The organism is Microcoleus sp. CZ3-B2, assembly GCF_036705055.1.
Classification (GTDB): Bacteria; Cyanobacteriota; Cyanobacteriia; order Cyanobacteriales; family Microcoleaceae; genus Microcoleus.
Map to the genome: position 1 here is coordinate 1 of NZ_JAUBTN010000035.1, position 57,671 is coordinate 57,671.

Annotated in this window: 46 protein-coding genes and 1 pseudogene (1 of these 47 running past the window's edge); 21 read left to right on the forward strand and 26 right to left on the reverse strand. The window is 46.1% G+C overall.

Annotation, left to right across the window (positions count from 1 at the left end):
* Both QUA97_RS28330 and QUA97_RS16615 read right to left on the reverse strand, forming a co-directional pair.
* Positions 1 to 70, reverse strand: a pseudogene (locus QUA97_RS28330) (D-galactonate transporter); the annotation flags it as partial.
* Positions 71 to 79: 9 nt separating this feature from the next.
* Positions 80 to 976, reverse strand: coding sequence for a pantothenate kinase (locus QUA97_RS16615; RefSeq protein ID WP_194066731.1), 897 nt, complete (start codon positions 974 to 976; stop codon positions 80 to 82).
* Positions 977 to 1,714: 738 nt separating this feature from the next.
* Here QUA97_RS16615 and QUA97_RS16620 point away from each other — a divergent pair.
* The 3 genes from QUA97_RS16620 (at position 1,715) to QUA97_RS16630 (ending at position 11,008) form a co-directional block, all read left to right on the forward strand.
* Complete coding sequence (locus tag QUA97_RS16620; RefSeq protein WP_194066732.1) at positions 1,715 to 3,814, forward strand: GAF domain-containing sensor histidine kinase; 2,100 nt, start codon at positions 1,715 to 1,717, stop codon at positions 3,812 to 3,814.
* A 775-nt stretch (positions 3,815 to 4,589) separates the two neighbouring features.
* On the forward strand, positions 4,590 to 4,802 hold the full coding sequence (locus QUA97_RS16625) for a hypothetical protein (RefSeq protein ID WP_333195247.1): 213 nt from the start codon (positions 4,590 to 4,592) through the stop codon (positions 4,800 to 4,802).
* An 836-nt stretch (positions 4,803 to 5,638) separates the two neighbouring features.
* Positions 5,639 to 11,008, forward strand: a complete 5,370-nt coding sequence (locus tag QUA97_RS16630; protein ID WP_333195248.1) for a DUF4347 domain-containing protein — start codon at positions 5,639 to 5,641, stop codon at positions 11,006 to 11,008.
* An 86-nt stretch (positions 11,009 to 11,094) separates the two neighbouring features.
* Here QUA97_RS16630 and QUA97_RS16635 read toward each other — a convergent pair whose 3' ends face one another.
* Entirely contained in the window at positions 11,095 to 11,232 is a 138-nt protein-coding gene (locus QUA97_RS16635) for a hypothetical protein (protein ID WP_333195249.1), read from the reverse strand.
* Positions 11,233 to 11,657: 425 nt separating this feature from the next.
* Between QUA97_RS16635 and QUA97_RS16640 the strand changes: the two genes are divergently transcribed.
* The gene (locus tag QUA97_RS16640; RefSeq protein ID WP_333195250.1) at positions 11,658 to 13,385 is read left to right on the forward strand and encodes a diflavin flavoprotein; all 1,728 of its coding nucleotides are present in this window, start codon (positions 11,658 to 11,660) and stop codon (positions 13,383 to 13,385) included.
* A 161-nt stretch (positions 13,386 to 13,546) separates the two neighbouring features.
* Here the strand turns inward: QUA97_RS16640 and QUA97_RS16645 are convergent, their stop codons facing one another.
* Positions 13,547 to 13,684, reverse strand: coding sequence for a hypothetical protein (locus tag QUA97_RS16645; RefSeq protein WP_333195251.1), 138 nt, complete (start codon positions 13,682 to 13,684; stop codon positions 13,547 to 13,549).
* Positions 13,685 to 13,715: 31 nt separating this feature from the next.
* On the opposite strand from QUA97_RS16645, the gene QUA97_RS16650 reads away from it, so the two are divergent.
* The gene (locus QUA97_RS16650; RefSeq protein WP_194066734.1) at positions 13,716 to 14,345 is read left to right on the forward strand and encodes a hypothetical protein; all 630 of its coding nucleotides are present in this window, start codon (positions 13,716 to 13,718) and stop codon (positions 14,343 to 14,345) included.
* Entirely contained in the window at positions 14,338 to 16,083 is a 1,746-nt protein-coding gene (locus QUA97_RS16655; RefSeq protein ID WP_194066735.1) for a diflavin flavoprotein, read from the forward strand. The genes QUA97_RS16650 and QUA97_RS16655 overlap by 8 nt, the downstream gene beginning before the upstream one ends.
* A gap of 98 nt (positions 16,084 to 16,181) precedes the next feature.
* Here QUA97_RS16655 and pgsA read toward each other — a convergent pair whose 3' ends face one another.
* The 3 genes from pgsA to QUA97_RS16670 form a co-directional block, all read right to left on the reverse strand.
* The gene (gene pgsA, locus QUA97_RS16660; protein ID WP_333195272.1) at positions 16,182 to 16,700 is read right to left on the reverse strand and encodes a CDP-diacylglycerol--glycerol-3-phosphate 3-phosphatidyltransferase; all 519 of its coding nucleotides are present in this window, start codon (positions 16,698 to 16,700) and stop codon (positions 16,182 to 16,184) included.
* Positions 16,701 to 17,421: 721 nt separating this feature from the next.
* Positions 17,422 to 19,239, reverse strand: a complete 1,818-nt coding sequence (locus tag QUA97_RS16665) for a hypothetical protein (protein WP_333195252.1) — start codon at positions 19,237 to 19,239, stop codon at positions 17,422 to 17,424.
* A 149-nt stretch (positions 19,240 to 19,388) separates the two neighbouring features.
* On the reverse strand, positions 19,389 to 21,611 hold the full coding sequence (locus tag QUA97_RS16670; RefSeq protein WP_194066737.1) for a hypothetical protein: 2,223 nt from the start codon (positions 21,609 to 21,611) through the stop codon (positions 19,389 to 19,391).
* A gap of 318 nt (positions 21,612 to 21,929) precedes the next feature.
* Here QUA97_RS16670 and QUA97_RS16675 point away from each other — a divergent pair, with 318 nt between their 5' ends.
* Positions 21,930 to 22,145, forward strand: a complete 216-nt coding sequence (locus QUA97_RS16675) for a hypothetical protein (RefSeq protein WP_194066738.1) — start codon at positions 21,930 to 21,932, stop codon at positions 22,143 to 22,145.
* A gap of 295 nt (positions 22,146 to 22,440) precedes the next feature.
* Here QUA97_RS16675 and QUA97_RS16680 read toward each other — a convergent pair whose 3' ends face one another.
* Positions 22,441 to 22,575: a hypothetical protein gene (locus tag QUA97_RS16680; RefSeq protein WP_255515824.1), complete on the reverse strand. Its 135-nt coding sequence runs from the start codon at positions 22,573 to 22,575 to the stop codon at positions 22,441 to 22,443.
* Positions 22,576 to 22,880: 305 nt separating this feature from the next.
* On the opposite strand from QUA97_RS16680, the gene QUA97_RS16685 reads away from it, so the two are divergent.
* The 5 genes from QUA97_RS16685 to cobT all read left to right on the forward strand — a co-directional run bounded on the left by QUA97_RS16685 (position 22,881) and on the right by cobT (position 27,053).
* On the forward strand, positions 22,881 to 23,594 hold the full coding sequence (locus QUA97_RS16685) for a Crp/Fnr family transcriptional regulator (RefSeq protein WP_194066739.1): 714 nt from the start codon (positions 22,881 to 22,883) through the stop codon (positions 23,592 to 23,594).
* Between the two features lie 89 nt (positions 23,595 to 23,683).
* Complete coding sequence (locus QUA97_RS16690; protein ID WP_194066740.1) at positions 23,684 to 24,181, forward strand: universal stress protein; 498 nt, start codon at positions 23,684 to 23,686, stop codon at positions 24,179 to 24,181.
* Positions 24,182 to 24,485: 304 nt separating this feature from the next.
* The gene (locus QUA97_RS16695; protein WP_194066741.1) at positions 24,486 to 25,241 is read left to right on the forward strand and encodes a DUF2232 domain-containing protein; all 756 of its coding nucleotides are present in this window, start codon (positions 24,486 to 24,488) and stop codon (positions 25,239 to 25,241) included.
* 210 nt (positions 25,242 to 25,451) lie between these two features.
* Positions 25,452 to 25,700: a hypothetical protein gene (locus QUA97_RS16700; RefSeq protein ID WP_194066742.1), complete on the forward strand. Its 249-nt coding sequence runs from the start codon at positions 25,452 to 25,454 to the stop codon at positions 25,698 to 25,700.
* Between the two features lie 207 nt (positions 25,701 to 25,907).
* Positions 25,908 to 27,053: a nicotinate mononucleotide-dependent phosphoribosyltransferase CobT gene (cobT, locus tag QUA97_RS16705; RefSeq protein ID WP_333195253.1), complete on the forward strand. Its 1,146-nt coding sequence runs from the start codon at positions 25,908 to 25,910 to the stop codon at positions 27,051 to 27,053.
* A 451-nt stretch (positions 27,054 to 27,504) separates the two neighbouring features.
* Here the strand turns inward: cobT and QUA97_RS16710 are convergent, their stop codons facing one another.
* The gene (locus tag QUA97_RS16710; RefSeq protein WP_333195254.1) at positions 27,505 to 27,975 is read right to left on the reverse strand and encodes a hypothetical protein; all 471 of its coding nucleotides are present in this window, start codon (positions 27,973 to 27,975) and stop codon (positions 27,505 to 27,507) included.
* Positions 27,976 to 28,495: 520 nt separating this feature from the next.
* Between QUA97_RS16710 and QUA97_RS16715 the strand changes: the two genes are divergently transcribed.
* Positions 28,496 to 29,605, forward strand: a complete 1,110-nt coding sequence (locus QUA97_RS16715; protein ID WP_333195255.1) for an extracellular solute-binding protein — start codon at positions 28,496 to 28,498, stop codon at positions 29,603 to 29,605.
* Between the two features lie 83 nt (positions 29,606 to 29,688).
* Here the strand turns inward: QUA97_RS16715 and QUA97_RS16720 are convergent, their stop codons facing one another.
* The 5 genes from QUA97_RS16720 to QUA97_RS16740 all read right to left on the reverse strand — a co-directional run bounded on the left by QUA97_RS16720 (position 29,689) and on the right by QUA97_RS16740 (position 36,007).
* On the reverse strand, positions 29,689 to 30,003 hold the full coding sequence (locus tag QUA97_RS16720; RefSeq protein ID WP_333092652.1) for a hypothetical protein: 315 nt from the start codon (positions 30,001 to 30,003) through the stop codon (positions 29,689 to 29,691).
* A 92-nt stretch (positions 30,004 to 30,095) separates the two neighbouring features.
* A complete protein-coding gene (locus QUA97_RS16725) occupies positions 30,096 to 30,626 on the reverse strand; it encodes a hypothetical protein (protein ID WP_333195256.1) in 531 nt (176 codons plus the stop codon).
* A gap of 20 nt (positions 30,627 to 30,646) precedes the next feature.
* The gene (locus QUA97_RS16730; RefSeq protein ID WP_333195257.1) at positions 30,647 to 33,877 is read right to left on the reverse strand and encodes a PAS domain-containing sensor histidine kinase; all 3,231 of its coding nucleotides are present in this window, start codon (positions 33,875 to 33,877) and stop codon (positions 30,647 to 30,649) included.
* 487 nt (positions 33,878 to 34,364) lie between these two features.
* Positions 34,365 to 35,495, reverse strand: a complete 1,131-nt coding sequence (locus QUA97_RS16735; RefSeq protein ID WP_333195258.1) for an aldo/keto reductase — start codon at positions 35,493 to 35,495, stop codon at positions 34,365 to 34,367.
* A gap of 5 nt (positions 35,496 to 35,500) precedes the next feature.
* Entirely contained in the window at positions 35,501 to 36,007 is a 507-nt protein-coding gene (locus QUA97_RS16740; RefSeq protein ID WP_194011411.1) for a bifunctional nuclease family protein, read from the reverse strand.
* A gap of 76 nt (positions 36,008 to 36,083) precedes the next feature.
* Here QUA97_RS16740 and QUA97_RS16745 point away from each other — a divergent pair, with 76 nt between their 5' ends.
* Together QUA97_RS16745 and ribE are read left to right on the forward strand one after the other, a co-directional pair.
* Positions 36,084 to 36,230 (forward strand): hypothetical protein, encoded by a 147-nt coding sequence (locus QUA97_RS16745; RefSeq protein ID WP_194011412.1) that lies wholly within the window; start codon positions 36,084 to 36,086, stop codon positions 36,228 to 36,230.
* A gap of 2 nt (positions 36,231 to 36,232) precedes the next feature.
* The gene (gene ribE, locus QUA97_RS16750) at positions 36,233 to 36,946 is read left to right on the forward strand and encodes a riboflavin synthase (protein ID WP_194066747.1); all 714 of its coding nucleotides are present in this window, start codon (positions 36,233 to 36,235) and stop codon (positions 36,944 to 36,946) included.
* A 557-nt stretch (positions 36,947 to 37,503) separates the two neighbouring features.
* On the opposite strand, the gene QUA97_RS16755 is transcribed toward ribE, so the two are convergent.
* The 3 genes from QUA97_RS16755 to QUA97_RS16765 form a co-directional block, all read right to left on the reverse strand.
* The gene (locus QUA97_RS16755; protein WP_194066748.1) at positions 37,504 to 38,394 is read right to left on the reverse strand and encodes a glycosyltransferase; all 891 of its coding nucleotides are present in this window, start codon (positions 38,392 to 38,394) and stop codon (positions 37,504 to 37,506) included.
* A gap of 15 nt (positions 38,395 to 38,409) precedes the next feature.
* Positions 38,410 to 40,707, reverse strand: a complete 2,298-nt coding sequence (locus tag QUA97_RS16760; protein WP_333195259.1) for a hypothetical protein — start codon at positions 40,705 to 40,707, stop codon at positions 38,410 to 38,412.
* Between the two features lie 186 nt (positions 40,708 to 40,893).
* On the reverse strand, positions 40,894 to 42,729 hold the full coding sequence (locus tag QUA97_RS16765) for a peptidoglycan DD-metalloendopeptidase family protein (protein WP_333195260.1): 1,836 nt from the start codon (positions 42,727 to 42,729) through the stop codon (positions 40,894 to 40,896).
* Positions 42,730 to 42,912: 183 nt separating this feature from the next.
* Between QUA97_RS16765 and QUA97_RS16770 the strand changes: the two genes are divergently transcribed.
* From QUA97_RS16770 to QUA97_RS16780, 3 genes are all read left to right on the forward strand, one after another.
* Entirely contained in the window at positions 42,913 to 43,113 is a 201-nt protein-coding gene (locus QUA97_RS16770; RefSeq protein WP_194066750.1) for a hypothetical protein, read from the forward strand.
* 386 nt (positions 43,114 to 43,499) lie between these two features.
* Positions 43,500 to 44,381 carry a peptidoglycan editing factor PgeF gene (pgeF, locus tag QUA97_RS16775; RefSeq protein WP_194066769.1) on the forward strand — a complete coding sequence of 294 codons (882 nt, stop codon included), beginning with the start codon at positions 43,500 to 43,502 and terminating at the stop codon, positions 44,379 to 44,381.
* A 608-nt stretch (positions 44,382 to 44,989) separates the two neighbouring features.
* Positions 44,990 to 45,598, forward strand: coding sequence for a CPP1-like family protein (locus tag QUA97_RS16780; protein ID WP_194066751.1), 609 nt, complete (start codon positions 44,990 to 44,992; stop codon positions 45,596 to 45,598).
* Positions 45,599 to 45,744: 146 nt separating this feature from the next.
* Here the strand turns inward: QUA97_RS16780 and QUA97_RS16785 are convergent, their stop codons facing one another.
* On the reverse strand, positions 45,745 to 46,428 hold the full coding sequence (locus QUA97_RS16785) for an HAD family hydrolase (RefSeq protein WP_194066752.1): 684 nt from the start codon (positions 46,426 to 46,428) through the stop codon (positions 45,745 to 45,747).
* Positions 46,429 to 46,749: 321 nt separating this feature from the next.
* On the opposite strand from QUA97_RS16785, the gene QUA97_RS16790 reads away from it, so the two are divergent.
* Together QUA97_RS16790 and QUA97_RS16795 are read left to right on the forward strand one after the other, a co-directional pair.
* Positions 46,750 to 48,072, forward strand: coding sequence for a diguanylate cyclase (locus QUA97_RS16790; protein ID WP_333195261.1), 1,323 nt, complete (start codon positions 46,750 to 46,752; stop codon positions 48,070 to 48,072).
* On the forward strand, positions 48,053 to 48,586 hold the full coding sequence (locus tag QUA97_RS16795) for a GNAT family N-acetyltransferase (protein ID WP_194066753.1): 534 nt from the start codon (positions 48,053 to 48,055) through the stop codon (positions 48,584 to 48,586). Before QUA97_RS16790 ends, QUA97_RS16795 begins: the two co-directional genes overlap by 20 nt.
* A 20-nt stretch (positions 48,587 to 48,606) precedes the next feature.
* On the opposite strand, the gene hppD is transcribed toward QUA97_RS16795, so the two are convergent.
* Positions 48,607 to 49,668 carry a 4-hydroxyphenylpyruvate dioxygenase gene (gene hppD / locus QUA97_RS16800; protein WP_333195262.1) on the reverse strand — a complete coding sequence of 354 codons (1,062 nt, stop codon included), beginning with the start codon at positions 49,666 to 49,668 and terminating at the stop codon, positions 48,607 to 48,609.
* A 423-nt stretch (positions 49,669 to 50,091) separates the two neighbouring features.
* Entirely contained in the window at positions 50,092 to 50,799 is a 708-nt protein-coding gene (locus QUA97_RS16805) for an SDR family oxidoreductase (protein WP_333195263.1), read from the reverse strand.
* Between the two features lie 31 nt (positions 50,800 to 50,830).
* On the opposite strand from QUA97_RS16805, the gene QUA97_RS16810 reads away from it, so the two are divergent.
* The gene (locus tag QUA97_RS16810; protein WP_333195264.1) at positions 50,831 to 51,019 is read left to right on the forward strand and encodes a hypothetical protein; all 189 of its coding nucleotides are present in this window, start codon (positions 50,831 to 50,833) and stop codon (positions 51,017 to 51,019) included.
* A gap of 147 nt (positions 51,020 to 51,166) precedes the next feature.
* Here QUA97_RS16810 and QUA97_RS16815 read toward each other — a convergent pair whose 3' ends face one another.
* The 6 genes from QUA97_RS16815 to pstS all read right to left on the reverse strand — a co-directional run.
* The gene (locus tag QUA97_RS16815) at positions 51,167 to 52,561 is read right to left on the reverse strand and encodes an NYN domain-containing protein (protein WP_194066757.1); all 1,395 of its coding nucleotides are present in this window, start codon (positions 52,559 to 52,561) and stop codon (positions 51,167 to 51,169) included.
* A gap of 42 nt (positions 52,562 to 52,603) precedes the next feature.
* A complete protein-coding gene (locus QUA97_RS16820; RefSeq protein WP_333195265.1) occupies positions 52,604 to 53,875 on the reverse strand; it encodes an APC family permease in 1,272 nt (423 codons plus the stop codon).
* 122 nt (positions 53,876 to 53,997) lie between these two features.
* A complete protein-coding gene (pstB, locus tag QUA97_RS16825; protein WP_333195266.1) occupies positions 53,998 to 54,849 on the reverse strand; it encodes a phosphate ABC transporter ATP-binding protein PstB in 852 nt (283 codons plus the stop codon).
* Between the two features lie 56 nt (positions 54,850 to 54,905).
* Positions 54,906 to 55,886 (reverse strand): phosphate ABC transporter permease PstA, encoded by a 981-nt coding sequence (gene pstA / locus QUA97_RS16830; protein ID WP_333195267.1) that lies wholly within the window; start codon positions 55,884 to 55,886, stop codon positions 54,906 to 54,908.
* Positions 55,887 to 55,956: 70 nt separating this feature from the next.
* Complete coding sequence (pstC, locus tag QUA97_RS16835; RefSeq protein WP_333195268.1) at positions 55,957 to 56,958, reverse strand: phosphate ABC transporter permease subunit PstC; 1,002 nt, start codon at positions 56,956 to 56,958, stop codon at positions 55,957 to 55,959.
* A 277-nt stretch (positions 56,959 to 57,235) separates the two neighbouring features.
* A protein-coding gene (pstS, locus tag QUA97_RS16840; protein WP_333195269.1) for a phosphate ABC transporter substrate-binding protein PstS crosses the window boundary here: on the reverse strand, positions 57,236 to 57,671 show its 3' end. The gene runs 593 nt beyond the window's last position; only the last 436 of its 1,029 coding nucleotides appear in the window; the start codon falls outside the window, past its right edge; it ends in the stop codon at positions 57,236 to 57,238.

Consider the following 57,671-nt stretch of genomic DNA (forward strand, 5'->3'; position numbering starts at 1 on the left):
AACCAATAACCAATAACCAATAACCAATAACCAATAACCAATAACCAATAACCAATAACCAATAACCAATAACTACTAACTAAGGACTAATTCCCCAAAAAATGGCTTCTGGTGCGTCAATTATGCAGGAAGCTGTATCGGGAAAGGCTGCGGTGAGGTATTGCAATAACAAAGTTCGATCGCCCCCGGTGAGTGCAATTTTGCTATTGGGAAACAACCTCTGCCAATCTTCAATAAAATCCCTAACTCCTGCCAGAGTGGCATACACCACTCCGCTGTGAATTGCCCCAGCAGTATTTTTTGCCCAGCGGTGTGGCAGATTTTCTGGTAAACTAACTGAGGGCAATGCAGCGGTTTGTTTCCCTAGCGACGACAATTGCAAACCCAAACCGGGCAAGATAGCGCCCCCAACTAAATACCTATTGACATCTGCCCCAGTAAATGTTAGAGCTGTACCAGCATCTATAACTAAAACTGGCCAACCCAATTGGTTGCCAGCACCCAGTAAAGCCAAAGCTCTGTCAATTCCTAGAGTAGGATACAGTCCCCCGATCGGCAACTGGTCTAAAGTAATAATTCGGACATTAGGATAACTCTGCCAGATTGCTGTTTGCTGGGGAACTACTGATGCCAAAACCAGAGGTGGCGCGATGAAAGAAACTGCGTCAGAATTAGAAACGGCGGGAGTATCATGAAGAAAAGGGAGATTTAGATCTGATATTTGGCCGATGGAACTCATGACTGTTTTTACCAAATATTCGGCTTTTTCTGTCTCACAGAGCGTGGAAACAGCATCAGCTTTCAGATGCTCTGTATTCCATGTTTTTTCTATGGTTTTCCCAGCAAATAATCCCCAGTGGAGTCGCGAATTGCCGATCGCCAAAGCTATTTTAACCTCGTCTTTACCTGTGAATTGAGGTGTCAGGTTGCTTGTAGCAACTAGCGGGCGAAAATTATCGACAATTGAGTTTTTCATGTTTATCGAGCGCGATCGTCAACATTGAACTAAAGATAGATTTTAGATTAATTTGATTCGCTTAACCTAGCAAGTAAGTCTAATTTACCTGCAAAAAAACAGGTTGCGCGCCCCCGACAATTGTTGTGGATGCTTCCAAAGTTTTAGAATTTTGTTCCTGCTAACCGATCTGTGAAGTAAATCTCAAAGCGAAAAATGGAAAATCTCAAATCGACCGATAGCTAAGGAATTTCAATGGCGCGCGCTTAATTTGTATTTTCGGCTACATAACCCACATTCTGCACCCTCAACTGTCACAGAGTACAATTACTCAGAGCAATCGATTTTTAAAGTGATAAATTATGCCTCTCAAAAAACTTTTTTCCGTCTATAGCGGTTTTCAAGCGTGGTGAGGTATACCCTAAGCCCACAGAGGTTTATGCCCTATCCTAGATAGTAGCTTTTATGAGAGATTGAAAGGCTATATATACGGTAATAAAGTATAATCTAGAGCTTAATTGTTCAATAAAAGTAAGTAAAAACCGATTGTGACAGTTGAGGGTGCGGAATGTGGACAGAACGCTTAATTTATATTTATAAATATTTGTAAAGCAAATAATTGCAAGGGTCGGGGTGCATCCTTTATAATGTTTTAATATCTTCCAACATTCCTAGTAGTGGCGATCGCGCTGTTGGCAGGGTAAGCAAATCTGTAAAGAACCAGGATCTATCGAAATACAGTACAACGGCAGAGTAAATATGTCTCTAAAAATACAACAACAAGAAAACCATTGCACGATCTTCACTTCGCAATTGCCGGAAGCTGAAAATTGGAGGCAGGAAGAAGGTCTTTTGCAGCCGCAAATAGACGAACAAAAAGCCCTAATTGTGCAGATGCAGCAGCAAGTTCAGCTATCAAACCTGCTCAACCAAATTAATAACGAAATTCGCAGCACACTTGACATAGAAGAAATTTTGACATCTGCCTGCCGATTGCTGGGGCAAGTGCTGCAGTCCAGCCGCGCGAGTATTTTAGTCAAAGAATCAAGTACAGGAAATATTTTAGTCACGCGGGGAGAGTACAACGCGGGGGATTATCCGATCCAACTGGGCATGAAAGTACCGCTTGCTGACAACCCGCACTTGGAAAAAGTTATGTCTCAGCAGGAGTCGCTAGCAGTGACGAAGTTTCTCGATTTTCCGGGGTTGAACCCACAAACCAGGACAATTGCGGAAGCTTTGGAGATTAAGTCAATGCTGTCAGTAGCTACTCGCTATCAAGGTGAAGTCAATGGCATAATTGGCTTGCATCAGTGCGATCGCGAACGGGAATGGACAGATTGGGAAAGGCAACTTGTAGAAGGGGTAGCTTCTCAATTGGCGATCGCGATCAATCAAGCCAAACTCTACAGGAAAACCCGCCGCCAAGCTGAACGAGAATCGCTGCTGCGACTGATCGGCAACCAAATTCGCAGTACGCTGGATCTGGGAACTATCCTGGAAACAGCGGTGAGAGAAGTCCGCCAAATGTTGCAGTGCGATCGAGTAATTATCTACCAGTTTGAAGATAACTGGCAGGGAAAAGTTGTCGTTGAAGATATGACGGTTCCTTGGCCTTCAATTTTAGGAGATATGGGGGCAGATAAGTGTTTCAGAGGAGATTACGCCGATCTTTACCAGCAAGGGCGAGTCAAAGCAATTAATGATATTTTTAATTCCGGTTTAGAGCCTTGTCACGTTGATTTTTTAGACAGTTTGCAGGTAAAAGCTAATCTGATCGTACCGATTATTACATCCAGAAATGAAGAAAATTCGCTGTCTGCCGACGGAAGTTGTAATTTCAAATTTCCCGGTAGACTTTGGGGTTTGCTGATTGCTCACGAGTGCCGGGATACTCGCAACTGGCAGCGACAAGAAATGGAGTTGCTGTCGCAGCTAGCCGACCAAATGGCGATCGCGATTCAGCAAGCAGAACTTTACAGCCAAGTCCGAGAAGCTGCGGTCAAATCTCAAGCTCAAACCCAGCAACTGCAAGCAGCGCTGCAAGAATTGCGATCGGCACAGCAGCAATTAATTCAAACCGAAAAAATGTCTGGTTTGGGGCAAATGGTGGCGGGAATTGCTCACGAAATCAACAACGCCAACAATTTTATTCACGCCAATTTGTTTCACGCTAAAGAATATTTTAAAGTCTTAAACGAAGCTCTTGAATTCTGCGGAACAGCCTGCCCGGAAGCCGCGGAAGCACTTGTCAAAATCAATGAAGAACTAGAACTAGATTATGTTCGAGAAGACTTTGGCAAACTGCTCAATTCCATGCGAGAAGGCAGCGGTAGGATTCGCTCAATCGTGACGACGCTGCGAAGTTTTTCTCGATTAGACGAGGCGGAATTTAAAGCGGTGGATTTGCATGAAGGTTTGGACAGCAGTTTATTGATGCTGCAAAATAAGCTAAAAACCAAGATTAAAATCGAGAAAGAATACGGAAGTTTGCCGCTAGTTAACTGTCATGCAGGCCAAATCAACCAAGTATTTTATAATTTGATTGACAATGCTTTAGATGCGATCGACTCTGCAGACAAACCGGGGGAATTAACAATCCGCAGTTGGCAAAGCGAGCCGGACTGGGTAGCAATTTCTGTCCGCGATACCGGAAATGGCATTCCTGCGGAAATTCAGGATAAGATTTTTGACCCATTTTTTACTACTAAACCTGTCGGGAAAGGTACTGGTTTGGGACTTTCTGTGTGCTATCAGGTAGTTGTGCAAGCCCACGGCGGCCGGATTCGGTGCGTTAGTGAGGTTGGCGGAGGTACTGAGTTGATTGTTGAATTGCCGTTGACCAATCAGATGGGTTGAGATGGGTTAATGATTAGTGGTTGTAAGTTGTTTTGGCATTTGAATTGCATATTTTTGGCTAGCAACTAGACTAACACCCCACTGATGGTTTAATTATTTTTTGAGGTGCAATTTAAATGCTGGGCGAGCTTATTATTGTAAGCCACCGGGTTTCTGTTTCCAACAATGCTTAAATGACGATCGCCCCAGCGCCATTTAATCACAGTATTTGGGCGATCGCACTTATTGTCGATCGCACTTATTGTCGATCGACCTTTTATTGAATTCCAGATTTTTTATAATATAGGGTATTAGCATATTTCGTGGCAAAAAGCAACGATCTAGATCATGAGTTTTTGATGAGCGCGATCGCGCTCCTGTCCAGCTCACCATCATATAATCGCGAGGATCCCTTGACTGCCATCTACCGCCAGATAGACCTTGCAAAAAACCGACGGTAATGCCGTAAAGTTATGCAACATCCAGCCTGAAGCAGATACTGTCTCAGATGCTAGATGTACAGTCTTGTCTCCAGACATTATTTAAGTCTCTAACAGGTGTCGCAGTCAGAGCAAGTGTCTACCACCAAGCGTCAGCCTTCTTCTTGACCGGGGTAAACTACTTGAAAACCTGAAACATCTTCCAACTCGATGCCCCAGAAAATCCATTTTATTTCAGGATTGCCGCGCGCGATCCGGTTCCACCTTAATCGCTGCCATCCTGCGGCGAAACCTCCGGTTTCACGCAGCCATGACTAGCCCTGTGGGTGGTTAAATTCGATCGAATGTTGGAAGCCATGAACGAAGATAACGAGTTTTCTGTCTTCATTTCCGATGAACAAAAACGGGCGCTCATTCTGAGCATCTTTTCAGCCTACTATCACCCGGAAGCTGATAAAAAAGAAGTTATTTTCGATACCAATCGCCTATGGTGTAGCAAATTACTTTTAATTGGGAACTATTTCCCAAAGCGACAGTCATCTACCCTATCAGGAACATCGCCTGGATAATGGATAGCATTGAGTTACGGATTCGGCGTAATGCCTTTGACCCACCTTTTGTACTTCAAAATGTAATATGTAATTATTACATTAACTTAGTAATTTACCCAACCTTAAAATCGCAAAAACTAAGTATTTGTACGTAAACAAACGTCAAATAACTCAGAATTTTCGTATTACTTGGCATACTACAAATAGACGTGCGGAATGTGGGTTTGATGTTTCCTAGTTATTTAATAATCCAGCGGAACGAGCGACCGTTTATAGTCGTACCGAAGCATTAAGCCAAGGTAATCGTTTAGTAGGATTTGCCGACAAGTCCCTGAAAGAAGTATTCTATAGCGAACAAAGTGCATCTCTACTATTAGTTGATTACAATTTATTGACAAAAGTACCAGAGAAAACTATATCGCTAATTTGTCAATTTTTAGGAGAAGAAAATTTCGATCGTGATTTCGATAATGTGCAGTAGGGCGAGCCATTATTTGACAATGAACTGAAAACCCAAGGGTTACATCAGGTGCGTTCTCAAGTCTAGTTTCAAGGAGAGAAAAGCAATCTTATTGCCAGACTCAATTGAGCGATTAGATAGATTATCTTGGTTGGAATAAGACCACAAATAGCCGCGCTAGTGCCATTGTCGAAAAAGCTAAATAAATCGTAAAACCTTGACATCTGTTCCCCGGAGATATCCCTAAACCTTTTTTTCAAGGGAAGTAGGGATTGACTTTAAGAACTATCTTGTCCCTTTTTTAAATGGGTTAGGAAGGGGGTATAGGGCGAGAGGATATCCAGCTTAACTCAAGTGTATTCAAAACCAATCAATCATTAACCGGAAACTAAGCATGACTAAGCAAATCATTTTCGTTGACTCCTCTGTACAAGATTATCAAAGCCTTGTTCAAAGTGCCGAGGGCGGTAAAGTTGTCATTTTAGATGACAAATCCAGCAAAATCGCGCAAATCACTCAATCCTTAGCCGGAGAAAGTGATATTGAAGCATTGCACATCATTTCTCACGGGAATGAAGGGAGTATCACACTCGGTACTGAGGTACTTGATGAAAGTGCGATCGAAACTTTCCGCGATCGGCTAAAACAGTGGGGAAAAGCCTTAACTAAAACAGGCGACATCCTATTATATGGATGTAATGTTGCTGCCGGAGAAGTTGGTAAGAAATTTGTCAAAAAATTAAGTGAAATCACGGGTGCGGCTGTAGCGGCTTCTAATAACTTAACCGGTGCGGCGGCATTAGGTGGAGACTGGAGCTTAGAAGTGAGATTTGGGGAAATTGAAACCCAACCCCTGAATTTTGCCAACTATGGTTATACTTTGCCAGCTACCATCACCAATGTCACTTCAACTGCACCGAATGGTAATTATGTGGCAGGTCAAACTATTCCGATTACCGTTACCTTTAGCGAACCCGTCAACGTCTCCTTCGCCCCGGGCTTTCCAGGATTCAATCTTAACTCAGGAGGAGTAGCAATTTATGCTAGTGGTGCAGGGACAAATACCCTCCTCTTTAACTACACCATAACTGGGGGTCAAGTCGCTGCAAACCTTGATTATAGCTCGACTTCTCTCAACGGTACGATAACTACAGCCTCCGATAATAGTCCTGCTACTTTAACGCTTCCCGTTACAGGTGGGGCTCTTGACTCCCTGGGTGACAATAAAGCCTTTGTCATCGCAGATGCAGTACCACCCACCATCACCAGTGTAACTGCCCCCGCCGCCGCCACTTACAAACTTGGAGATACACTCGACTTTGTGGCAACGTTCAGCGAACCTGTCACTGTCACAGCCGGTGCAACCTTACCCATTACTTTAGATAGTGGTGGGGTAACTGCTGTCTTAGTGGGTTCAGGAGCATTGTCTGCCACCCAAACCTTCCGTTATACTGTTGTAGCTCCCAACCTAGATACCGCTGGCGGCATCGCAGTGGGGACAGCCTTAACTGGAACTATTACAGATGGTGCCGCTAATGCTGTTGCTAACCCTACCTTCACTGCACCCGTCACTCCAACGGTAAATGTGGATGGAGTAGTACCCACCATCACCAGTGTAACCGGACCGATTACACCTGGTACCGGCACACCCACCACCACCTACTTAGCTGGAAATGTCCTCGACTTCACGGCGACTTTTCTCGAACCAGTCACCATCATAGGCGGTGCAAACTTACCCATCACTTTAGATACTGGGGGTACAGTCAATGCTACCTTAACGAGTGGAGGAGCATCATCTGCCACCCATACTTTCGGTTATACTGTTGTAGCTGGCAACGCAGATACCAATGGCATTGGAGTAGGGACAGCCTTAACATTACCTACCGGTGCGACTGTTAAAGATGCCGCAGGGAATGATGCAACTCTTACCTTCACTCCACCCGCAACTCCAACGATAAACGTGGATGCAGTAGTACCTACAGTCACCAGCATCGTTCGTAAAACTCCTACAACAGAATCAATCCCTGGTACAACCACCGCCGTGACTTACACGGTGACATTTAGCGAACAGGTTAGTGGCCTAGATCCCGCTGATTTTACCGTTACTTCCGTCGGCGGTGTTACTAATACCGGTGTTGTCGTTTCGGCACCAACCGCCAGCAACAGTGTAGATGTTACGGTGAATGGCATTGCAGGTGGTGATGGTACTATCCGCTTAGACCTAGCTGCAGCTCCCACAGCGCTTGTTGATAATGCAGGTAATGCCGTCGCAACACCATTTAACACTGGGGACACCTACACGAGAGATGCAACACCACCAATTCTCCAAAGCGTTACTTCTACCACCGCTACTGGCAGTTACAGCAACCTAGCTGCTGCTCCTGATATCAACGTTACTCTAACCTTCAGCGAACCTGTCACATCAACGAGTGCCATAACTGTCGCCTTAAATAATGGTGGCACTGTCACTATTCCAGCTTTCGCCACCGCCGCTGCATCTGTTAGCGGCACTTATACTCCACCAGACGGAGCCACTCCGGGAGTTGCAGGAGCCGGAGATATTCCCCTTCTTGACCTGTTCGCAACAACTCCCATAAATTTGGTTGGAGGTTTAGCAACCTTAACAGATGCTGCTGGCAATGCTATTACTTCTCTGACTCCTACTACGGTATCTTTAGCAGCTAATAACATAACGGTAGATACTAAGGAGCCAACTCTTACCTTAACAACCGCAGCAGTAGCACCTGTCACCGGCCTGTTTAGCGTCACGGCTACCTTTGATGAGACTGTGGGAACAACTTTTGATGATACTGATGTCACTTTAGGCAATGGTAGTATAAGTAACTTTGTTCCAAGTGCTACTACACCTGGACTCTACACCTTTGATGTCACACCTACAAATGATGGGCCTGTCACCATTGATGTCGCTGCATCTAAAGCGACAGATGCAGCATTAAATCCCAATACAGCAGCGCAACTGCTGGTTAATGCGAACGTTCCACCTAAAGTCACCAGTATTAGCTCAACTTCCCCTGATGGTAGCTATGGGACTGGTAAAGTAATTCCGATTACCGTCACATTTACCGAACCCGTCGTCGTCACTGGTTCACCGACGATCGCGCTCAACTCCGGGGGGACGGCTACCTATCGCACTGTGGGTGGTGGTAGCGGTACGAATACGCTCACCTTTGACTACACCGTAGCAGCAGGTCAAACCATCGCTGACCTGGACTATAGCGCGATCGCTGCCCTTACCCTGAATGGCGGTACGATTAATGACGCAACGGTGACGACTAGCGCAGCGATACTCACTCTTCCCGCTCCGGCTGCAGCTAGTTCCTTGGGTGCGAATAAAAACTTAGTCATTGACACCACCCCACCCACCGTTACCATCAACCAAGCCAGCAGCCAAGTTAACGATCCCACGAGTAATAGCCTGATTAACTACACCGTTGCATTTAGTGAACCGGTGACAGGTTTTGATGCTACCGACATTACTTTTGCTGGTGTTGCTGGCGCTACCGCTACTGTAACAGGAGATATTACAGGTCAAAATTACAACGTAGCCGTTACAGGTTTCACCCAACCAGGAACCTTGACTGCTACTATTGCCGCCAATGCTGCCAACGATTTAGCCGGAAATGGTAATACAGTCAGTACCAGTACGGATAATTCTGTCACCTTTAATCCGGTTACTCCCTACGTCACCGCCATCAACAAACTCGATCCAGATCCTACTGCTGCTACAACAGTTAATTATCAAGTCACCTTTAATGAAGCTGTAACAGGAGTTGATGCTGCGGACTTCACCTTAGTAACGAATGGTGTCACCGGCGCAACTATCGGTGCAATCACGGGTTCAGGCACAACCTATAATGTCCCAGTGAACACAGGGACTTTAGATGGCACGGTGCAACTGGATTTAGTCGATGATAACAGCATCCTTAATGCCCTGAATGCTCCTCTAGGTGGAGCAGCTTTGAACGATGGAGACTTTAAGGGACAGGTTTATACTGTTGGTAAAAACAGCCCGCCTGTTGTCGCCGTTGCGATCGGCGATACGTCAGCAACGATCGATACGGGGTTTACTTTTACAATACCCACAGGTACGTTTACCGATCCTAACAACGACCCGTTAACTTACACCGCGACATTAGAAGACGGAACAGCGTTACCGACTTGGTTAACCTTTGATGCAGCAACAGGCATTTTTAGTGGCACACCTGCAACAGCAAATATTGGAAACCTGAAAGTTAATGTGGCTGCTTCCGACGGTCAAGCTTTTACGACCAATACTTTCCTGTTAACGGTATCCGATAAACTCAATACTCCTCCTGTTGTTGCCGTTGCGCTTAACGATACGTCAGCAACGATCGACACGGCGTTTAGTTTTACCATACCCACAGGTACGTTTACTGATGCTAACAACGACCCGTTAACTTATAGCGCGACATTAGAAGACGGAACAGCGTTACCGACTTGGTTAACCTTTGATGCGGCAACAGGCATTTTTAGTGGCACACCTGCAACTGCAAATATTGGAAACCTAAAAGTCAAGGTGAGTGCTTCTGATGGAAAGATTCCTAATCTTCCTGCCAGCAATACCTTTATCTTAACGGTATCCGATAAACTCAATACTCCTCCTGTTGTTGCCAGTGCAACTATCGATAAGTCAACGACGAGCGGTGCGGTGTTTAGTTTTACAGTACCGGCCGGTACCTTTACGGATGCTGAAAATGACCCGTTGACTTACACCGCAACGCAAGAAAACGGCACGGCGTTACCTACTTGGTTAGCATTTGACGCGGCGACTCAGACTTTTAGTGGCACACCTGCGGCTGCAAATGTCGGAAACTTAAAGATCAAATTGACTGCGAATGACGGGAAAGCCTCAACCAGCGATTTCTTCCAACTTGTCGTGAATGCGGCACCGACACCCCCGCAGACACCCGGACAGGGATCCTCGCCGACACCATTACCGATACCAACACCAACACCGGGCCCATCGCCGACACCATCGCCGGGGCCATCGCCGACACCAACACCGGCACCCACATTAGTAATTAACACGCCGCCAATCAGTCTCATCGGTCGTGGCGAACCCACCGGTTTCCCACAAAATCAAGTAGTAGATGGTCAATATTTACTCACCGATGGAGATGATAGCAGCATCCCAACTTCAGCCTTTGGTCAACCAATTCGCGGCTTATCTGGCAATGATAACTTGACCGGAAGTAGCAACGGCGACACCATCTTTGGCGACCAAGGTGCTGATATCATTAATGGTGCTGATGGTAACGATTCCTTATTTGGTGGGAAAGAGTCAGATCAATTATCAGGTGGCAATGGTAATGATTTCTTGAGTGGCAATAATGACAATGACACTCTCACCGGCGGTGCTGGTAATGATATCTTACGCGGTGGTAAGGAAAATGATGTCTTGCTTGGCGGAGATGGAGATGATGAGTTGTGGGGCGATCGAGGTTTCGATGCTCTCACAGGTGGTGGAGGAAGGGACACCTTTGTATTACAATATACTGACACTAACCCATCTCAAGCTGATGTGATTACTGATTTCAATTCTTCTGAGGATAAAATCAGATTGGTTGGTTTTAGTTTCAGTCAATTAACTTTTGAGTCAGTCAACGTCGTTTTAGATGGGGCGACGGCTTTAGCTTCAACGGCAATCAAGTCTGGTAATGACTACTTAGGAGTGGTTTATAATGTGAACCAATCTGCTCTTAATAGTGGTTCTTTCTTGTAAGATTGCGGGGAAAAAACGCTTAGCAAAAGCATCAAAGGGAGGCGATCGCCTCCCTGGAAGCCGGCAACTCAAAACTCTTTATCGCCTTAGCTTCTATAAATCAAAGCCACAGGCTCAAAACTCGGTACTACCAAATCACCATTCTGCTTAGTCAACTGGTTGTACAACCGTTCTCTATTCGGAAAATTAGCAGCAGGTAGTGTCGGAAAACGGCGATACGACACCGTATCTTCCCCCAAAAAACATAAAGCGAAGTCCCATACATCTTCCGAAACACATCATATCAAATCCTCTCTTCATGGGAATAGTAAATTCACTGTTAACTGTTGACTGTTAACATCATGTATGAGTGCAACCGGAATTGATATCACTAGCACCCAAAACTTAGAAACCGGGTTTCTGAGTTTTGGGTGCTTCCCATTTATTTTAAAATTTGATAGGTAAAATTGTAATTTTGTCAATACCTAATTTGTAGATTTTTTCCAAAATGCCCGCGAAACGAAGCTATCCCGTAGGCGATCGCCCCATCCATACATTAATAACTTTCAAGTTACTTAACACCTTCATAAGAAATTTTATGAAGATTTACAAAAGAAACGTGCCAGAATGGAAACAATAAGGTAATGGATAACAGACAAGGAGGCACAGTATGGTAGCCCTGACTGAACGAGTCCAACGCAGATTGACAGTGGAAAAAGTCGAAATTGCCCCTGATACAACGGCAATTCGATGCCTGGACTGGGATAGAGACCGCTTTGACATTGAATTCGGACTCCAAAACGGTACAACTTACAACTCATTCATCATTCGCGGCGAAAAAACCGCCCTCGTCGATACCTCCCACGAGAAGTTTCGCCAGCAATATATGGAGACTCTGGCGGGGGAAATTGACCCGAAACAAATTGATTATCTAATTATCAGCCACACCGAACCAGACCACAGCGGTTTAGTCAAAGATGTGCTGGCTTTGGCACCCCAAGCAATTGTCGTGGGGGCGAAAGTAGCCATTCAATTTTTAGAAAATCTTGTACACCAGCCTTTTGAGCGGCTTGTAGTCAAAAATGGCGACAAATTAGATTTAGGTAACGGCCACGTTATCGAATTTGTATCGGCACCTAACCTGCACTGGCCGGATACAATTTTCAGTTACGACAGCAAAACTAAAGTGATGTTCACCTGCGATGCTTTCGGGATGCACTACTGTTCCGACAGTACCTACGATGACGATTTGGCAGCGGTTGAGGAAGATTATCACTTTTATTATGAGTGTTTGATGGCTCCCAACGCTCGATCGGTACTCAGCGCCATGAAGCGGATGGCAGAATTGGGAGAAATCGGTACGGTGGCAACAGGTCACGGGCCGCTGCTCAGGTACAATGTAGTTGAACTTACTGGACGTTACAAAAAGTGGAGCCAAGCCCAAGCTAAGGCAGAAACCACGGTAGCGGTATTTTACACTTCTGATTACGGATTTAGCGATCGGCTCAGTCAGGCGATCGCCCACGGAATCACCAAAACCGGTGTCGCCGTAGAAATGATGGACTTGAAAACCGCCGACTTGCAAGAAGTCCGGGAACTTGTCGGTACTGCTGCGGGGCTCGTGATTTGTTCGCCGCCTAGTAACGGCGCTGCTGCAGAAAATGCCGAAGCAGCTATCAACACAATTTTAGTCGCAGCTAACAACAAACAATCCTTCGGTTTGTGCGAATCCGGCGGCGGCGATGACGCATCTATTTACCCGCTGCGAAACAAGTTCAAAGAATTGGGTTTGAAAGAAATATTTCCCAATATTTTGATCAAAGAAGCGCCGACGGAAGCAGTTTATCAACTTTGCGACGAAGCCGGCACCGACTTGGGACAGTGGCTGTCGCGGGACAAGGCTGTCAAACAGATGAAATCCCTCGATAGCGACTTGGATAAAGCTTTGGGACGCATCAGCGGCGGACTGTACATTATTACCGCTCAAAAAGGCGCGGTTAGCAGTGCGATGTTAGCTTCTTGGGTGACGCAAGCGAGCTTTAAACCGCTGGGTTTAACTATAGCAGTTGCGAAGGATCGGGCGATCGAATCGATGATGCACGCGGGCGATAAATTTGTGCTCAACGTGCTCGAAGAAGGCAACTATCAAACCTTGATGAGGCACTTTTTGAAGCGTTTTGCTCCTGGTGCCGATCGATTTGCCGGAGTTAAAACTCAACCAGCCAGCAACGGTTCTCCAATTTTGACAGATGCTTTGGCTTACATGGAATGCGAAGTAGTCAGCCGGATGGAACTTTCGGATCATCATATAGTATATGCTACGGTCGATAGCGGTCGCGTATCCAACCCCGAGGCGCTGCCGGCAGTTCACCACCGCAAAGTCGGCAATCACTATTAGGAAGTGAGTTAACAGTTGACAGTTGACAGTTGACTGTTAACTGTTGTCAGGAGCAAGAGGGAAATTAAACGATATATCGATCGACAGTCTGAGTCAACACAGGCCAAACTGATTAGTAAGGTGCGTCAGACGATGTTTTATTCGACTTCATCATCGACTATCTACTGACGCACCCTACAATTAAAGTCTAGGACGCAACTGGCTACGCCAAAACTCTCAACTTTGTGCTTGTGGCGCACCTTACCAGGTTCTAGGTGTTGGGTGCGCCACAAGCAGCAAACCGGGCAAACCGTTGTCATTTAGACTCCATTTTAACTAGGGGAATTGCTAATGCCCGCTAATCTTTTAGAAGACCGAGATTACACAATTATTATTGCCAGAAGCGATGGCAGCCGAGACCCAAAACATCCTTTTTATGAGGAATGGGTAGAAGCACAGGCATCTCTGATCGACTTAGCAAAAAAATGTCAAGAATTTGACAGTGACGGCATAACCGTCTATGAAGCTTCTACTCCTATGTGGAAGTATAAAAATTCTAATGTTGCCCGGTTGGCTGAAATTTTGCAGCGACAAAATACGGAACCTGATTCAGCAAAACCGACTGCAATTAATTTGGCAGAACCTCTAACCACAGCTTTTAGCGATTATTTTCAGCTCAAAACAAAGGCGGCTGGGAAACAAGGAGCAATAATTGTTGTAGTGCTAGATGAAAAACCAGAAAATGGCGCTGCTATCGCCGAAATTCTTGTAAGTGCGGCCAATAAAATAGATAGAGATGAAGAAATTGGTGTGAGCTTTATCCAAATTGGGGACGATTTGAAAACCCAGAAATTTCTAATTGATCTGGATACCAATTTACAGGTTCAAGGTGCCAAATTTGATATTGTAGATACCAAATTTTGGCACGAAATTAAAAGAAGTTCTGTTGTTCAGTTTCTCATAGGTGCAATAAATGACTAACGCTCTAGTTTCCAGAACCGCATCTGATGCCAAACCGCGCGACGTGCAGTTTGTCCAAATTGCTGCAGATACGGTAACAGTACGATCGCGCACTTGGGATAGACTAAAATTTGAAGTAGAATATTCCCTGCAAAAGGGGACGACAGCAAACAGCTATATCATTCAAGCCGACAAAACAGCTTTGTTTGACCCGCCGGGGGAATCTTTCACCCAAAATTATCTGGATTCTTTGCAGCAACGGGTGGACTTGACAAAGCTAGATTATGTGATTTTGGGGCATTTCAACGCTAACAGAGCTGTCACAATTACAGCTTTGTTAGAATTGGCTCCGCAACTAGCTTTTGTTTGTACAAATCCAGCGGCGATTGGTTTGCGAGGCGCTTTTCCCGAACAAGAATTAAACATTATGATTGTGCGGGGAGAAGAAACTCTCGATTTAGGAAAAGGTCACAAATTAAAATTCATCGCGACTCCGACTCCCCGCTGGCCTGACGAACTTTGCACCTACGATCCGCAAACTCGAATTGTGTTCACGGACAAATTTTTTGGTGCTCACGTTTGTGGCGACCAAGTATTCGATGAAGGGTGGAGCGTATATAGCGAAGACCGGCGCTATTATTACGATTCTCTGCACGCATCTCAGGCTAAACAAGTGCTGACGGCAATGGATAAATTAGTCGATTTACCAACAGCATTTTATGCTCCAGGCCACGGCCCAATCGTCCGTTACGGCCTCCACGAACTGAGCAATTTGTATCGGGAATGGAGCCAGCAACAAAATTCAAAAGACTTGACAGTTGCTCTACTTTATGCTTCGGCTTACGGAAATACGGCTACTTTGGCGCAGGCGATCGCCAAAGGCATTACGAAAGCAGGCGTTGCTGTAGAAACGATCAACTGCGAATTTGCCGAACCGGGAGAAATTAAAGAGGCGATCGAGAAATGCGCGGGATTTATCATCGGAACTCCGACGCTAGCAGGACACGCGCCGACGCAAATTCAAACTGCTTTGGGAATTGTGCTCTCAACAGCGGCTAAGAGCAAATTAGCGGGGGTTTTCGGTTCCTTTGGCTGGAGTGGAGAGGCGATCGATTTAGTAGAAAACAAGCTGAAAGATGCTGGCTACCGCATTGGATTTGAGCCGATTAGAGCGAAATTTAAGCCGACGGCGGCGACGATTTACGAGTGCAAAGAGGCGGGAACAGATTTTGCTCAAGCTTTGGTGCGATCGCAAAAATTGCGGGCACCGAAACCGCAGTTGACTGGTGGGAGCGATCGCACGGAACAAGCAGTGGGAAGATTAGTAGGTTCGCTGTGCGTAGTCTCGGCGAAGCGCGGAGATCTTACGAGTGCGATGCTGGCTTCGTGGGTATCGCAAGCCACGTTTAATCCCCCTGGCGTGACGATTTCGGTGGCTAAAGATCGATCGATCGAAGCTTTGATGTACGCCGGAGATAAATTTGTGCTCAACATCTTAGCAGAAGGGCGACAGTTGCGGAAGTATTTCATGAAAAACTTTGCTCCGGGAGAAGACAGATTTGCCGGAGTTGAAACGGTGGAAGCTAGCAACGGCTGTCCGGTTTTGACAGAAGCTTTAGCTTATCTCGAATGCGAAGTAATAAGTCGGATGGAATGCGGCGATCACTGGGTAGTGTATGCAGCGGTTGAAAACGGTCATTTGCTGAAAAATGACGGGGTAACAGCGGTGCACTACCGGAAATCGGGCAGTCATTATTAAGCGGCGATTAGGACACGGCACCGCGCCGTGTCCCTACAAATAGATCGAAGTTTTTACCTGGGTTAATCCGCGTCAATCTGCAGTTACCAAAAACCGATTTACTTTGTCTCAACCGCCGATTGTGGCCACAAATAAATAGCGCCAGAAATCAAAGTTAAAGCCACAGAAACCCAAAAAGCAATTAATGCGGGAAAATTCCATGCTTCAGACAAAGGAGCAATTAAAAGCGCGATCGCCACAATCTGACTAACCGTCTTCAACTTGCCCCAAATATTAGCTCCAGAAATCGTAGTTTTATTAACACGCCACCCCGCAATTGTCAACTCCCGCCCCAAAATTAAAAACACTGCCCAAGCCGGCACTTTACCCAACTCAATCAACACTAAAAGCGGCGCTAACACTAACAATTTATCCACCAAAGGATCGAGAAACTTTCCCAAATCGGTAATTTGATTCAGCTTCCTAGCCAAATAGCCGTCCAGCCAATCAGTAGCCGCAGCTACCACAAAAATTGCGGTGCAAATCCAGCGACTTTGGGCGCTGGGATCGTACAAACCGTAGAGCAGAAAAGGCACTCCCAGCAAGCGGGAAAAAGTAATCAAATTAGGTAAATTCATCATAGAAGTCGTGGGGAATTGGGACTTGGGAATTGGGAATGGGGAATTGGGAATGGGGAATTGGGAATTGGTCATTGGGCATATCGTGTCCGGTCGATTGACAACGATAAAATTGGATCGAGCGTGCGGAGTTTAGTCCACACTACGAACTGTTTTTGCGATCGTAATCTACCAGAAATGATGTCATCAGTCATCAGTCATCAGTCAAGGGAGAGGGATATGAACAAAAATTAAGGGCAATATTTTGTAAAAATATTGCCCTTAATTTAACATTTTTACTGTTAGCAAAACAGCTTTTAGCTCAATCTTTATCCACAGCTCACGACAAACTAACAACCAAAACAGCAGGTATATTAACACGCAGCTTGTTTATTTAAGATAACCCAAATTGTTTTGCAAATCAGATTGATGTCTTGACAAACCTCTGTCTTTCATGGGAGAGGATTCTTGATTCATATCAAATCCTATCTTCATCGGAATAGTAAATTCACTGTTGACTGTTGACTGTTGACTGTTAACTCGATTTTATTATTCCGATGCAACCGGAAACAATATTACTTGCAAGCAAGCATCTTGACTGGGAATGAAAATTTAATCACTTAAGCGATTTCTCGTTATATCGTTTCCGCTTGCATCGGAATGATTTAACCTTATTAGTACGCAGAGTACACAGAGTCCGAGAATATATATCTGAATCATTCCGATGCTACCGGATTTGATATTACCCATCGCTCGGTGTGTCAACATCCCAAACAATGGTGAGCGGTTCTAAAAATTTTTGCTGGCTGAATCCGGCGAGTTTTCCTAAATATTCGCGCACAAGCCTAGCGTGCTCGATATTCAAGCGATAACCCCGCGAGACATCCTCAAAGAAAAGCGGCTCAGCCAAAATTGCTTGCCAATCAGGATTTTGCCTCGACTCCTGGGCTAGCAACATGAAATCTTGCTCCTCCGGCAAAAGTCCCGCCGGCAATTTTCCAGCCAAAATCTCCAAAATCCGAGGCCTGCAGGTGCGGGTATTCACGCCTTGGCGTTCCAACAACTGCAAAATTTCCTCAAAACTCTGAGTTTGGGCACCCAAAACCTGCATTAATTCCCACAGCAGAAAAAAGTCGCTGTACTGCTGCGGCACATCCAAAATTTGAGGATAAAGAGCCAAACTCGCCAACCCGCAGGCAACTAAACCAATTTTTTCTGAATAGTTGGTGCTTGGCAATACAGAATCAACAGCCGAATTGTGTGACTCAGAAATATTGCGATCGCCCTCAAATTCCCTGTCTAGCCTGTCTTGAACGACGATCGCATTGGGCAGCTTCTGTCGCAACCAACGGGCGATCGCAGGCCAAGCGCCCATACCTCCAGTACAAATCGCGCGATCGATCCCCGCCGGCGACATTCCCGCGCGGCTGAGCAAAGCATTTAATTCGCGGTTCAACTGCTGCACAAAAGGCACTAAAACCAGACTTTCCAAATCTCTGCGCTTCACATCCCAATGCTGCTGGCCAATATTCAAAACAAAACTTTCTTGATGTTGCAAAATAACTTTCAAATGCCTTGCCGCTGCCAACAATTGCAGCCCAAAAGCAGAACCTTGCAACCGCTGCTGCAATTGATAGCGACTAGGCAAATCGGGATGCCCCGGACGCGGCAAATCGACCGACATTCCCCAAGTTTCATTTTTCGCCAACAACTGACAGACAATATCCTGATCGAAAGCATCGCCAGCAACATCAAAACTTTGGCAAGTAAAATCAGCACGAGTTAAACTTTCAAGATTGGAGGGCAAATCAACTAAAGCTAATTCCACCGTTGTCGCCCCCGCATTCAGAATCAAAGTTCCCCCGCTAAAAGCCCCATCATTCACAGTTAGCGGTACAGCTTCTGCGACTTTGCCACTAATAGAATCGAGCGCCGAAGATTGCACTTCTGTGGAATTTTTGATAGGAGTTACAACAGCAATTAAAGTGGCGATCGCATCTGGCACCACAAAAATTTGCGAAGCCGAAGCCACCAAACCTGCGCCCAAAACAGCCTCCCGCAGGTTAAACCGATAAGCATCCGACCAACCCGCCGGAGTCCCCAAAATTACACCCTGCAAGTCTGAGAGTGCCGCATCCAGAGTTTCAGCAGTCAGTCCCGAAGCTTTACAAACTTCCCCCGATCCCCCAACTTTTTGCCCTCGGCGGGGATTCAAAGTAGCCAGCAGCGCCCGTACACCTTGCACCGGTATGGCGACCGACAAAGCCCCGCCATAGCACTGCAACAGCGGTTCGTACATCCCAGCAGCTTCTCGCTGATAAGGAATGGTCACTTTTAAAGGCAATTTAAAATTTTGCAGCAAAAATTCTTCCCCTGGCCAAGCCACCTGCGGGTCTGCATTGCTTGGGACTGTTTCCTCCACCGCCACAACCGAGGGAATCCGAAAGGTAGCCGAGGCTTCCGGGGCCTGCGGTGTTTCCCAGTAAATCGGGTACAACTTGCCGCTGGTGCGATTGAGCAAAGCAGCCGACAGTCCGCCCGATGCCAAATCAATGCCCAAATACCAGCGAGAATTCCGGCGTTTTGGAGATTGAGAGGAGGAAGGGGCGATCTCGCTGGGAACAAAATCTGCTGGCGACTCTTGCTGCTGCGCGCTTTCCCTAGGCTCGGTTTTCGCCTTAACAGCTTTTGTTTTATTCTCTGTGGGAATTAGGTTTTTTTTTTACTTTCTGCTGGAGTCGATCGCAATTCATCAGTTTCTGCAATTTCTCGATCGGTTTGAGTCAAACTAGCCAAAATGTCGTCTAGCGTCAACTTTGACTCATCTTCCTCAACAAACAAATCATCCTCAAGTTCGTCTTCCACAACAAACGGTTCATCTTCAGATGAGAGTTCCAACACATCGGAGAACAAATCCTCCAGCGTGCCGAATTCTTCCTCTAGGGTTTCGGGAAAGGGATTTTCTGCACCGTCGTCGGAGGAATTCGCCAAATTAAAGCTGCTAACCGCACTTGAATTCGATCGCCCTTGGGCCGTATTTTCCAATCCCTCCAGATTGTAGAGGTCTGTCTCCAACAATTCCAGAGTATTGTTATCCAAATTGAGAGCTCGATCGAGGTCATCTTCTAATGCTTCAACCGGCAGCAAATCCTCATCCGGCGAAGCTTGGATGTAGTCATCATCTAATAGCTGCGAAGATGCGTCGGACTCGCCCGTGCGAACATCACGAGCACTGGGGAGGCGCGCGGCACTGGGTTGCTTCGGGCTAGTTTCAGGAGTCGCGCTCAAAGTCGGCGGCTGTGGTAATGTTGCAGTGTCGGAACTATCGCCTAGGTTTTTAGCGGTTGCTCGATTTGGTCGATCGTCCGAATCAAGTTGCGGCGCGATCGAACTTTTGGCTGGCGGTTCTGAAACTTGAGGTACTGTTGCAACTTGCAGTTCAAATAAATCTTCACTATCTAAAGTTAGATCCTCGATCGAATCACCGATTACAAAGTCTGAAGTTTCACCCAAATAATCTTCCAGCGATTCGCCTTCATCCAGCAGATTTACAAACAAATCTTCCGCATCATTCAAGAGTTCGGCAGTTTCCTCGCCTGCTTTTTGAGATATTACCGCTTTATTGGTCGCAGCACTTTCAGTATTTTCTATAGTAAACTCTTCGAGTTCTAATTTTAATTCTGCGACTTCTTTTTCCGCAAACAAACTTGCGTACAAATCTTCAACATCTTCGCCATTTTCTGCTAACATATCTTCCGACTCAGCGCCGGACAACAGAGTTACAGATGCTGATTCTTCTTCTGGTGCAGAACCGAACAAATTATCTTCCCAATCCGAGAGAGAGAGAGGAGTTTCAATAGGATCGCGATCGTGCCTCACCTGTCCGAATTGCTGAGAAATTTCTGTACCGGCGTAGGGAAATCTGTCTTGTTCTGGCAGTTCGCCGCTCAGATTTTCACGGGTGGCAGGGGCATCCGGTTCGATCGCCCGATTTGAGATAGCGGGAGCCGCACCAGAGCTGTCTGTGGCTCTTGGGGCTGCCGTTTCGAGGTTTTCCACAGATATCGGCTGCTGAACGTAGGAAGACGCTTCTCGTCCCAACTGTGTCGCCAAGTGGTTAACAAAAGCCGCGAACATTGCCTCGCTCTGCTGGCTCAAACCGTACATATTTTCGAGTCCTTGTCCCAAGGAAGCTTGATAGCTTTGCAAATTTGTTTCCAAACCCTCGAAGGCCATATTCATCGTCGAATCTAGCCTCATCAGCAGGCTGTCGGCACGAGCTTGGAAATTTTGCATTTGCTCCAACCTCTGACCCGGTGTCAGCAGCGGGAGTTCTTCTGAAGTTTGTGGGTTTAAAGCCGATTGTTCGGATTGTGCTGCACTACTTGGCAAAAACTGATTTTCTAGGGTAGCGAAAATTTGGGACAAATCGCGATCCAAGGTTTCTGTCAAGCGGCTCCTGAGCACCTGCAAGAATTCAGAAATGATTTGCTGTTGGTTAGCTTGTTGCTGAGCTAGGGATTGTTGCTGCTGCCGTTGTGCTTCTAGCTGTTTGATTTCTTGAATTAGAGCTTGCTGCTCTTGTCGCAGAGCTTCTATGTCTTCTTGCAGCGGCCCCGTCAGGCTCGAACGCAGGTTGCTAATTTCTCCGGTGACGGCAAGCATAATTTGCTCTGCTGCTGAGGGAATCGCGGGCGGCATCGGCAATTTTGGCACTGGAACCGGTACCGGGCGGACGTTTGGGGCCGGCGGCCTGTTGGGAATTGCTAGCTTTGAGTCTTGGGAAAACAGGTAAGCGCGAACTCGCTCTAACAGTTGGCGCTGGTGGACAGTATCAAGAGAACCCGTCCAAGGCAAGCGGGGGGCGGGCTTGCTGAGTACCTCGTCAATCTCAGCAATTAGTGCTTGAATTTTGTACTTCTGAGAATTCAAGGGCGGAACCTCTGGGAATGCGGCTTGGCAGAAATTTTGTTGAAAAAAGAGTGAAGTCAGGCGGCAGCTATACCAATAGATAGAATAATCTGAATGCGAGCCTGTAAATAATCGACTAATATTTTATGACAACTTGGAATTAACCTTTTGCTTTTGCCTTCGGATGACTTCTATTACCCATCATAGGTTAGCTGGTACTTCCGCATCAAATGCTGGCTTCTATCAACTGCAAATGTTCTCAAATTCTGTGGCTGCTTTCCGTTTTTGCCGATCGACTGCAGGGACGATCCCGGAAGAGGGATAGCTGGGCTTGATGAAATGCAGGCTGGCACCGGCCCGGGGCTGTGGCGTGCCGCACCGGCTGGCCATTCTATCTCGCTCTTTCACCGAAAGCAGAACAGTTCGCGCGTCGCAGTTCAAAAACCCGGTTTCTCGATCGCCCGTCTCTGGCTCGCGGGCCGCGATCGTCTCAAAAACCGGGTTGAGAAGGCCTTACTCCGACAGAAAAAACCTCAAACAATTGGCGATCGGTAACAGCCCCATTAATTACAAAAAGACTCTTGAAGCTGGTTAGGCCCTGGGGCTATTTGCAAGTGTAATTAATTCTGCCCGCCCTACTTACCGTTTCAAAAAAACAATGCAACTGTATGTCCCTAACCCAAACTCATATCCAGTAACTCATTCCCAATGCTTCAATTCTTTAATCTTCAATCGAAAATTGTAGGATTTAGGTGCCCCAAATTCGGCTTTATCCGGCTACAGTTGATGGTAACAACCTCCGATGATAGCTTTTGATCTGTATTCGTGGTTAGAAAGATTAATGGTATCATTAGACTCCCAGCGGTTGCGGTCGATTTGGTCGCTGTATACCCGGTGTGCCCGCTTGTGGTGTTTCTCCGTGCCGATCGACTGCTGGGCCGGCTGACCACAAATCTCTCAACAGTGTTAAGCTTGTTTTCGTCAAGTGCTGGTCTTCGTTAACTCGATCGGCACAAGCAGCTTGCCACGCTGCTTAAATTTTGTTAATAAAATTTGCTTTGCGGTATATATCTAAAAAATCATGGTATATTCTTTAGTTTCTAGCTCGCCATCAGAACTTGAAGGTATTAATTTCCATATTCGACCGATAGACCGCCTAACTTGAGAGGTAAAATTGCCGATTTGAGATAGTTGTTTCTCAAATTTTGAATTTCCCATCGAATGACTCGGCTGCCAACTATTTCTAACTGCCCAGCGCAGCTCAAGCGCGTAAATTAAAATAATGGCCTCATGGAAGACCGCTTTAACACCCGAGATCCGCAGTCTAATATAAATCAATTGATTGTTTCTACTCCTTTTTTTGTAGGTTTACCCGACCCTGTAATTGAAAGAGCAACTGTCCACATCGTTACCCGGAGTCATCCGTCAAATCAAGTGATTTTGCTGGAAAATGACTGGGGAACATCAGTGTATTTTATATTAGATGGTTGGGTAAAAATTCGCACCTACAACCTAGACGGAAAAGAAGTAACACTGAATATTTTAGGGAAAGGAGAATTGTTTGGAGAAATGGCAGCGATCGAAGAAACACCGCGATCGACAGATGTCATCACCCTAGCCCCGACACTGATCGGGAATATGCCAGCTCAGGATTTTGTGCAACTGATTCATACCGAGCCGCTAGCGGGCATTCGGCTAGCTCAACTGATGGCTCGCCGCCTGCGGCAAGTCAACCGCCGCCTGCGTTTGCGAGAGTCGGACAGTACCTCGCGAGTAGCAGATATTCTGTTATTTTTGGCAGAGGGGCAAGGCAAAAAAATCCTGGAAACAGGAGGCACAGAAATTCCCAACCTCCCACACAGAGAATTGAGCAGCCTCAGCGGGCTGGCTCGGGAAACAGTAACGCGAGTGCTCAGCAAGCTGGAAAAAAAAGGAACAATTCAGCGCGAACGTGACGTTTTGTGCATTCCCGACCTACAGGCCTTGGAGCGTCTGTTAATGTAGAAGTATCAGAGACTGCTAATTAGAATCTAATTAAAAAGCACTCTCTGTTAATTAACTGATATTGATGATTTCCCGCCGGAGGTAAAGCTGTGAGTTTTAAGAAAATTTTCGCCGCCGTTGATGATTCTGAACTGGGCCAGCGCGTCTTCAGTCAAGCTCTAGAATTAGCTGTGGGCGATCGATCTCAGATGATGCTATTTCACTGCGTTACTGTCAACACCCTAGGCGAGGTGGCAGTACCAATTCCAGTAGATTTGGGCATGAATGTCGAGTTAATGGATCGAGCTTATCAAGCTCAACGTTTGCGACAGGAAAGTGAGATCGAAAAGACTTCGGGCTTGCTAAAAAATTACTGCGACGCTGCCACAAAACAAGGATTGCAAGTGGAATTTGACTGCAAAATGGATGGAGATGCAGGGCATTCTGTCTGTGAAGCGGCCGAAAATTGGGGCGCAGATTTAATAGTAGTGGGGAGGCGCGGCCGCACGGGCTTCACAGAAGCTTTCCTCGGCAGTGTCAGCAATTATGTGGTTCACCACGCATCTTGTTCGGTTTTTGTAATTCAGGACGCTCAACCCGAAAAATGATACTGCCCCAAAGTTGGGCGGATAAAATTAATCTAAAATAAGACTGGCGCAGGCATCTAAACCCGGTTTCTCCTAAAATCAAAAATTCCAAATAGAGTTGAATTGCAAAATCGGAAAATACCCTGAAATTATCTGCTATAGGGTGTGTTCCATCTGCCCGATATCTGCGGTTTCTGGATCGAAGACTTGTGCAACTCAAGTCTAATCAAAAATCAAAAACCAACAACCGGGAATCAAAAACCGGGAATCAGCCAGCGCCAAGTCCCTGAAAATCTAAAATCTAAAATCTAAAATCTAAAATCGGATGAGTGATTTTTTGTCAGCAGATGCCGCGTCTAATTCGAGCAGTTCACCCAGTACCAATAACGATCCCCAAACTGCAGATATTTCAAATTTGGCGGGCGATCGCCCAAATCCAGATACGGGGACGCGCGCTGGCCCGGAAGCGCCTTTGAGGCTCGTAGAAACCGCATTTTTGGCAAGTACGGCTAGCTTGATTTGGCTGGTAAATTATTACTTTCCGCTGGGGCCTTTGCTGCGGGTTTTTTTCCCCCTCCCCATCGCCTTGGTTTACCTGCGCTGGGGCAACCGAGCCGCTTGGATGTCAGCTTTGGTATCGGGTTTGCTGCTTTCGGTACTCATGGGCCCGACGCGAAGCATTTTATACGTGATTCCTTTTGGAATTATGGGAGTGGCGCTGGGAGGACTTTGGAGGCGCAAAGCGAGTTGGTCTTTATCTATTATTGTGGGTGCGCTAATTGGTACTGTCGGCTTCTTTTTTCGGTTTTGGCTGCTGTCAGCTTTGGTGGGCCAAGATCTCTGGGTTTACATCACTGTGCAGGTAACAGAGATGGTGGAATGGGCGTTTGTGAAGCTGGGCTGGCTGATGGTGCCGAGTTTGGACGCAATTGGGGCGATCGCCGCCGGGATGATTTTGGTTAACAATATTGTTTATTTATTTGTCGTACATTTAGTAGCTTTGTTGTTGCTCGATCGTTTGGGAAATCCGATTCCGCGGCCGCCGCGTTGGGTGCAGGTTTTAATTGATTATGAAGAGTAATACGAGGGAAGAAGTCATTAGTCATTAGTCATTAGTCATTAGTCATTAGTTATTAGTTATTGGTTATTGGTTATTGGTTATTGGTTATTGGTTATTGGTTATTGGTTATTGGTTATTGGTTATTGGTTATTAGTCATTAGTTATTAGTCATTAGCCATTAGTGCTGTCGCCTCCGAGCTTTCCGTACAACGTCATCAGGAAGAAGGAAGAATGAAGAAAGATTTTGTAACTGATTTCACGGGTGTTAGGAAGTTGGGCAACGGATTATGTAGCGGATTTAAAGGATGTAACGGATTGATGTTGAGGGAAGAGGGAAGTTCGGCAAACGAACAATGTACGGGATTTAACGGATTTAATGGAGGTATTTTGAGGGAAGAAGTCAGAATTCAAAAGCAAATCAGAACGGAAGAAGAAAGATTAATTCCCGACCACCAATTCCCCATTACCCATTACCTATGACTAATAACTAATAACTAATAACCAGAACCAAGAACCAATAACTAATAAGAATGACCAATAACTAATAACTAATAACTAATAACTCACAACTCACAACTCACAACTCACAACTAACAACTAACAACTAATAAGAATAACCAATAACCAATAACTAATAACTAATAACTAATAACTAATAACCAACAACTAATAACTAATAACTAATTTATGATTGGTATTTATACAGAAATTGAACAGGGGAAGCGGTGGCTCGATCGCCATCGGGGACAGCAACCGATATTTGCCTGCGTGTTAGGATTCACGGCGACAGGCTTAATTCCGGGGATTTCGGCGGCCGGAGCAACACCGCGCGATCGACAGTTTACTTGTTTGGCGGATGCAGAATTTTTGTATAACGGCCCCCAACCATCGCCCCAATATCCTTTGCCGCCCCTAGAAGCTGGTGCTTCTCCGGTACTGATCTCTCGCGCTGTAGTCGAAGCTTTGGAAATTCCCCTTTACCTGTTTAATGCTGGTTTACCCCTGTCGCCTCCCGTACCTGCAATTGATTTGGGCGGTACTCCAGCAAAATGTCTGATTTCTGGAAATGCTTTAGAACTCGAAACAGTCAAATATTTGCTGGAAGAAGGGTTAATTTGGGGAGCTAAATTAGCCGCCCAAACTAATGGCAGTTATTTAATTTTAGGGGAGTGCGTAGTTGGGGGAACTACTACTGCTTTGGCCGTGTTAATGGGTTTGGAAATTGCGGCGGCGGGAAAAGTGAACAGTTCTCACCCTCGCTGCAATCACGCTCAAAAATTGGCTGCGGTGACAGCGGGACTCAATAATGCTAAGTGGAAAATTGGCGGAGAAAATAGCACTCCCCTGGATTTGGTAGCGGCGGTGGGCGATCCGATGCAGATAGCGGTGGCGGGAATGGCGATCGCCGCGAGTCGGACTTGTGGTGTGCTCTTGGCTGGCGGCACGCAAATGCTGGCAGTCTACGCTTTGATTGAAGCCTTAGCGCGGGAATATGCTCTGTTATGGTGTCCCGAACAAGTCACGGTGGGGACTACGCGCTGGGTGGTCGAAGACCCGACAGGGGACACGGTAGGACTTGCTAAGGATATCGGCGGTGTGCCTCTGTTGGCGGCGCAGCTCAGTTTTGCGGGTTCTCGTTACGGGCAACTGCAGGCTTACGATCGCGGGTATGTTAAAGAGGGTGTCGGTGCCGGAGCGTGCGCGATCGCCAGCGGGCTGAGTGCAAATTGGACTCCGGCTCAACTTCTCGAAGCTGTTGAAGCTCTAGCCTCGCGATGCGAAATTAAACATGAGACGAATCTTCTCAAAGCTAGGGGAGTATCTGATACATAAACCGCAGATGCAACACAGATCGACGCAGATAATTTTAGATAATTTATAATTTTTGCAAGAGGTATATTTTAGGGTTATATCGGGGGGCGATCGCACTCAAGCACTCAAGCAAAAAAATACTTTTTACCAAGCCGGAGATGCTCGAAGCAGCCTGCAAAGATCCAACTTTTAGGAATTAAACATTAAAAATTTCGATACGCCCCTCAAACTGTGAAGCTACTTGTGTCGCTCAACCCGCTTCATTTTAGCTAGATAATTATATCATTTTCTGTAGCATTTGGGCTCTCAGATTTACAGAATTTCCTACACCATATTTCGCTTAGATGCAGTGTTTTTCATGCTAATTGCGGGAGAGAAAAAACTCCATGCAATCTCTCTATAAGTTGACGAGCCGAAATTTACGCTACTTGTATTTTTTCTGCAATTAATGCCCAATCGCCAGCAGCAATATTTAATTAGACCCGCCTACGTGGTGCGAGTATATTCTTTTGGAGAGCAACTGTTCTTCTAAGGCTGCAATTCGATTGTATGCTGCTGTTAGCTGAGCAGTGAGGCGCTGGATTTGAATTTCTGTGCTGTGCTCTTTTTCAAAGCTTTGAGAATTCTTGTCGAAGTAGCTGTCATCTAACAGTACGTCCTTGTGTTCGAGGAACAAGTCGAGACGGCTGTAGGTTTGATCTGACGAGGTTTGGTCATTTCCTACCGTTCCAGGGCGATCGTCGATCTGCCGCTGGCCCTGCTTCCTTTCCGTCGCCGACTCTAATAACTTTTCATTGAGATTTTCTATGAGTTTGTACAGGGCCTCGACTTGTTGACTCAATACTGTAACTTGCTGGCGTAGCGCTTCCATACCATCATCCTTTGGCTCGTGACTTATATCTTTACATTCTAGGGAAATCTTTACATAACTGGCATTTATCACTAAATTATTTAATTTTTGAGGTAATTGTTGTGTTTCAAATCCTGACGGTAGATTTAGGGACTCAGTTTCAGGATTTTAGATTTGAGATTTGAGATTTTAGCTTGTCTTGGAGGCTGAAACGAGGTTTGTTAACCCCGACACTTCGTTCTAACCTTTAATCAGAATTATACAATCAGGTTTCTGCGAGTGGGATGGCGGAGTCTTCCGTTAAATTAATTGTGCGCCACCAGCGCTTTCGGTAAAACAAACTCCGATCGCACCAAAACCTAGTACAATGGCTCTGTGTTTCAGAAAGAAATAAAATACGCTCCCGGACGCATGAAGACCTTCAAACCTGAGTTTTTTTTACCCTGACTGCGGGTAGCGTGAGAATAATTTTCTCTAAAAACAAAGGTGACGGACGCCCGCGCCTCTTGGACTAAAATAACTCAGCGCCAAATACCGGACTCAATAAACTATTATTTTTCTGGTGGCTGAATACAACGCGATCGCTTAATATTTAGATAAAACGGGTTCACAGGTGAAACGAAGGTCTTTGCTATTGGGTGCAGCCACCCTAACTTTAAGTCAATTGGCGGCAGGATGCGACTCGAAGCCCATTCTCAAAATTCGATCGCTCAAAAATGGTATTCCGGCCCAACTCGCAAGCAAATTTAGCCGCGACTTACAACCGTCTCCGGTTTTGCAGGTAACGCAGGAAGCACAATTAAAAGAATTATTCGCGCTGTTGCAGCAGTGGAAACGAATTCCGAAAGCCAAAAATCAAGCTGACTTGGTGATGTTGGGAGATTATTGGCTGACTTTGGCAATACGGCAAAAATTGATTAAGCCGATCGATCCTGCTAAATTTGATAATTGGTCAAAATTGCCCGAAAGATGGCAAAAACTCGTCCGGCGCAACGATGACGGTGAATTGGACGCTAAAGGTAAAATTTGGGCGGCACCTTACCGCTGGGGAAGTACGGTAATTGCCTATCGAACCGACAAGTTTAAGGCTTTGGGGTGGACTCCGACAGATTGGAGTGACTTGTGGAAGCCCGAATTGCGCGATCGAATTTCTCTACCCGACAGCGCCAGAGAAGTTATCGGTTTAACCTTAAAAAAACTGGGAAAATCTTACAATACGCAGCAATTAGATCGAGTTCCAAACCTCAAAAAAGAACTCACAAATCTGAACGCACAAGTTAAACTTTACAGTTCCGACGCTTACCTGCAACCGTTGGTTTTAGGCGATACTTGGTTAGCTGTCGGTTCCTCTGGCGACTTGTTGCCGCTGCTACAAACTCAAAAGGATCTTGCTTTAGTAATTCCGGTTTCGGGAACTGCACTTTGGACGGATTTGTGGGTAGAACCCGCCTCGAAAAAAGCAGTTTCGTTAGCATCAAAATGGATTGATTTTTGCTTGCAGCCTCAAATTGCGCCTCAATTATCTTTGCTGGCTAAGGCTAGTTCGCCGATAATTACCGGCATGAAACCAGAGGATTTGCCTGCGGATATTCGCGCTAATCCCGTGCTGTTGCCGCCTGCTAAAATTCTTGCTGCTAGCGACTTTATGCTGCCTTTCGGGGAGGCGGGGATTCAGCAATATCGATCGCTCTGGCAAGAAATTCGCCAAGTAGTGAGAACTTAAAATCTAGGGTGCGTCAGTCGCCAGCCCAAAAGCGCCGAGAAAATCATCAAAACTGACACACCTTAAACCGTAGGGTTCGTCAGTCACCAGTTGTACCTGTATGGTGCGTCAGCTCTTAGATTCTCTACTACTACTAAGGGTGAATTTTCAGGTAAACAAAAATCCTGACCTTTTTTGTGAGGCGTGTATCCTTGTGCTAAGGCATGGAGAATTACCTCACGTACCAGCACAGGCGTAATAGCTTGATAATCATCAGAAAAACCTGTCGTCAATTTCTGAGCAGGATTATCATATAACTCTACGTACAAACCAATGCCGTAATCGTCGCGTGAAATAAGCCAACGATATTTTTCCCCGTTTATGGTGATACTACGTGAAGCTTTTTTAGGAAATGCCATTTTTTGTCTGTTATTTTGTTAGCTAAAATGTAGAGTGCGTCAGCTTTTGATTTATCGATTATCCCAAAAATCTCTATAGCTGACGCATTCTACTAAAAGCCTTTGAGTTTGCCTCTAAGTCCTGGATTTGAGAGAGAATCTAAATCAATTTTACAGTTAAGCCGATCGCCCTTGCACGAATAAACCGCCAAAGCCTTCCCTTGAGGGTTGCAAACTCGCAGATTGTAACCGTATTCCCTCGAAACCGTGCCGAAGCGGTTGACAAACTGATAGCGTTCGATATAGTCTAGCAAACTCCACAGTTGGCGGTTGACGATGATGATTACCAAAGCGTTATCGCGATCGACAAACCAGCGATCGAGCAATTTGCCACCAAACAGTTTTTCAGCCAACCACAGACTCGGCACGCTTGGTTCGGCTTGCGAAAGCGGCGGCGGCGGGAAATTCGCAATGTCACCAGTCGGGCAAAACCGCTGCTGGGAATACGCCGCAGATTGTCCCCACAGCAAGGCCGTGATGCAGGTAGAACTGGCAATTGAGAACAAAAATAAACTTTTTGTCAAAATGCTAGGTCTGCGGGGGAAATCTTGATTTATGTGGGGCAATTTGTGGTAATTTATCATATTTTATTGCGACAAAAAAGTTAAAATTCCGATCGCCTAAACAGCGAAGCAGGCAGACAAGCAGTAAAAGTAGAACCGCAATCCAACTCGCTGCTAACTTCAATATCGCCGCCCATCATCTGACAAAAACGCTGGCTGATAGTCAGTCCCAAACCAGTACCGCCGTACTTGCGAGTAGTCGAATTGTCCGCTTGGGTGAAAGGTTGGAACAGTCGATCTTGCTGCTGTTTTGTCATGCCGATGCCCGTATCCGTCACTCGGAAAACTAAAAAGTCTGAATCCAAAATTAACATTTGAGCAACCCTCGGTTGATATTTATTTTTTAATTCTGCGCTGGTAATTCTTTCGACATTAAGTACGATCGCCCCATTAGCCGAAAATTTAGCCGCATTGCTCAACAAATTCAGCATTACCTGCCGCACTTTCATCAAATCGCCGTGCATAGCGCCAACATTCTCAGCAATCAACACTTGCAAAGTATTGCCGTTTTTATCCATTACTGGTTTGATAGTTGTCGCCACCTCCTCGATTAAGCCGCCGACATCAAAGCTTTCGAGGTAAATATCCATCTTGTCAGCTTCAATTTTGGAAATGTCGAGAATGTCGTCAATCAGTCGCAGCAAATGTTTGCCAGCAGTGCGAATTTTGTCTAAATCCGAGACAACTTCTAAATTGCCCAACTCTTCGGCATCTTCCACCAACATATCGCTATAACCAATAATCGCATTCAGGGGAGTCCGCAACTCGTGGCTCATGTTTGCCAGAAAAGCACTCTTGGCGCGGTTGGCGACTTCTGCAGCTTCTTTGGCCAACTGCCACGCTTCCTCGGCATTTTTGCGATCCGTGATATCCCGCAACGTCGCCACCACCGATTCCACACTGCCGTCTGTCCCGCCAACCGGGCTGAGAATGTATTCGTAGTCGCGGGTTCCCCAGGTGGCCGTGGGGACTATTACTTCGCCTTTAACCGACTCGGCTGTGGCAAATACGCCCTGGCATTCTTGGTGAACTCGCTGCATAATTTTTGGCGACCAGCCTAATTCCTGCCAGGTTTTGCCGATCATTTCTCTGGCGTTCATGCCGGCAGCTTGAGCAGCAATGCGACTGACATAGGTGTATTTTCCCGATCGATCGACCAAAAAAATTAAATCTAGAGAAGCGCCGAGAATGCCGTCAACTGTTCTGGCGTGTCGGGCTACCTGGGCGGTCATTTGTCTGACGGCGATCGCCCCGCGGACTCTAGCGGCCAGTTCAAACTCCAATAGTTGGTTGGCTTGTTTGAGGAATAGCGTGCGCTGTTCGACTTCTATTTCTAGTTCTGCTTTAGCTTTTTCTAGGGTAAGTTCGGCTTTTTTGCGATCGCTCACATCCGTAGAAATTGTACCGACTGCATAAACTTTGCCTTTGGAGTTGCAGAGGGGAAACTTGAGAGAAATATAAGTGTGCCGGCCGTCGTCTTGAGGGATGACTTCTTCGATGGTTAGGGGCGAGCCGGTTTCGAGAACTTTCAAATCGTTTTCTCCCCTCGCTGCCCAAGAGTCTTCGGGAAAAATATCTCTGTCAGTTTTGCCTGTTATTTGTTCTTTTGTCCTGTGGAACAAATTGTCAAAATGGCTGTTTGTGAGCAGGTATTTTCCGTCAACATCTTTGATGTAAATCATTGCTGTTGAGTTGTCTAAAATCGCTTGCAGCAGTGCTTCGCTCTTTCGCAGGGCTTTTTGAGTATTTTGGCGTTCGACTATTTCTTGCTGCAATTCCCAGTTGAGGCGATTTAAATCTTGCCAAGCTTCTTGGACTTGATTTAAGGCGATCGCGCTTTTTTCTAGTTCTGTACTTGCCAGCAGCGGCTGCTTAGAAATCCAGTTTTCATGCAATTCTACGGGTGGGAAGCTTAGCGGAATTTCGGGATTTGCGATTTGCGATCGATCGCCGGAAAAAATTTTATCTTGAAAATCAACCGCTAATTGACCGTCTAAACTCGGTTTTTGGGAAAATAAACCAAATTCAGCCAAATTTATCCGATCGGATAAATTGTCAGAAGCGCGATCGAACTTCCCCGATTGCAGCAGCGGTTGTGCCCTAGAATTAGATGCCCAATTCCCATCGGTTGTTGGTAAAACAGAGTTAGTTGCTTTGGCAATCCGGCGGGCGACTGCAACCGCCAAAGCGAATGGAAAAATGGCAGCCGCAGACAAAGCCAGCAGCAGCCAATTGTTGCCCCACCAAGTTTCGATCGAGGTTTTGGGGATGCCCCGGACTAAAATTACTGCAGGTTTTCCGGCTAGATTATTCAGAGATTTTGCTGCTACTGTATAAGTCTGATTCCCTATTGTTATTTGCTGAGCAACTAATTTGCCATCGGCGGCGCGTGCAGATAACAGTAGCGATCTGTCCATCCACTTTAAGTCGGGCAACAGTTGATTTTTGGTAACAGTTTGTCCACTTACCAAGACATATTTGCCCTCATTAAGTGGTGCAAAAATAGCGTAAAATCCGCCGACGAGTGAATTGACGGTTTCGCTACTGGCAACCATCGGGATTTTGTTCAGATTTATTCCTAGAAATAAAGCAGCAATAACAGTCTGATTATTAGGATTTCTTACGGGAATTTCTGCGTAATTTATAAGGACATCTTCGAGCAATTCCGGTTGCAAAGTTGGCAATTGTTTTTGATTTGCCGATTTAGCGATAATTTTGCTGGCCGTAATTGGCTCTTCTTTTGCTAATACTTGATAGAGTAATTTCCGAGGATTAAAACTTTGTCCATCCTGGATGAGATTAACGCTAACAATTATCTTCCCATCTTTCCCCACTAAAGCTGCACTGTGTATTGCTCCTGTTTTGACATAATTTTCCAGAATTTCCTTGACAGACTTTTGCAAATATGGTATGTTTCTGTCGCTGTTGTAAGCTAAAGCTGTTTGGGCGATCGTTTCGCTGTCAGGGGAGTTTTGCAAACGGCGGGCGGCGCGGTCTAGTTGCAGATTGTAGTTTGTTTCACTAAGGCTCAGTTCTGATTTAGCTTGATTTTGCAGTTGATTGTTGCCAAGTGCTGATGTTAGCCAAAATGCTGCTCCCGTTAATCCGACTGGCAAGATTATTTGTAAAGCCAGCAGTCCGATTAGCTGTTTTCTCGTAAAAGATAAGTTGTAGGTGTACGGTTTCAACCCTGCTTGAAATCTTTCAGAACTCGCAAGTTTAGTTGGCTGCGGACAATTTAGCTGACTGTCGTTTAACTGAGTTTGAGCCATAGTAGTAGATGCTGAATCGGTTCTAGATGACACGCGATACATTAATCTGGAATTATCAATTTGAGACTTGAGATTTGAAGTCCAATTCGGTTAATCAATCATTATAAAATTCTTCGGTTTTGCCCGGTATAACCAAGTAATAAAATAACCTGATATTTGAAAAAGTTGTTGTTTTGCTGTTCGATCTGATTGTGTTATTTAGTTATTTTTACATATTATTTCGGCTCTCATTTAAAGTGTGTTGGAAGCATCCAAACGGGCGCTTTCACAAAAGTGTTTGCGCTTAGATGTAGGCTGGGCTGTGCAGGATGCTCGCACTCAAACAAAAATGCTTTTTGCAAAATTGGGATACTAGCGAAGGCAGTCCCCAAACTAGGTACTTTTGCGATCGACTCTATTGTAAATTTACTTAAAAAAAGTCTAACTTAATTCTGGCATGACTCGACATCGGCTCGATCGAGCTTTTCCCTGTTTTGGCTGCTTCGTCTCAATCCCACAACCGCCTCCCTGCTTTACCGCCTAGTCGCTGATGAGTATCTTTTAGTAGAGTTGGGATATCCAATTCTTCGGGACATCTGGGCAAACATTCGCCGCAATCGGTGCAGCGGTTGCCTTTGTTGCCGGGAAACCAGTGGCCGGCATTTTCAAACATCGCGTAGCGGTATTTACCGAAGTCCGTCATGTCGCAGCCGACGGCGAGATTGCGAAGGCGCAACACTTCGGGAATGTTGATGTTTTCCGGGCAAGGCAAACAGGCATAGCACTGGCTGCATTTGTCGGTTGCCAAACGATCGACCATAGCTGATTCTAACTTCGCAAATGCAGCGATTTCGCCGTCGGTGAGAGGAAAGTCGCGATCGCAATATTTCAGAGGTTGTTCCAATTCTCTCGGATTTGCAGCCCCCACGCTCACAGTCCCAATCCTAGTATCGCTCAGCAAAAACCGATAGTTCAACTCTAAAGGCGAGAAAGGCGAACACAATTTTGTGAGAGTTTCCGGGGGCGTGTAGAGTTGCCCTCCTTTGTCTGCCGGGGAAATGATGAAAACCCCCATATCTTTGTCTTTGGCGAGTTGAATTGCCGGGGCGTGGCGCTGAAAAAAATAGTAATAATGCAGATTGACAAATTCAAAGAAATCTGTGTTAATTGCCGCCAAAATCAGATCCAGAGGCCCGTGAGTCGAAAAACCGACGTGCCGAATTCTGCCATCAGCGAGGGCTTTTTGTACGGCGCTCATGCAGCCTGCGGGCGATCGCACGATCGCCAAATGTTCCCAAACATTCAAACCGTGAATTGCCAGACAGTCGATATAGTCTAGATTCAAGCGTTTGAGAGACGAATCGATGCAGCGTTCCATTGCAGCAGCATCGTCCGTTGGGGGGATTTTTGTAGTGATGTGGAAGCGCGATCGATCGATCGACAAACCGGCCGAGAGGGCCGCGCCGAGATATTCCTCGCTGCAACCGTAACCCGCCGCCGTTTCCAGGTGATTGATTCCCATAGACACCGCCTGTTGTACAGTCTGACGGGCAATTTCCTCAGAAGCCAAATAGCGCATGGTTCCCAAGGAAAATACAGACAGGTGCAACTGCGTTTTGCCAAACCGTCGATAGCGCATAAATTTTAGGAAGTTTCGCCGGAGCTAAAGCCGCTTCTCTTGATCAAATCCTCCGGGCGGAGGTTTGAGATAAATTCCCGGAAGGCGCGGCGTTCGGCCTCATCAGCATCTCGATCGACCGGTATCGAAGCATCGGCGACAACTTCTTCCATCACCCAGATGGGACTATTCGTTCGCAGGGCGAGGGCGATCGCGTCACTGGGTCGGGCATCGATCTCTTTTTTAACTTCTCCCTGACGGACAATCAGCACGGCATAGAACGTGTTATCTTGCAGCGAGTGAATCACTATCCGCTCCAAAGTAACACTCCAGGCCTCTAAAAAAGTGACCATCAGATCGTGAGTTAAGGGTCGAGGAGGCTTGTTGCCTTCGAGAGCACTAATAATAGCCTTTGCCTGCTCCTGACCGATATAAATAGGCAAAGCGCGTCGCTCAGTAGCGTCTCTCAATAGGACAATAGGGCTGCGCGTGGCTGCATCTAAGGCAATTCCAGCGACTTTCATTTCAATCATTCGATCGGCCTCATAGAATTAAGACACTGCAAGGCGGTAAAGAACTCGGACACAAAAATGACCTGCTAAATCCAGTATGACTCGATCTTCGCCTGAATCTGCAACGGATCGGCATGAGTCGATTTTAGATTTTAGATTGACTTGGGGGGGAGAGGGGGCGGCCAAAGCTCCTGCGTCTGGTTTGTGGTTTGACTTAAATAAGCGATCGACCAAGGAAAAATAACTATGTTTACAGGACTAATTCAATCTCTCGGAAAACTGAAGTCGCTAGGTAACGACTACTTCCAAATTTCCTGCACCTCAAGCAACTCCTACCAGATTTTACAAGATTTAGCCATTGGAGACAGCGTAGCCGTGGATGGAGTTTGTTTGACAGTAGTAGAAGTTCTGCCGCAAGGTTTTGTCGCCGTCGCTTCGCCAGAAACCCTCCGCCGCACAACTCTGGGATCGTTCCCCGATGCTTTGGTCAACTTAGAAACCTCCCTGCGCGCCGGTAGCAAATTAGGCGGACATTTTGTGACGGGGCACGTAGATGCGATCGGCAGTTTAGCCACATCAACCCAAACCGCCAACGCTTGGGAAATGAAGTTTGCAGCCCCACCAGCAGCCAATTCGGCATGGCAGCGTCAAATCGCACCCTACATCGTTTCCAAAGGCAGCATCGCCATCAACGGCATCAGCCTAACCGTCGCCGATTGCGATGCAGACGGAAATTGGTTTGAAATTGCCGTAATTCCCCACAGTTTTTCCGAAACCAATCTCAAATATTTGCAACCAGGAAGTTTAGTAAACTTAGAAGCAGATATACTCGGCAAATACGTAGCAAAATTTCTCCGCAGCGGCCGACAACCGCATCCCGAATCCTGGGAAGAAACCCCCGCAATCAAAAGTTTAGGAACAATTACACCCGAATTCTTAGCCGAACACGGATTTATGTAATCGCAGAACTCGGCGGTTAAAACCGCTACTACAGAAACGAAGTCCGCCTCCGCAGACTAAAGAATAAAGTTGTAGAGTGCGACAGCGAACTATTCCATCAATAATCGACCACTCAAAGCTGACGCACCTACTAAAACTAACTTCTCTCTCTGCGCTCTCTGCGCTCTCTGCGGTTCAAAAATCCAAATCTATTCCTCAACAACATTGTTTTTCTCCCAAAACAAACCCGCCGCAATTCCAGCCTGAGAAACAAAAAACAATGCTGCAATTAATCGCATAACTCGGCAGTTGAAACCGCTACTACAGAAACGAAGTCCACCTCCGCAGACTAAAGAATAAAGTTGTAGAGTGCGACAGCGAACTATTCCATCAATAATCGACCACTCAAAGCTGACGCATTTACTATAGCGGTTCTCAAAAAAGTTAGGAGAGCCTCATGCCCTATGCCCTATGCCCTATGCCCTATGCCGGATAGTACCTCATCTTTTTGAGAAAGGCTATAAAACTAACTTCTCCCTCTGCGCTCTCTGCGCTCTCTGCGGTTCAAAAATCCAAATCTATTCCTCAACAACCTTGTTTTTCTCCCAAAACAAACCCGCCGCAATTCCCGCCTGAGAAACAAAAAACAATCCTGCAATTAATAGCTTTTGAATACCCGCTGCGTGGGAAAATGGATAAGCGAGCAAATTCAAATAAAACGACGGATGTTGCAATTTCCCCTTAGCCCCGCTGTTCGAGATAATTTTCCCAAACAAAAAAGCACCTCTACCGTAATTGAATTGCTGCCGCCAAAATTTGCCCAGAGTTAGGGCGTGAAAGTGATAAACTGTAACTTCAGGACGGTAGACCGCGCAGCCTCCGGCATTGAGCCAGCGAAAGCAAAATTCCCGGTCTTCTCCCGCCGCTAGCGAAAAAGTCGTGTCAAACCCGCCGATTTTTTGGAAAGCCTCAGCCGAAAGAGCAAAATTGTTAGAAGTGAAAAATTGCGCGCGATCGCCAATAGCATTGTAATAACTGTAAAGATAGTCGATCAATTGCTGGCTGGCCGTAGAATAGATGTTATCCTGCAGCGCGTTGACAGTCCGACCTCCAATCAAACAATCTGGTGTTTCCATAAATCGCCGTTCCAGATTTCGCAGCCAATCTACCGCCACAGTACAGTCATCGTCAGTAAACACTAAAAATTTGCCCTCGGCTGCAAAAGCCCCAGTATTTCGCGCCGTAGCCGGGCCAGAATTTGGTTGTGTCAGAAGTCTGAGATTTAGCTGATTGAGAAAAGGAGAAATTGTACTTTCTACAGATATTTCCGTGCTGTCGTTAACCACAATGACTTGAAACCCATCGCGCGGATATTCTAGTTCAACAAAAGACTGAAGACACTGCGCTAATTTCTCAGGTCGATTGTAAGTCGGAACAATAATTGAAAATAGAATGTTCGCTTGGTTCATGATAACTAATTACTTTTAATTTTTCAAGCGATATAACACCGACTCAGTATTAAAATCTTTGCCGAAAACTGGTTGTAGCGGGCCATCGGGACTTGTCAGCCAAGATAAACCTTGTTTGGTGTATTCGTCTGTCTCAGTCATGGGCCCGAATCCCACAAGGCTAATTTTATTTTTTCGGAGGTTGTCAATCCATGCCGGAAGTCGATCGGCTCTAAAGGGCATATATAAAACTTTTCTGTCTAAATTTCTCCCGTAAAACAGGTAGCTGCGGGAACTCAGAAAGAAGCCGATTCTTTCATCCGGTACTGTATTTTGATCGATATACTCGTATATGCCTCGATACAGTTGGGTTCTAGCAATATCTCGCTTTTCCCTCGCCACCCAACTAGCACTTACCATCAATGCTATACACAGAGCTATACACAGACAAATTATCATCATATAACTCGATTTTTTCAAGTTTACCAGTTTATTTTTTAACTCGGTTAAACTTGAACTTTGCTTAAACGAAATCCAACCTAACAGCATGAAGCCAATATAAGCTAACAGGTATATTGCTAAATCTAGCCCGTAGGGAGCTAATATTTTAATTACCACATTGATGGCTGCCACTGGCTCGGATTTAAACCGATCAATCAACCCGCTTCCCCAAACAATACTGTTGCCGGTAAAAGAATCATTTTTAATTAGGTCAAAAATTATGTTGCTAATAATGCCGGAAATACTGCTAATTAAAACAACTGCTACGACAAGTTGATTCGGAGTTTTTAATTTGGTTGCTGTAGCTGCTGCTGCTATACCTAGCAAGCTTAGGAAGGAAAATCCGTATCTGAGATTGAAACCGAGTATGGGGCTGAGTTGACCGATCGACTCTCCAGCAGTACCGGAGGTGTAAGGTGTAATTAGATACAGAATTCCGGTGCTGGCAAGAAGTACAATTAAAATGATCTTATTTTGATTGATTGTTCTGGTTTTAGTTTGCAACAAAGCCAGAGGTGCTGCTAAGACTTGAAGTGCGATCGCCAGAAAGGGCAGTTGCAATCTAATGATGATTTGTAAGCCGACAGTTTGCCAGTGGGAAATATTGCTGGGATTAAATTGAGCTGCTAAAGTGCTTTGCCAAATATTTAGAATTGGCGAAGCGGGCGGCTGCTGTACCGAAGGTATTGGTGCAGGTATGGGAGACTGTATGCGAACAGGCTCTAAGGGAATTTTAATATCGCCGACTTCGCCGACAGGATAATTGATTTGCAGCAAGTTTCTCGCATACCAAAAACATCCTAAAAGCAAGCAACAAGCTAGGCCGCACAGCAAGACTGGTTTGAGAAAGCGGCGAATTCTCAAATTAGCTGGTGTGGAATCTTGAGTAAGGGCGAATCTTGTAATTTCTAATATTGCTAATCCTCCTAAGAGTGAGGCTGCATAAACTAGGCCAGTAATTTTTATTCCGGCTAGCATTCCTACCGATGCCAAAAATAGGGATAGTTCCCAGACAGCTCGGCTTTTATGATAGGATAAACCCAGATACAAACCTACTGTAAAGATGGCAGCTAGCGGTAGGTCTGGGTGAATGGTGTTAATTTGGTTGAGCACCATCGGTACTGTCAATACTAATGTTGATGCTGCCATAGCGTGAATTCTGGTTGCTCCAAATTTTACGCTCAATAGATAGACGGCTATTCCTTCAAGCACCCAGGCTATTAGCAGGGGAAAGGCTGCGAGAAAGTCTTCTTTGAATGGGATTACACACAAGGCAGATAAAACGTGCCAATTGTACGGATATACTCGGGCTTGCTCGTGTTCAAAAATCCAGTTTCCGGCGGCATCTAATAGTGTAAAGGAATGGGTTTGATACCATCGGGCGATCGCGGGCAGGTGAAACCACAATGAGTCATAATTGGTTGTGGGTTTGGTTGCTAGGGTGTAACACAGCACAATTCCTGCAAAAGCGGCGGTCAAAACAATTAGAATTTCGGAGCTGTTGAGGGGTTGTTTGAGTTTGGGGATCTGCCAATGCGATAAGGTAAAAGCTCTGTTTTTTTTGGTATAGATCGGGATTGTGCCGATCGCGCAAATCAAAATTTCTGCTATAATTACTTGAGCGAGATTTAGGCGATCGGCACTTCCTAAAATCAAGCCGATACAAACTTGTATGATGCTCCATCCCGTCAGAAGTACGAGGAGAAAATGGGGAAACGAACAGTTACTGTTTGCTTTTTGATTCTCGAAAGCCAGAAACAAGCTTAAGGGAATTGGCCCGAATACAATAATTAGAAATAAAGTTAATTCCCACAAATGCTGCGTTATTAGCATAAGCTACTATTTACCAATTTTTATGGGTTTTTCCTAGCTACCAGGCTCTTAATGATAACGAGAAATCTATCAGATTCGCGGTTTTTGTGATGGTAATCGATTGAGAGCCTTCTTGGGAGAGGACTCGCATTCCTCACTACAAACTTGTCTGGTTTGTAGTGAGGAATGCGAGTCATTATCAAAAGCCTATCTGCTTGCTTGCTTCTGAGTTTTGGGTTTGAGAGCTTCCTTGTCTTTGGGCGCTGAAGTGTCAGCTTTTAACAATTCTGGGAATGGCGGCTGGAGGTTGTGAACTTCGATGTCCATTCCCAGCGGCAGAGGTGGAAGCATGGGCAGATCGCTTTCTAAATCCTTGAGTCCCCTAGCGCTTAGTGTTTCCACGATTTTCGGCATTAGGGGTACTTTGGCGGTTTCTAAACTGCCCATCATTTTGGCTACGGCGAATTCTAGCTGAGCGCCCGGATCTACCGCCACCCAACCCCGATCGGTCATTTGCCGGATCTCGAAGTGAAGGTGAGGCCCTGTAGACATTCCCGTACTACCGACGCGGCCGATAGTTTCTCCCTGTTTCACAAACTCTCCCGGTTTGACAAACAGTTCCGAAAGGTGTCCGTAGAGAGTTTCCTGAGACTGTTTGTTGTGGTCAAGAACCACCGTCAAACCGTAGCCGCCCAACCAATCGGCGATCGCCACTTGACCCGCATAGGCCGCCAGTACGGGCGTTCCCATCGGAGCTCCCAAGTCAGTTCCGGTGTGAAACCTGCCGTAACCCATAACCGGATGAGTCCGCCACCCGAAGGGCGATGTAATGTCGGCAGCAATAGATAGGGGAAACAACAGGCTGGTGTTGCCGTTTCCGGGCATTCCTAAAGGACGCGGCGTGAGATTGTAGTAAGCAAAACCTGTATTGCTGCCGCTGCTGACACTAACGGCACCGACTTGCACCGGCCCTAGTCCCATGCTGGGTTCGGGAGGGCCGCCGTAGGATGCAGGGTTGACCGAATATCCAGAGTTAGCCGAATATCCAGAGTTAGCCGAATATCCAGAGTTAGCCGAGTATCCAGAATTAGCGGAGTATCCAGAGTTAGCCGAATATCCAGAGTTAGGCGAGTAGCCCTTGGGCCCATAAGCAGATTCTCCGCTGCTTCCTTGTCCCCAAAGCTTGTTGCTTACTTGTTGAATGGCTCGATCGACTTTATTGGCAGAATAACCCCGATCGTTATCGCCCGCATTTCCCCGAACATTGCTCGGAACATTGCTCGGAACGTTCTCCGCCAGGTTTTGTGGCAGATTTCGAGGCGGGGGTGCAATATAGGAGTTACCGGCGATCGGGCTGTGGGGACTGTCGTTGGGTTCTTGTGCGATCGGGGTTTGGGGGCTGTAGCTGGGAGGGGCTGCTTCTGCAGTGACAGGCTCGTCCACAGCAGCAGGCCCGCACGAACCGCCACCGGAACCTTCGCAACCGCTCGATCGTTCTGCAAACTCGATTCTCGTCGGCGGTTCGTAGCCGCCCTCAGCGCCAGCGCTGTAGTCTGTATGGTCGGCTTCAGCAGTATGGACTGGGTTAACTGGCGCTTCAAAAGGAGGCTCTTGGGCTGTGGCTTCTGGCAGGGGAATCAGCGCCGGCTCTGGCAGATAATAGGCCGGAGGTGCTTCGGTGACGTAATCTGACTCCCGAGGCGGTTCGGCATAGACAGGCTCGGGAGCCGGAGCTTCTGCCTGCGGTGGGGAGTACGGTTCTGGCTCTACTTGGCTAACTGCTGGTTCCGGGGGGGCCAGAGGCGCTTCATACAGTGGCTGGAGTTCTGCTGCACCGGGGACTGCTTGTTCTGCTGGCGGTGTTTCGGTCTGGGCCCACACTAGGCCTTTGCTGAGCAGTCCCAGACTGGCGAGGCAACCCAGTCCTACCAGCAGCGAGCGATCGGACAAAAGGCGCGATCGAGTCCGAGCGCCTTTCGGGTTATTTTTGTGATGTTTGGTGTTCAAATGGGCTGCTATTTGCTTGTCTGGAACTGGTTTCACGATTTTTTTTCCCAACTCAACAGGGGACGCAAGGATATCTAAGTCAGTCGATTTTAGATTTTAGATTTACTTGCAACTTTGTGAATCAAAGGAGCCCGAACTAAAGTCTAAAGTTTTGGGCTGCTGGCGACAGGAGTCTTCAAGCAAGTATCTGTTTTTTTTGGCGGGGCCTGGATCGACTGTATGGCAATCCCAATCTTTAATACAGACTTAACTGATTTTACCCGGCTTGAGGCAATTTTTTGGCGCGTCGAACCAGCTCGAATGCTGTGGCGTCGATTCGCGATCGATGCCCTAGTTTTTTGGCCGACGATCGCACTGGCTGGCGGAGTCTGTGAAGGCCACATTGATAATAGCGCTTTGACGTTCGTCTGTGTTAGTTAGTTCGCTCTATTTTTCGGGTCGCGCCAAATTTCGCCAGCGTCCACCGCCTCGGTCGATTTTTGATTTTAGATTCTTCGACTTCGCGAGCGAACAAGTTTTAGATTTGAGATTTACTTGCAGACGAGTGAATCTAAGTCGCCCGAACTAAAGTTTAAAGTTTTGGGCTGCTGGCGACAGGAGTCTTCAAGCAAGTATCTGTTGTGTTAATTATTTGCCTCTATTTTTCGGGTTATGCCAAATTTCGCCAGCGTCCACCGCCGCTGGGTGGCTTCTTTCATCCCGATTTTTTTGATGAAAGCCGATCGCGCATTTAAACCTCAGCCGCCAAAATTGTTGATTGCTTAGAATAGAATGCAAATTGATTCGTTTGGGGATGGATGGCTTTAATGACTGTAGCTGGCGATCGCTTGACAAATTTTCCTGACTCCTCACCGACGACCGGATCCCCTTCGGGGATCGGTTGGGAGTGGCAGAACTCCCAAGGTTTGCCTTATCTGACTTGTAGCTTGCTCTCTCGATGGTCTCACGGCTTTTTTACTCGCGATTTCTCGCCCCAAGGCCCGATCGAGCTGACGGAAATTCTCGAACCAGGAGCCAAGGTTTACCGCCTTCAGCAGGTACACGGCAATGCGGTACTCAAAACCGGTCAGTTGTCCCCGGTTGTGCCTCCGGTTTCGGAAACCGCCGCTCAAAGCTATGTTGAGGCTGATGGGTTGGTGGCCGAACTAGAGGGTGAGGCGCTGTGGGTTTGCTCGGCCGACTGCGTGCCGGTGCTGATTGCTGACGATCGCACTGGACTGGTTGCGGCAGTTCACGCTGGTTGGCGCGGCACTGCTGCTAAGATATTACCAGAGGCAATCGATCGACTTGTGGCCGTCGGCAGTCAACTAGACAATCTCAAGATTGCTATGGGGCCGGCGATCTCTGGAGAGGTTTACCAGGTATCTGTGGAAGTTGCCGCGTCTCTCTTAGCCGCGATTACTCCCCAGAGTGCTGTTAGTGCCCGTGCCGCCGGCATCTGCGAGTTTTTGCACCAACTGCCAGAATCTCCTGTACTAGCAGATCCAGAACCTGGAAAAGTACGCTTGGATGTTCGCCTCTGCAATGCTCTGCAATTGCAGAAATTGGGAATCGATCTTTCTCAAGTGGCGATCGCTCCTTTCTGTACCTATTCTGACTCGGCTCGCTTTTTTTCCTACCGCCGCGATCGACTAAAAAAAATCCAGTGGTCGGGAATTGTCAGCGCCTGCGGGACAAATCCCCGTTGAAAGCCTTCGGCAACAGGTAAAATTATTGTAGACGGCTAAGCTAAGGTAAAAACAAAAATCTTTAGGTTCATAATTTTTTATTTCCTGTTGCCCAATGCCTTCTACCTTCCTAAGGTTTGCTGGTTTCTGTCTCAAAGCACTAAAAACTACCAGTAAAACTTTTGGGAAAGCGGCGCGGCTTTCCTCTCTTGTTAAAATTGCACTATTTTTAACGAGAGCCTTCAGCGGGTTATTAAATTTAATGACCGAGCACTGGTGGATAAAAAATGCTTAGCGACCGCAAGGTTAACCATCATTGGTGTCAACAACCAAGTCAAATGCAGTACAGGTATACTATCTGACGATTAAAACCTAGAACCTCCCCTGGCCACCCGACTATTTGGGAGGACAAAAAGCGCTCTTGCATCAACCCTACTCCCATTCTTAATGGAGATTAGGAGGGGATCGAGACTCAGCTATAAACGAGAGAAACAAAGGTTTTTAAACTTAAATTGACGCCAATGGTTTAGGATATCATCCTACACTTTCAAACCACGGCGGTTAACACCGCCCGCTCGCATCCCTCTCAGGTCTAAAGACGCTGAGTTTTCCGCATACCAACAAGTTTTATGAGTGAGCCAACTCCCTATCAACTGCTTGAAGTCGATGAAGATGCTTCCTTTGATGAAGTGCAAGAGGCCCGCACCCGTCAAGCCCAGCAGCACAGCGGCGACAAGAAACGTTTGGAATCGATCGAAGCTGCTTATGACGCGATTCTCATGGATCGCTTGCGACAGCGACAGGAAGGTAAAATTAAAGTGCCCGAAGGCATCCGCTTTCCCGATCGGCTGACTCCCCCACCCGCAAGCTTTACTCCGTCTACTCCGTCGGGGAGTCCTGCTTGGTTGCAGCGACTAATCGATACTCCTAGTCGATCGGACATTTTGTGGCCGGCTGGGGTTTATGTGGCCTTGGGCGGACTGAGTATTTATCCGGCTAATGATTCTTTGCTACAGTTGACTCTGGCTCTTGGAGTCGGCTCTTGTCTTTATTTTCTTAATCGCAAGGAACAAAAATTTGGTCGGGCCGTGCTGCTGACTGTGGCCGGCTTGGTTTTAGGCCTGGTGCTGGGAGGTGTTTTCGGCCCTTTGCTCAGTACAGCATTTGTCTCAACAGAGAAACTGATTGCTTTGTTTACGTTTTTAACTCTGTGGCTCGTCAGCAGTTTTTTGCGATAGTCAGTAGTTAGTGGTTATTTGTGATTAGTTATTTGTGATTTGTTGGTTCCTAGTTCTTCAGTGTTATTTGTTGATTCTTAATAACAACTAACAACAATTAAGAGCCAGTAACCAATAACCAATAACCAATAACTAATAACCAATAACTAATGACTACCTAAAATCATCTCAACTGCTTCGCTCAAATTATTAGCAATAAAATCCGGTTGGTGCATTTCTAATTGGGTGCGATCGCGAATTCCGCACAAAACACCAATTACCTTGACACCGTGGGTTTTTGCTGCTACAATATCGGCCTCGGTATCCCCCACCATCCAAAAATCAGAAGCCGGTGGCAGTTGGGCCAGAGCTCTAGCCATCAGCAGGGGCTTATCCTTCACATCCCCAGTTTTGATGTAATCGTTGGGGAGACAATAGCGGCGGTTTTCTGGGAAAAACTGCGCCAAATTGCAGCGGGTGAAGGCTTCGTCTAGTTCCCTGACGCGGCGCATGGTCATCACCGTTAAGTCTACTCCAGCGCGCTGCAACTTCTCTAAAGTTTCTACTGCACCCCGAGCGGGTCGATCGTACATCAGAAAAGGGAGAGTGTGGACAGTTTGACGGCGTTTCAGGGCAAAATCGACAGCTTGATCTGCGTCTAATCCTGAGAGGAGGGCGATTTCGGTTTCAGGAACCCGCGCCCGTTTCATGTCCCAAAACTCGGCTAAGGTGAGTTCGCGCACTGCTTGACCCTCACGCTGAGTCTCGGCCAGACACTGCTGGTAAACTCGGTAATAGCGATCGGACACGTCCATAATCGGGCCGTCAAAGTCAGTAATAAGTCTCAGCATTTAGCAGAATATTTTCCAGTTTTTATACAAATTGTTCAATATTATATCACTTCCAGGTAACAGGTTATTTGCCAAACTTGACACCAATACCCAGGGGAGGTAAAGTGTAGAACAATGGCGCTAATTAAAGGCAATAGTTGAATTGAATTGTACCAATCCTCAACTCTAAGAGTTGTTAGTAATATCGGGAAGTCTACAATTGAAAACTGCAATATAAATAATGCAAATCGCTTATTTAATTAATCATTATAGCTATTAACCGCTTAGTTCAGGATGAGCTTAAATGCTTGTTCAAAACATTTGCTATAACTCATATTCGGCGTGGGTAGGGATATCACTGAGGAACAGCGGATAAAAAAACGTCAAGCAGCACAGTATGCAGTAGCTCGTATTATGTCAGAAGCGGGTTCTTTAGAGAGCGCCACTCCGAAAATTTTCCAAGCTATTTGTGAAAGTTTGGGATGGGATATTGGCGAGCTTTGGACGCCTGTGGATGAAAAAGAGAGTAAATTTGATGCGGAAAATAGTCGCGACAAAATACCTTTTTTGTTGGCTGCACCAGATAATGTTATTGAAAATATTCCTTTTTTGGTGCGAGTGGGAGTTTGGCGCAGGGGGACTGAAGTTGGGGAGTTTGTGGAAAATTGCCAGCAGATTAATCTAGAGCCTAGTGCGGGTTTACCGGGAATAGTTTGGAACACTGGTTTTCCGCAATGGATTACGGATATTCTCAAAGATCGCAATTGTGTGCGATCGCACTTAGCAGCCAAAGCAGGATTGCGATCGGCTTTTGGGTTCCCGATTCGCGCCAGCCGTCAAGTGGTAGGGGTAATGACTTTTTTCTGCCAGGAAAAACAGCCTCTCGATGAAGATTTGCTTGAGATGATGGCTGCTGTCGGTTCTCAATTAGGGCAGTTTGTCAAGCGCAAATATGCAGAGAAAGAACTGCAAGAAGCCGAAGCTTCAATCCGATTTTTGTACGAGCAAGAAAAACGGCAAAGCGAAGAATTAGCCCAGCAAAACTTAGCTTTAGAACAGGCGAAATTAGAGTTAGAAGCTGCTAACCAAACATTGCAAGAACTCGCATCTATTGATGGTTTGACTCAGATTGCTAACCGTCGCAGTTTTGACAAAGCATTAAAATCGGAGTGGCAGCGGATGGCTAGAGAGACAGCGCCACTGTCTTTGCTTTTGCTGGATATCGATTTTTTCAAACTTTACAACGATCGCTACGGGCATCAAAGAGGCGACGAATGTTTAAAAAAAGTAGCTAAAATTTTAGAGAAAAATGCTAGGCGGGGAGGCGATTTATCTGCCCGCTACGGTGGCGAAGAATTTGCGGTAATTTTGTCGCGGACTGAGGTTAAGGGAGCTATGCGGGTAGCTGAATCAATTCGCAGCGATTTGAATGCTGCGGAAATTCTTCATGCTGATTCCAAGGTAAGTAAGTTTGTGACTCTCAGTATCGGAGTCACTAATGTTGTGCCTGCTGTCGGTTTATCGATTGAGGGGTTAATTGGAGAAGCCGATCGCGCGCTGTATCGAGCTAAACTAGAAGGGCGCGATCGCATAGTTTGCTTAGAATACAATCAAGAATTTCAGGGCCCGAAAGGAGTATTTTCTGATGATCGTGAGAGAAGCTAAAATTGCTGACGCACCTGCAATTGCCCGAGTCAATCTAGACACTTGGCGGACAGCTTACCGAAAATTTTTACCAGCGGATTACCTCGCGCAACTGTCATATCAAAAACGAGAAAACAACTGGCAAGAAATCCTGTCAAACGTCAAAAATACTGGGGATTTTGTCTGCGTTGCTGAGAATGAATCCGGGCAAATTGTGGGTTTTGCTGCGGGCGGCTGCGAGCGTACTGGCAAATATGTTTATCAAGGAGAATTATTTGCTATTTATATTTTGGAGGAATATCAGCGTCAGGGAATCGGACAGCAACTTGTGAAAAAAGTTGCTACAAAATTGGCAGAATTAAATTTGAATTCGATGCTGGTTTGGGTACTGGGAGACAATTCAGCCTGCAAATTTTATGAATTTTTGGGAGGTGAAAAAGTGGACGAACACCAAACAAATAAAGCAGGAGTTGCTGTCAAGGAAATTGCCTACGGGTGGACTGATATCGCAGTGCTGACAAACAGGCCTGCATGAGCCGTAAATTGGCATTTTTATCAATCATCGATTAAACTTCCCCTCTTCATTTGTTCCCGTTCGATTGCCTCAAACAAAGCTCGAAAATTGCCAGCCCCAAAACCTCCAGCTTGCACCTGTTTGCCGTTAACTAAAGAAACTCGGCGCTCAATAATCTCGAAAAAGAAAGTCGGTTCGTCAAAAATTGGCTGGGTAAAGATTTGCAACAGCATTGCTGCGGGAGCATCTTCTTGCCAATCTGCCAAAACTTGAGACTCTGCAATTGCTCGCCAATCTGCGGGCAGATAGTTTTGCCGCTGTTGCAATTCGGAGTAATATGTTAAAGGAACTGGCAGAAAAGGCAAACCGCGCGATCGCAAATCGGTAACAACCCCTACAATATTAGCAGTTTGTAAAGCCATGTGCTGAATTCCTGACCCCCGATTTGCACTCAAAAACTCTTGAATTTGAGAATTAGTCGATGCCGGTTCGTTAATCGGGAATTGCGCCCCACCTTCAGCGTGCATCATCACTTGGCTTCGCAAGGCCGAATTTTCAGTCTTAATGTCAAAATTTTGCTGCGGCGTAAAACCTAATATTTTTTGATACCAACTAACAGCACTTGACAAATCGCCCGATTCAACATTTAAAACTACGTGGTCGATTAAGGTAAACAGCGACAGCTTACCAGAAGCGGGTAGCGCTAAATTTTCTTCTATTGGCTCAACCAGCGTGTGGCTTAAATCTCCCCAACCAGCGATTTTTGCCAGTTTAAAACAGCCTGCTGCTGTTAGGTTCTTTTGAATCGGTTCCAGAATTTGAGCGCCTGCTGCAGCCGCTCTAGCTACTGCTAATTCGATATTTTTTACCCGAAGACCCACATCGGCAATTCCGGGAGGATGAAACTTCAACCAACTAGCGGCGGGACTAGCGGGTGTCAGGGGTGAAGATAAAACAAAACATACATTACCGCTGCTGACAGATTCAGTGCTAGTGTGGCTGTTGGAAGAACCTGCGATTGATTTAAAGCCTAAGTGGCTGACAAACCAGTCGCGGGATACTTTAGCATTTTCAACGTAAAACAGAATGCGATCGAATTCCATAATCAATAATTGAAAATGGAAACTGAGGAAGGGAAAATCGGCTGATTTTCAGTGGAAAACTGCAAGATAGGGACAGAGTAATGGATATTTTTCATATTTTTCATATTTTTCTCGTGCGCGCTACTAATAATAACCTCAAGATTGAATATTATAACTCTCTCTCAAGGTATAAATACATCGGCACTTAAAAAAAAATAGGTGTCTGGGATAACTTGAGTTTGGTGGCACTGCCTTAGCCCAGTAGATTTTAGAGTTTAGATTTTAGCTTTACTCCACAGATGAATCTGGAACATTGAAGTTGTGTCTAAAATGTTGGGAGAATCTATGAATTAAGGCTGGGATTGTACTTGTTTTGGGGTCAATCGGTGCGATAAGAATATCATACAAACTGAATCGGTGCGCCTCGGCGCACCCTACAAACTACTAGAAAAATAAATGACTTTCCGGCTGAATATTAATCTCCAGCGGCACAGCTTGCGGGTCAGATGAAAGAGCAAACATAATCGCATTTGCAGCGGTTTCGGTACTCAGCATTTTTGAGCGGTCTACCTTCAAACTCACATTATCCCAAAACTGAGAATCCACCCCACCAAAATAGAATAGTGTAAATTTAATGCCGTAGCGGCGCAGCTCATCTGCCATGCACTTGCTAAAACCAACTACTCCAAACTTTGAAGCACAATAAGCAGTTCCCATCGCCATCGAATGCTTGCCCAAAATCCCGATGACATTGCAGATGTGACCGGATTTGCGCTCTTTCATCACATTCGCGGCGGCTTGAGATGTGTAAAAACTGCCTTTCAAGTTCAAGTCAAGCATCGCATCTAAATCAGCGGGTTCTAACTTGTTCCACTGCTTGAGAATTCCGGCACCGGCGGCGTTTATGAGGGCATCAATTTGTCCGAAATGTTCGACAGTTTTTTGCATCAGCGTCTCGACTTGCGACAAGTCGGTGATGTCTGTAGGTACGCACAGTACCTCTGTTGTTGAAAGTTCGCTTGCTAAAGCATCTAATTTACTGCTGTCTCTGGCGGCGAGCACTAGCGTCGCACCCGCATCGGCGAGTTTGCGGGCTACTGCTGAACCGATGCCGCCAGTCGCACCCACCACAACCACAACTTTGTCCTGCATATCCCTTTACATTTCTTTACGTCCAGATTGTATGATAACTCAAGTTATTGGGTATTGGGAATTGGGAATTGGGAATTGGGAATTGGGAATTGGGAATTGGGAATTGGGAATTGGGAATTGGGAATTGGGAATTGGGCGGAGCGAAGCGGAGGGATGGGGAATTGGGCGGAGCGAAGCGGAGGGATTGGAAATTGGAAATTGGGGAACCAATAACCAATAACAAATAACCAATAACAAATAACCAATAACCAATAACCAATAACCAATAACAAATAACCAATAACCAATAACCAATAACAAATAACCAATAACCAATAACAAATAACCAATAACCAATAACCAATAACCAATAACCAATAACCAATAATTAATTTAGGGAAACTTGCCAGCCTTTTTCGCTTTTTTTTAGCTTGAGAGAAGTGCATGATTGCAAAAAGTTAGGGAGTTTTCTGCCAAAATTAAATTCTTTAATTGTTTGGGTAATTTGTTTGCCGTATTGTCTGTGAAATTCGCTGCCTACATTGGAGAGAAATACAGAATTTTGAGGAGAGTTGTCGGTTAAGTCGCTAACTATTTTGACTATAGCTTTTTCCAAGTCTTCGAGAGAATTAATATTGGTTAAGCTGGTCGGTGCTGTTTGGGTGTGATTCACATTTTCTTTGTTAAGTATGGGCGGTGGGGGGGGTGATTTAACTTCAAAGAGAGTGACATAAGTTTGAGATTTTTCTGAGGGTTTGTGAAGAACAAAATCGGTGGGATATTTGAGAAATATATCTCTGGTTTTAGTTCCTAAGAGATGCTGGGCAACTATTTGATTTAGGACTAAACCGTAATTTTCTGTAAATAAAGCTGAAATTGTGGAAATCTTAATCCACTGGGTTGAGGTGAGCTTTTGCTCTTTTTTGATTAATTCTTTTAGCTGAATAACTAATTGTTCTACGGGTGTTATTTCGGGTAAAGTCACGAGGGAATGGGTTTCCACTTGTCCGGTTTTACTGTTTAAAACTATGATTTGATCTATTTGCTTGCGGACTTGAAATACGGTTAATCCGTGGGCTTGTAGTGTATTGCTGAGGTGGGTGAGGGCGCGATCGGACGAACAGACAAAAATCTCTTTTGCTGTGGGATAATGTACGAAAATTGATGCGCCTACTGTTGCCATTTTTAAGTCGGCGCTGTCTTTACCGGGGGGGACGTGAATCAGTTGATAGCCGCGCTGGTGAAATTCGGTATCTTTTTTGCCCATGCTGCGCCAGTTGGCAAAGGCTACTTTGATTTGGATGGGATAGTGGCAAATTCCTTCTAGGAATTTTTCGGTTTCGATGGTGAGTTGCAAGTTTTCGACATCTAGCAGCAAGATGGCTATGCCGACAGGAAGCGAATGTGTTTGGTTTGCGGTGGGATTTGGAGGTTTTGGGGAAACTGAGTTTTGTGATGGGGCTGTGGCTAGCTGCTGAATTTGGGCAAATATTTTGCTGAATTGAGATGAATTAATGAATTCTGGAATCAGCAGAATTTGGAGATATTTTTTCGCAGTCTGCAGCAGGGATTTGGTATCGCTGGCTACTTGGAAACTTTTGGTCAATTTTTCAATCAAAACTGACTGAAAATCAGGTTTGGCCCAGGGGGTTTTCCTGTATTTTTCAGCTATCCATTCGGGATGTTGTTCCTGAATGGTAATTAGTGTTTGAGCGATATAGCGACTGATGGCGCTGAATGCGACTGATTCTTGAGTGGCTAGGAAGGAAGTTCGATCGGGCATGGCCCTCTACAATGCGGGATGGTGTCTCAATCTATCATAATGTTAGTTTCTTGTCGGCGGCCGGACGATCGCCCGCCAAATCCAACCTGCTGCAATTAACGCCAACCCAGTCAGCCAAATTTGCCTCTCCACCCAAAAAGCCAGAAACAGACACGCAGCCAATCCAACCCAAGCCAGCCACTGCGGGTAAAGCCTTTGGGCGGGGGAAAGTTGCAGCGCTGCGAGGTTGGTGATAGCGTAGTAGATCAAAACGCTAAAGGCACTGAATGACCAAGTGGTTTTGACATCGCCGACTAAAATTAAAAGTGCGATCGTAATTTCGACAAATACCACAGCCACATAGGGCGTTGTGCCCGAGGGATTCAGCCGCGCCAAGACTCTGGGCACATCCAGCCGCCGCCCCATCGCCAGCCAGACGCGCGACAAGCCTAAAATTAAGTTCAGCAATACTCCCAGCATGGCAGTAATTGCCCCGACGGCTAGCAGTTGAGAAACTCCCGGAGTGGGGAAACTGCGGGCGAGGACTTCCAAAGGTGCAGCCGTGCTGTCTGTTTGCAGGGACAATTTATCTGCTCCCCCCGCGCCTGCGACAACTATTGCTACCCCCACGTAAAGCAGCATTGTCAGCACCAAAGTGAAAATTATGGCTTTGGGAATGGTTTCCCTCGGTTCCCGCACTTCCTCGCTCATTGTGGTGATGCGGGCGTAACCGCTATAAGCGACAAACATCAGGGCGGTGGCCTGGAGGATGGAGCCGATCGAACTATCATTTTGTACAGTGGCTATTTCCCATCTGATTTCTGGTAAACCTGCAGCGATAAAGACAGTCAGAGATAAGAGTGTAACTGAGACTGTGACAGTATTGGCAATATTCGATCGCCTAATTCCCGTTAATACAAGCAGAGTGAGGGCGGCGAGGGCGACCAAAGCTGTTAGGATCAGGTAAGTGCGATCGGCTACACCAACGGCATTTAAAAAATACCCCGCAAAACCCAAAGCAGCAGTAGCAGCCGAAGCCGTTTTAGCTAAAAGAAACATCCAGCCGGCTGTAAAACCCAGCCAAGGATTGAGATATTTGTAACCATATTCATAAGTACCGCCGCTAACAGGATGATTTGCTGCCAATTGAGCGCTATTCAGGCCATTGCAAACAGCAACCAAAGCAGCGATACCCACAGCCAAAATCACTCCCGGCCCAGCAACTTCCGCCGCAATGCCGATACTCACAAATACTCCGGTACCGAGGATTGAGCCCAGGCCCATGAGAGTTGCGCCGAAAACACCCAATTCTCGCTTAAGCAGTGGTAAAGACATAACTATAGCGGTTTTCTGTTCAGTGCCATACTGATATTAGCAGGACTAAAGCTTTTGTCACGTTGAAACAGGTTTGTAGTTGCGCTTCAGCGCAACTACAAACCTAAAAAAGAACTTTGGTATTAACCGAAACGACCTTGAATGTAATCCCTCGTACTCGAATTGCCCGCAGAAGTAAAAATCTTACTTGTGGGGCCAAATTCAACCAGGCGGCCGATGCGACTTTCATCAGTATTAAAAAAAGCCGTGTAATCAGAAACGCGAGCAGCCTGCTGCATATTGTGCGTCACAATCACAACAGTTAACTGCTGCCGCAGAGTCTGAAACAACTCCTCAATCTTCATCGTTGAAATCGGATCTAGAGCAGAACAAGGTTCATCCATCAGCAAAATTTTTGGCTGCACAGCCAAAGCGCGAGCAATACAAAGTCGCTGCTGCTGTCCCCCCGAAATCCCCTGAGCAGACTTCTTCAAATCGTCTTTGACTTCATTCCAAAGCGCCGCACTTTTCAGTGCAGATTCCACAATTTCATCTAATTCTGCTTGGCTTTTGCGACCGAAAATCCTCACCCCGTAAGCAATATTATCGTAGATGCTCAGCGGAAAAGGATTTGGTCTTTGAAACACCATCCCAATTTGGCGGCGCAAACTATTAATGTTTACTTTCTGGCTATAAATATCCTGTCCAAAAAACTCTACTCTTCCTTTAACTTGAACTTTTCCCTCCAATTCACCAATACGGTTGAGAGCTTTGAGAAAAGTAGATTTTCCGCAACCAGAAGGGCCAATAATAGCAGTAACTTGTGGGTGAGGGATATTTATCGATAAATTTTCTAATACTTTTTGAGTTCCGTAATAAAAACTCAAGTCCTGAACTCGCAGTGCTGGCATTGCATTGGGGTCAATTTCCGGGGTGGTATCGTCTAGGAATTGATCTGTAGAGTTGGCGGATTTCAAGTTAGCTTTAGGTTTCATTATTTGCCTAGTTATAGTGTTAATATTTGACTGATAAATGCACTTGAGTTATTGATTTATCGATTTTGCCAGCGTTTCCGAGTTACTGTACGGGATGCGACGCTAGCAATCAAAACCATGGCCAAAAGGACAGAGGCAGCAGTCCACGCCAATTCGTTCTGCTCCTTGTAAGGAGAGCTGGCGTAGCTATATATTAATACCGACATAGAAGGAGTCGGAGTCAGCAGTGTATCGGGAATTTCTTTGAGTTTTGAGATAGTTTCTGCACCTATGGGGGACTGCATTATTTCGCCCAATTTATCAACTAAAGGAGGCCAAAATTGACTCGACAACGCCGTTACAATCAGCGGTGCGGTTTCGCCGGCAGCCCGGGAAGCAGCGAGTAAAACACCTGTGGTAATAGTTGGGAGTGCTGAGGGAATAATAATCCGAAACATCGTTTGAAAGCGTCCGCCTCCCAAACCAGCAGAAGCGAGGCGGTAAGAAGTAGGCACTAATTTTAATGCTTGTTCTGTTGTCAGAGCAACAACTGGAAGCATGATGATGCCGAGGGCAAAACCGCCTGCTAATGCTGAAAATGCTTTGGTGGTAACGACAATTAGGGCGTAGGAAAAGACACCAACTACGATTGAGGGAACGCTGCTGAGAATAACAGTGATAAAGCGGATACTATTGGCGAGCGCTTTGTTTTCTCTACCAAACTCGGAAAAAAATATTCCCGTCATTACGCCGATTGGAACACTAAATAACGTAGCAATTCCTACCATTAAACCTGTCCCAAGAATCGCATTTGCAAAGCCGTTGGGCTGGTCTTCAACTCCAACGGGTGCTGGTAGAGACACTAGCACTTCCCAGCTCAAATGTGTGAGTCCTTCTCCCAGGATTTTGTATAAGATAGCAAACAAAGGGAGCAGGGCCAGAGCTGTCAGAGCGAAAGCGATAACTGTCATCCCCCGGCTGAAAAAATTTCGGCTTAGCGACAGGGGATTGTTGATTTCTGCATCCAGAATACTGTTTGATTTTTTTACTTGAGTCATGGGATTTGAGATTTTAGATTAATCCAGCGGATAAGTCCGGGGGCTTGTAACCAAATTGCTTTTGATGATGTTAAGTTTTAGCTTTCTTGACCCCAATTAGCTGAACTAACAATACTGCGATCGCATTTACCAACAACGTGATCGCAAATAAAATTAGGGCTAAATACATCAAAGCGCCGATGTGCAGCGGTTCGAGAGCTTCCCGAAATTGACTCGCCAAAACAGCAGGAATTGAGTAGCTGGGAGCGAGCAGGGATGGATTGATTTGAATCGAGTTGCCAATCACCATTGTGACGGCCATTGTTTCTCCTAAAGCGCGTCCCAAGGCTAAGATGGTGGCGCCGATAATTCCTGAACTAGCTGCTGGTAATAACAGCTTAAATATCGTTTCCCAGCGGGTGGCACCGAGGGACATGGAAGCACTTCGCAAATCTACTGGAACTGACATCAATACATCGCGGCTGATGGCGGCTACTGTTGGCAAAATCATAATCGATAACAGTATTCCGGCCGGCAGCATTCCGGGGCCTAAAGGTTCGCTGCTGAACAGGGGAAACCAACTGAAATTATCGAACAATGACTGCTGTAATGGCAACAAAAAGGGAATCAAAACAAAGATTCCCCACAGGCCAACTATCACGCTGGGAATAGCCGAGATTAATTCAACCATGAATCCCAAGGGCGATCGCACCCAAACGGGTAAGAAGTTCTCGCTAGTAACTATAGCTACTGACAGCCCTAAAGGAAGTGCGATGATTATGCCGATCGCAGAACTAATTACAGTACCGTAAATAAACGGCAAAGCCCCAAACTGCAACTCGCCGATATCCCACTTGGGATTCCACAAGAAGGAGAGTCCAAATTTGCTAATAGCAGGCCAAGCATCTTTAAAAATTACCGCACTCATCCAAAATAAAGTGCCCGCTGTCGCTAAGGCAAAAGCCCATACAAATAGTGTAAATCCTGACTCCATCCATAGACCTTCACCAGCAGTATCTGTCAAATCTAGTGCTGTGTTTATTTCTGCCGGTTGCTGAGTCAATTTGTTCGGTTTCTTTGAAAGATTGGTCATACCCTAGTTACTGCGTAAACAGTGAAATATTTGCTTGAAAGACGAGTAATTATAATGCGCTGGTAGGGTGCACTTTGTATCGAAGTCTCGATCCCCCTAAATCCCCCTTAGGTCGGGGGACTTTGAATGCTCTTCCCCCTTTTTAAGGGTGACGCAAGAATGCTCTTCCCCCTTAAGAAGGGGGGTTAGGGGGGATCGAGGAGCTAAAGAGGAGCCAGAGGAATCTAAAATTTAGATGCGGCTCAGCTTAACTCATAACCCCGTGCGATCGCCCAAATTAACCTCTGGCAACCACACTCTGATTAACTGTTTGAATCACCTTTTGAGCTGTAGCGGTCGGAATTTGAGTATACTCTAGCTGTTTGTTAATACCTTGACCTGTAGTCATCACCCAATTAACCATCTTTTTAATAGCCTCTGCTTTCGCAGCAGGATACTGTTTGTAGATTAACAGCCAAGTCAAACCAACAATCGGATAACCGTCGTTAGGATTGCCTTCTACTAAGCGGAAGTCTGCGGGGAATGTTTCCCCTGCCAAAGCTTTTTCTGCTTCAGACAAACTAGGATCTACAAACCTACCAGCTTTATTTTGAATAAATGCTGTTTGGAGATTGTTTTGCCGAGCATAAGTATCTTGAACGTAGCCGATCGCACCCGCTGTATTTTTCACCAAACCAGCTACGCCGGGGTTTCCTTGGCCGCTGACAGGGCTT

What these genes read in the sequence shown, in the direction of transcription:
- QUA97_RS16740 (WP_194011411.1), bottom strand. Translation starts at nt 36,007, where the DNA reads ATGATTGAAATGAAAGTCGCTGGAATTGCCTTAGATGCAGCCACGCGC.
- ribE (WP_194066747.1), top strand. Translation starts at nt 36,233, where the DNA reads ATGTTTACAGGACTAATTCAATCTCTCGGAAAACTGAAGTCGCTAGGT.
- QUA97_RS16770 (WP_194066750.1), top strand. Translation starts at nt 42,913, where the DNA reads ATGGCAATCCCAATCTTTAATACAGACTTAACTGATTTTACCCGGCTT.
- QUA97_RS16645 (WP_333195251.1), bottom strand. Translation starts at nt 13,684, where the DNA reads ATGACAACGGTTTGCCCGGTTTGCTGCTTGTGGCGCACCCAACACCTA.
- QUA97_RS16810 (WP_333195264.1), top strand. Translation starts at nt 50,831, where the DNA reads ATGATAACTCAAGTTATTGGGTATTGGGAATTGGGAATTGGGAATTGG.
- pstA (WP_333195267.1), bottom strand. Translation starts at nt 55,886, where the DNA reads ATGACTCAAGTAAAAAAATCAAACAGTATTCTGGATGCAGAAATCAAC.
- QUA97_RS16795 (WP_194066753.1), top strand. Translation starts at nt 48,053, where the DNA reads ATGATCGTGAGAGAAGCTAAAATTGCTGACGCACCTGCAATTGCCCGA.
- pgsA (WP_333195272.1), bottom strand. Translation starts at nt 16,700, where the DNA reads ATGAATTTACCTAATTTGATTACTTTTTCCCGCTTGCTGGGAGTGCCT.
- QUA97_RS16655 (WP_194066735.1), top strand. Translation starts at nt 14,338, where the DNA reads ATGACTAACGCTCTAGTTTCCAGAACCGCATCTGATGCCAAACCGCGC.
- pstB (WP_333195266.1), bottom strand. Translation starts at nt 54,849, where the DNA reads ATGAAACCTAAAGCTAACTTGAAATCCGCCAACTCTACAGATCAATTC.
- QUA97_RS16725 (WP_333195256.1), bottom strand. Translation starts at nt 30,626, where the DNA reads ATGATAAATTACCACAAATTGCCCCACATAAATCAAGATTTCCCCCGC.
- QUA97_RS16700 (WP_194066742.1), top strand. Translation starts at nt 25,452, where the DNA reads ATGAAGAAAGATTTTGTAACTGATTTCACGGGTGTTAGGAAGTTGGGC.
- QUA97_RS16650 (WP_194066734.1), top strand. Translation starts at nt 13,716, where the DNA reads ATGCCCGCTAATCTTTTAGAAGACCGAGATTACACAATTATTATTGCC.
- QUA97_RS16625 (WP_333195247.1), top strand. Translation starts at nt 4,590, where the DNA reads ATGAACGAAGATAACGAGTTTTCTGTCTTCATTTCCGATGAACAAAAA.
- QUA97_RS16805 (WP_333195263.1), bottom strand. Translation starts at nt 50,799, where the DNA reads ATGCAGGACAAAGTTGTGGTTGTGGTGGGTGCGACTGGCGGCATCGGT.
- QUA97_RS16615 (WP_194066731.1), bottom strand. Translation starts at nt 976, where the DNA reads ATGAAAAACTCAATTGTCGATAATTTTCGCCCGCTAGTTGCTACAAGC.
- QUA97_RS16640 (WP_333195250.1), top strand. Translation starts at nt 11,658, where the DNA reads ATGGTAGCCCTGACTGAACGAGTCCAACGCAGATTGACAGTGGAAAAA.
- cobT (WP_333195253.1), top strand. Translation starts at nt 25,908, where the DNA reads ATGATTGGTATTTATACAGAAATTGAACAGGGGAAGCGGTGGCTCGAT.
- pstC (WP_333195268.1), bottom strand. Translation starts at nt 56,958, where the DNA reads ATGACCAATCTTTCAAAGAAACCGAACAAATTGACTCAGCAACCGGCA.
- QUA97_RS16675 (WP_194066738.1), top strand. Translation starts at nt 21,930, where the DNA reads ATGCAGGCTGGCACCGGCCCGGGGCTGTGGCGTGCCGCACCGGCTGGC.
- QUA97_RS16735 (WP_333195258.1), bottom strand. Translation starts at nt 35,495, where the DNA reads ATGCGCTATCGACGGTTTGGCAAAACGCAGTTGCACCTGTCTGTATTT.
- hppD (WP_333195262.1), bottom strand. Translation starts at nt 49,668, where the DNA reads ATGGAATTCGATCGCATTCTGTTTTACGTTGAAAATGCTAAAGTATCC.
- QUA97_RS16780 (WP_194066751.1), top strand. Translation starts at nt 44,990, where the DNA reads ATGAGTGAGCCAACTCCCTATCAACTGCTTGAAGTCGATGAAGATGCT.
- QUA97_RS16755 (WP_194066748.1), bottom strand. Translation starts at nt 38,394, where the DNA reads ATGAACCAAGCGAACATTCTATTTTCAATTATTGTTCCGACTTACAAT.
- QUA97_RS16745 (WP_194011412.1), top strand. Translation starts at nt 36,084, where the DNA reads ATGACTCGATCTTCGCCTGAATCTGCAACGGATCGGCATGAGTCGATT.
- QUA97_RS16760 (WP_333195259.1), bottom strand. Translation starts at nt 40,707, where the DNA reads ATGCTAATAACGCAGCATTTGTGGGAATTAACTTTATTTCTAATTATT.
- QUA97_RS16815 (WP_194066757.1), bottom strand. Translation starts at nt 52,561, where the DNA reads ATGCCCGATCGAACTTCCTTCCTAGCCACTCAAGAATCAGTCGCATTC.
- QUA97_RS16820 (WP_333195265.1), bottom strand. Translation starts at nt 53,875, where the DNA reads ATGTCTTTACCACTGCTTAAGCGAGAATTGGGTGTTTTCGGCGCAACT.
- QUA97_RS16685 (WP_194066739.1), top strand. Translation starts at nt 22,881, where the DNA reads ATGGAAGACCGCTTTAACACCCGAGATCCGCAGTCTAATATAAATCAA.
- QUA97_RS16695 (WP_194066741.1), top strand. Translation starts at nt 24,486, where the DNA reads ATGAGTGATTTTTTGTCAGCAGATGCCGCGTCTAATTCGAGCAGTTCA.
- QUA97_RS16785 (WP_194066752.1), bottom strand. Translation starts at nt 46,428, where the DNA reads ATGCTGAGACTTATTACTGACTTTGACGGCCCGATTATGGACGTGTCC.
- QUA97_RS16730 (WP_333195257.1), bottom strand. Translation starts at nt 33,877, where the DNA reads ATGGCTCAAACTCAGTTAAACGACAGTCAGCTAAATTGTCCGCAGCCA.
- pgeF (WP_194066769.1), top strand. Translation starts at nt 43,500, where the DNA reads ATGACTGTAGCTGGCGATCGCTTGACAAATTTTCCTGACTCCTCACCG.
- QUA97_RS16630 (WP_333195248.1), top strand. Translation starts at nt 5,639, where the DNA reads ATGACTAAGCAAATCATTTTCGTTGACTCCTCTGTACAAGATTATCAA.
- QUA97_RS16620 (WP_194066732.1), top strand. Translation starts at nt 1,715, where the DNA reads ATGTCTCTAAAAATACAACAACAAGAAAACCATTGCACGATCTTCACT.
- QUA97_RS16720 (WP_333092652.1), bottom strand. Translation starts at nt 30,003, where the DNA reads ATGGCATTTCCTAAAAAAGCTTCACGTAGTATCACCATAAACGGGGAA.